Annotated in this window: 45 protein-coding genes, 1 tRNA gene and 1 pseudogene (1 of these 47 running past the window's edge); 18 read left to right on the top strand and 29 right to left on the bottom strand. The window is 61.4% G+C overall.

Annotation, left to right across the window (positions count from 1 at the left end; translation table 11 throughout):
* The 3 genes in view from xseA to CVS30_RS15270 are tightly spaced (at most 27 nt apart) and all read left to right on the top strand, a layout consistent with a single transcriptional unit that may run on beyond the window.
* Positions 1–1,217: the 3' portion of an exodeoxyribonuclease VII large subunit gene (xseA, locus tag CVS30_RS15280; RefSeq protein ID WP_110486433.1), read on the top strand. It extends 19 nt beyond the left edge of the window; the window shows 1,217 of its 1,236 coding nt (coding positions 20–1,236); its start codon lies beyond the left edge, outside the window; it ends in the stop codon at positions 1,215–1,217.
* A gap of 27 nt (positions 1,218–1,244) precedes the next feature.
* The gene (locus CVS30_RS15275; protein WP_110486418.1) at positions 1,245–1,490 is read left to right on the top strand and encodes an exodeoxyribonuclease VII small subunit; all 246 of its coding nucleotides are present in this window, start codon (positions 1,245–1,247) and stop codon (positions 1,488–1,490) included.
* 8 nt (positions 1,491–1,498) lie between these two features.
* Positions 1,499–2,359 carry a CE1 family esterase gene (locus CVS30_RS15270; RefSeq protein ID WP_110486417.1) on the top strand — a complete coding sequence of 287 codons (861 nt, stop codon included), beginning with the start codon at positions 1,499–1,501 and terminating at the stop codon, positions 2,357–2,359.
* On the opposite strand, the gene CVS30_RS15265 is transcribed toward CVS30_RS15270, so the two are convergent.
* From CVS30_RS15265 to CVS30_RS15250, 4 genes are all read right to left on the bottom strand, one after another.
* Positions 2,356–3,216, bottom strand: coding sequence for a polyphosphate kinase 2 family protein (locus tag CVS30_RS15265; RefSeq protein ID WP_110486416.1), 861 nt, complete (start codon positions 3,214–3,216; stop codon positions 2,356–2,358). The two genes, CVS30_RS15270 and CVS30_RS15265, sit on opposite strands and share 4 nt — an antisense overlap.
* A 15-nt stretch (positions 3,217–3,231) precedes the next feature.
* Entirely contained in the window at positions 3,232–4,449 is a 1,218-nt protein-coding gene (locus CVS30_RS15260) for a pyridoxal phosphate-dependent aminotransferase (protein ID WP_110486415.1), read from the bottom strand.
* 67 nt (positions 4,450–4,516) lie between these two features.
* On the bottom strand, positions 4,517–5,515 hold the full coding sequence (locus tag CVS30_RS15255) for a glycine betaine ABC transporter substrate-binding protein (protein ID WP_181419823.1): 999 nt from the start codon (positions 5,513–5,515) through the stop codon (positions 4,517–4,519).
* Between the two features lie 31 nt (positions 5,516–5,546).
* Entirely contained in the window at positions 5,547–7,373 is a 1,827-nt protein-coding gene (locus CVS30_RS15250) for a glycoside hydrolase family 35 protein (protein ID WP_245934634.1), read from the bottom strand.
* A gap of 184 nt (positions 7,374–7,557) precedes the next feature.
* Here CVS30_RS15250 and CVS30_RS15245 point away from each other — a divergent pair, with 184 nt between their 5' ends.
* Positions 7,558–8,574 (top strand): LacI family DNA-binding transcriptional regulator, encoded by a 1,017-nt coding sequence (locus CVS30_RS15245; protein WP_220033933.1) that lies wholly within the window; start codon positions 7,558–7,560, stop codon positions 8,572–8,574.
* Positions 8,575–8,587: 13 nt separating this feature from the next.
* On the opposite strand, the gene CVS30_RS15240 is transcribed toward CVS30_RS15245, so the two are convergent.
* Positions 8,588–9,514, bottom strand: coding sequence for an N-acetylglucosamine kinase (locus tag CVS30_RS15240; protein ID WP_281268086.1), 927 nt, complete (start codon positions 9,512–9,514; stop codon positions 8,588–8,590).
* A 17-nt stretch (positions 9,515–9,531) separates the two neighbouring features.
* Between CVS30_RS15240 and CVS30_RS15235 the strand changes: the two genes are divergently transcribed.
* From CVS30_RS15235 to corA, 3 genes are all read left to right on the top strand, one after another.
* Positions 9,532–10,560 (top strand): nitronate monooxygenase, encoded by a 1,029-nt coding sequence (locus tag CVS30_RS15235; RefSeq protein ID WP_110486411.1) that lies wholly within the window; start codon positions 9,532–9,534, stop codon positions 10,558–10,560.
* Positions 10,561–10,666: 106 nt separating this feature from the next.
* The gene (locus CVS30_RS15230) at positions 10,667–11,182 is read left to right on the top strand and encodes an Lrp/AsnC family transcriptional regulator (RefSeq protein WP_110486410.1); all 516 of its coding nucleotides are present in this window, start codon (positions 10,667–10,669) and stop codon (positions 11,180–11,182) included.
* A 32-nt stretch (positions 11,183–11,214) separates the two neighbouring features.
* Positions 11,215–12,210, top strand: coding sequence for a magnesium/cobalt transporter CorA (corA, locus tag CVS30_RS15225; RefSeq protein ID WP_110486409.1), 996 nt, complete (start codon positions 11,215–11,217; stop codon positions 12,208–12,210).
* A 28-nt stretch (positions 12,211–12,238) separates the two neighbouring features.
* Here corA and CVS30_RS15220 read toward each other — a convergent pair whose 3' ends face one another.
* Positions 12,239–13,540, bottom strand: coding sequence for an ATP-binding protein (locus tag CVS30_RS15220; RefSeq protein WP_110486408.1), 1,302 nt, complete (start codon positions 13,538–13,540; stop codon positions 12,239–12,241).
* Between the two features lie 198 nt (positions 13,541–13,738).
* Between CVS30_RS15220 and CVS30_RS15215 the strand changes: the two genes are divergently transcribed.
* Together CVS30_RS15215 and CVS30_RS15210 are read left to right on the top strand one after the other, a co-directional pair.
* Entirely contained in the window at positions 13,739–14,371 is a 633-nt protein-coding gene (locus CVS30_RS15215; protein WP_110486407.1) for a malonic semialdehyde reductase, read from the top strand.
* A 326-nt stretch (positions 14,372–14,697) separates the two neighbouring features.
* Positions 14,698–18,006 (top strand): family 20 glycosylhydrolase, encoded by a 3,309-nt coding sequence (locus CVS30_RS15210; protein WP_110486406.1) that lies wholly within the window; start codon positions 14,698–14,700, stop codon positions 18,004–18,006.
* Positions 18,007–18,096: 90 nt separating this feature from the next.
* Here the strand turns inward: CVS30_RS15210 and CVS30_RS15205 are convergent, their stop codons facing one another.
* Positions 18,097–19,974, bottom strand: a complete 1,878-nt coding sequence (locus CVS30_RS15205) for a lipase family protein (protein ID WP_110486405.1) — start codon at positions 19,972–19,974, stop codon at positions 18,097–18,099.
* A gap of 73 nt (positions 19,975–20,047) precedes the next feature.
* On the opposite strand from CVS30_RS15205, the gene CVS30_RS15200 reads away from it, so the two are divergent.
* From CVS30_RS15200 to CVS30_RS15190, 3 genes are read left to right on the top strand one after another with little or no spacing between them, the layout of a single operon-like run.
* Positions 20,048–21,043 (top strand): malate dehydrogenase, encoded by a 996-nt coding sequence (locus tag CVS30_RS15200; RefSeq protein ID WP_110486404.1) that lies wholly within the window; start codon positions 20,048–20,050, stop codon positions 21,041–21,043.
* Between the two features lie 17 nt (positions 21,044–21,060).
* The gene (locus tag CVS30_RS15195; protein ID WP_110486403.1) at positions 21,061–21,813 is read left to right on the top strand and encodes a LamB/YcsF family protein; all 753 of its coding nucleotides are present in this window, start codon (positions 21,061–21,063) and stop codon (positions 21,811–21,813) included.
* A gap of 9 nt (positions 21,814–21,822) precedes the next feature.
* Positions 21,823–23,391 carry a 5-oxoprolinase subunit B/C family protein gene (locus tag CVS30_RS15190; RefSeq protein WP_110486402.1) on the top strand — a complete coding sequence of 523 codons (1,569 nt, stop codon included), beginning with the start codon at positions 21,823–21,825 and terminating at the stop codon, positions 23,389–23,391.
* Here CVS30_RS15190 and CVS30_RS15185 read toward each other — a convergent pair.
* The 3 genes from CVS30_RS15185 to CVS30_RS15175 are packed head-to-tail and all read right to left on the bottom strand — an operon-like array spanning position 23,388 to position 24,588.
* Positions 23,388–23,606: a hypothetical protein gene (locus CVS30_RS15185; RefSeq protein ID WP_181419822.1), complete on the bottom strand. Its 219-nt coding sequence runs from the start codon at positions 23,604–23,606 to the stop codon at positions 23,388–23,390. The two genes, CVS30_RS15190 and CVS30_RS15185, sit on opposite strands and share 4 nt — an antisense overlap.
* Before the next feature lie 18 nt (positions 23,607–23,624).
* Entirely contained in the window at positions 23,625–24,329 is a 705-nt protein-coding gene (locus CVS30_RS15180; protein WP_181419821.1) for an NUDIX hydrolase, read from the bottom strand.
* Positions 24,313–24,588, bottom strand: coding sequence for a DivIVA domain-containing protein (locus CVS30_RS15175; RefSeq protein ID WP_110486400.1), 276 nt, complete (start codon positions 24,586–24,588; stop codon positions 24,313–24,315). The genes CVS30_RS15180 and CVS30_RS15175 overlap by 17 nt, the downstream gene beginning before the upstream one ends.
* A 398-nt stretch (positions 24,589–24,986) precedes the next feature.
* Here CVS30_RS15175 and CVS30_RS15170 point away from each other — a divergent pair, with 398 nt between their 5' ends.
* Positions 24,987–27,302, top strand: coding sequence for a helix-turn-helix transcriptional regulator (locus CVS30_RS15170; protein WP_110486399.1), 2,316 nt, complete (start codon positions 24,987–24,989; stop codon positions 27,300–27,302).
* Here the strand turns inward: CVS30_RS15170 and CVS30_RS15165 are convergent.
* Positions 27,299–29,239 carry a penicillin-binding transpeptidase domain-containing protein gene (locus CVS30_RS15165; RefSeq protein WP_110486398.1) on the bottom strand — a complete coding sequence of 647 codons (1,941 nt, stop codon included), beginning with the start codon at positions 29,237–29,239 and terminating at the stop codon, positions 27,299–27,301. The two genes, CVS30_RS15170 and CVS30_RS15165, sit on opposite strands and share 4 nt — an antisense overlap.
* A 47-nt stretch (positions 29,240–29,286) precedes the next feature.
* Positions 29,287–29,769: a MarR family winged helix-turn-helix transcriptional regulator gene (locus CVS30_RS15160; RefSeq protein WP_110486397.1), complete on the bottom strand. Its 483-nt coding sequence runs from the start codon at positions 29,767–29,769 to the stop codon at positions 29,287–29,289.
* 91 nt (positions 29,770–29,860) lie between these two features.
* On the opposite strand from CVS30_RS15160, the gene CVS30_RS15155 reads away from it, so the two are divergent.
* A complete protein-coding gene (locus CVS30_RS15155) occupies positions 29,861–32,041 on the top strand; it encodes an MMPL family transporter (protein WP_110486396.1) in 2,181 nt (726 codons plus the stop codon).
* A 63-nt stretch (positions 32,042–32,104) separates the two neighbouring features.
* On the opposite strand, the gene CVS30_RS15150 is transcribed toward CVS30_RS15155, so the two are convergent.
* The 7 genes from CVS30_RS15150 to CVS30_RS15120 all read right to left on the bottom strand — a co-directional run bounded on the left by CVS30_RS15150 (position 32,105) and on the right by CVS30_RS15120 (position 42,445).
* Positions 32,105–34,228 (bottom strand): HNH endonuclease signature motif containing protein, encoded by a 2,124-nt coding sequence (locus tag CVS30_RS15150; RefSeq protein WP_110486395.1) that lies wholly within the window; start codon positions 34,226–34,228, stop codon positions 32,105–32,107.
* 361 nt (positions 34,229–34,589) lie between these two features.
* Entirely contained in the window at positions 34,590–36,176 is a 1,587-nt protein-coding gene (locus tag CVS30_RS15145; RefSeq protein ID WP_110486394.1) for an ABC-F family ATP-binding cassette domain-containing protein, read from the bottom strand.
* 107 nt (positions 36,177–36,283) lie between these two features.
* On the bottom strand, positions 36,284–37,078 hold the full coding sequence (locus CVS30_RS15140) for an SDR family oxidoreductase (RefSeq protein WP_110486393.1): 795 nt from the start codon (positions 37,076–37,078) through the stop codon (positions 36,284–36,286).
* A gap of 34 nt (positions 37,079–37,112) precedes the next feature.
* Entirely contained in the window at positions 37,113–38,633 is a 1,521-nt protein-coding gene (gene araA, locus CVS30_RS15135; RefSeq protein WP_110486392.1) for an L-arabinose isomerase, read from the bottom strand.
* Positions 38,634–38,668: 35 nt separating this feature from the next.
* On the bottom strand, positions 38,669–39,358 hold the full coding sequence (locus tag CVS30_RS15130; RefSeq protein WP_110486391.1) for an L-ribulose-5-phosphate 4-epimerase: 690 nt from the start codon (positions 39,356–39,358) through the stop codon (positions 38,669–38,671).
* Positions 39,355–41,043: a ribulokinase gene (araB, locus tag CVS30_RS15125; RefSeq protein ID WP_370801116.1), complete on the bottom strand. Its 1,689-nt coding sequence runs from the start codon at positions 41,041–41,043 to the stop codon at positions 39,355–39,357. Before araB ends, CVS30_RS15130 begins: the two co-directional genes overlap by 4 nt.
* A 364-nt stretch (positions 41,044–41,407) precedes the next feature.
* Positions 41,408–42,445, bottom strand: a complete 1,038-nt coding sequence (locus tag CVS30_RS15120; protein WP_110486430.1) for a LacI family DNA-binding transcriptional regulator — start codon at positions 42,443–42,445, stop codon at positions 41,408–41,410.
* Between the two features lie 26 nt (positions 42,446–42,471).
* Here CVS30_RS15120 and CVS30_RS15115 point away from each other — a divergent pair, with 26 nt between their 5' ends.
* Complete coding sequence (locus CVS30_RS15115) at positions 42,472–43,416, top strand: aldose-1-epimerase (RefSeq protein ID WP_110486389.1); 945 nt, start codon at positions 42,472–42,474, stop codon at positions 43,414–43,416.
* A gap of 414 nt (positions 43,417–43,830) precedes the next feature.
* On the opposite strand, the gene CVS30_RS15110 is transcribed toward CVS30_RS15115, so the two are convergent.
* The 6 genes from CVS30_RS15110 to CVS30_RS15085 form a co-directional block, all read right to left on the bottom strand.
* On the bottom strand, positions 43,831–44,085 hold the full coding sequence (locus CVS30_RS15110; RefSeq protein WP_110486388.1) for an HPr family phosphocarrier protein: 255 nt from the start codon (positions 44,083–44,085) through the stop codon (positions 43,831–43,833).
* A 27-nt stretch (positions 44,086–44,112) separates the two neighbouring features.
* Positions 44,113–45,786 (bottom strand): phosphoenolpyruvate--protein phosphotransferase, encoded by a 1,674-nt coding sequence (gene ptsP, locus CVS30_RS15105; RefSeq protein WP_110486387.1) that lies wholly within the window; start codon positions 45,784–45,786, stop codon positions 44,113–44,115.
* A gap of 8 nt (positions 45,787–45,794) precedes the next feature.
* Positions 45,795–46,664: a PRD domain-containing protein gene (locus CVS30_RS15100; protein WP_110486386.1), complete on the bottom strand. Its 870-nt coding sequence runs from the start codon at positions 46,662–46,664 to the stop codon at positions 45,795–45,797.
* Between the two features lie 57 nt (positions 46,665–46,721).
* Positions 46,722–47,186 (bottom strand): PTS sugar transporter subunit IIA, encoded by a 465-nt coding sequence (locus tag CVS30_RS15095; protein WP_220033932.1) that lies wholly within the window; start codon positions 47,184–47,186, stop codon positions 46,722–46,724.
* A gap of 48 nt (positions 47,187–47,234) precedes the next feature.
* Positions 47,235–48,782 (bottom strand): PTS transporter subunit EIIC, encoded by a 1,548-nt coding sequence (locus tag CVS30_RS15090; protein ID WP_110486384.1) that lies wholly within the window; start codon positions 48,780–48,782, stop codon positions 47,235–47,237.
* A gap of 325 nt (positions 48,783–49,107) precedes the next feature.
* Complete coding sequence (locus tag CVS30_RS15085; RefSeq protein WP_110486383.1) at positions 49,108–50,151, bottom strand: LacI family DNA-binding transcriptional regulator; 1,044 nt, start codon at positions 50,149–50,151, stop codon at positions 49,108–49,110.
* 139 nt (positions 50,152–50,290) lie between these two features.
* Here CVS30_RS15085 and CVS30_RS15080 point away from each other — a divergent pair, with 139 nt between their 5' ends.
* The 3 genes from CVS30_RS15080 to CVS30_RS15070 all read left to right on the top strand — a co-directional run bounded on the left by CVS30_RS15080 (position 50,291) and on the right by CVS30_RS15070 (position 54,898).
* Positions 50,291–52,198, top strand: coding sequence for a glycoside hydrolase family 127 protein (locus CVS30_RS15080; RefSeq protein ID WP_110486382.1), 1,908 nt, complete (start codon positions 50,291–50,293; stop codon positions 52,196–52,198).
* A 109-nt stretch (positions 52,199–52,307) separates the two neighbouring features.
* Positions 52,308–53,348: an NAD(P)-dependent alcohol dehydrogenase gene (locus tag CVS30_RS15075; RefSeq protein ID WP_110486381.1), complete on the top strand. Its 1,041-nt coding sequence runs from the start codon at positions 52,308–52,310 to the stop codon at positions 53,346–53,348.
* Positions 53,349–53,476: 128 nt separating this feature from the next.
* The gene (locus tag CVS30_RS15070; protein WP_245934633.1) at positions 53,477–54,898 is read left to right on the top strand and encodes an FAD-dependent monooxygenase; all 1,422 of its coding nucleotides are present in this window, start codon (positions 53,477–53,479) and stop codon (positions 54,896–54,898) included.
* On the opposite strand, the gene CVS30_RS15065 is transcribed toward CVS30_RS15070, so the two are convergent.
* The 4 genes and pseudogenes from CVS30_RS15065 to CVS30_RS15050 all read right to left on the bottom strand — a co-directional run.
* Positions 54,860–56,572, bottom strand: coding sequence for an ABC1 kinase family protein (locus tag CVS30_RS15065; protein ID WP_110486379.1), 1,713 nt, complete (start codon positions 56,570–56,572; stop codon positions 54,860–54,862). The genes CVS30_RS15070 and CVS30_RS15065 overlap by 39 nt on opposite strands.
* Before the next feature lie 5 nt (positions 56,573–56,577).
* A complete protein-coding gene (locus tag CVS30_RS15060) occupies positions 56,578–57,120 on the bottom strand; it encodes a PadR family transcriptional regulator (RefSeq protein ID WP_110486429.1) in 543 nt (180 codons plus the stop codon).
* 165 nt (positions 57,121–57,285) lie between these two features.
* Positions 57,286–57,358, bottom strand: a tRNA-Ala gene (locus tag CVS30_RS15055).
* Between the two features lie 122 nt (positions 57,359–57,480).
* Positions 57,481–57,671 (bottom strand): annotated as a pseudogene (locus tag CVS30_RS15050) (dihydrodipicolinate synthase family protein); the annotation flags it as partial.

The following is a 57,671-nucleotide window of genomic DNA, read 5'->3' as shown; positions in this document are numbered from 1 at the left end:
AGAAGGTCCTTGCGGCAACAGCGGCCGAAACCACGCCGGAAAACCCCTGGCCGCTGCAACTGCTGAGCCAAAAACTCAAGTCTCACATTGAAAAAGCCCCGCCTGCCTGGGTTGAGGCGCAGGTGATCGAGCTCAATAAGCGCGCCAATGTCAGTTACTTAACGCTGCGCGATATTGATGCCGAGGTCTCCCTCAGTGTCACGGTCTGGGGTTCGGTCCTGGGCCGGCTGGAGGCGCCCCTGGAACGTGGTTCTCGCGTGGTGGCCCAATTGAAGCCGGATTTTTGGCTCAAGACCGGCCGGCTGTCCATGCAGGGGCAAGACATTCGCCCCGTTGGTTTGGGCGATTTGCTCGCCCGGATTGAGCAATTGCGTCAGGCTCTGGCCGCCGAGGGGCTCTTTGATCCTCGGCGCAAGAAGCCGCTCCCGCTCCTGCCACACCGGATCGGGCTCATCACGGGCCGGAATTCGGACGCCATGAAGGACGTGATCCGCAATGCCTCCCTGCGCTGGCCCGCCGTGGAATTTGAGGTTAGAGAAGTTCCCGTTCAGGGCGTCAACGCCGTCTCGGCCGTGATCGCAGCCCTCGCCGAGCTTGACGCCGACCCAGCCGTCGACGTCATAGTCATCGCCCGAGGTGGCGGTTCCCTCGAGGACCTCTTGCCGTTTAGCCACGAGACACTCGTGCGTGCCGTCTCCGCCGCCCACACCCCCGTCGTTAGCGCCATCGGGCATGAGGCCGACCGGCCCTTGTTGGATGAGGTGGCCGATCTCCGCGCCTCCACCCCCACCGACGCCGCCAAGCGCATCGTGCCGGACGTCAGCGACGAACTCCGCCGCATCAATCAGGCCCGTACGCAGCTCAATCGCCGGATCGAGGGACTGTTGGAGCGCGAGAGCGAGCGGCTGGCCTATCTGCGAACCCGGCCCGTGCTGGCCAACCCGATGGTCATGATCACCAGCAAGTACGACGACGTCACCTCCTTCCGCTCTCGTGCCCTCACTGCGGTGCGCGGCCAGGTCAGCCGGCATCACGATCAGCTGGCCCATCTGCGCGCGCAGGTCCGGGCCCTGTCACCACAAAAGACCCTCGACCGCGGCTACGCCGTGGTTCAGCTAGAGGACCGGACGATTGTCCGCTCGCCAGCGCAGCTCTCCCCCGGGACGAGCCTGAAGATCCGTGTGGCCGGTGGCGATTTCACCGCCACGAGCAACTAACATTTACCCCTACCCAAAGGAACCCCGATGAGCACCACAGCCCCGAACCCCGCCACAGCAGATATCGCCGCACTAAGTTACGAACAGGCCCGCGAACAGCTCATGAATGTGGTCAACCAGCTCGAAACCGGAAGCGCCAGCCTCGAGGACTCCCTTGCGTTGTGGGAACGCGGCGAGGCTCTTGCGAAACGCTGCGATGAATGGCTCGAAGGAGCCAAGGCCCGCCTCGAAGCAGCCCGCGCCACCGGTAACCAGAGCAACCCGGAAGCCTGACAACTCCGATGCGTCACACCGTTCTTCCGGGCGTGCTCAGCCGTACGGAAGGGGTGCTGGTCTCCGGGCGAGAACGCACCTTCCTGCTCGTCATGGCGGAAGAGCAGTCCCCCATCACCGCCATCGTGGTGGTTTTGCACGGCTCTAGCCAAACGGCGAAGGCCGTGCGGGCCTTCAGCGGGAACAGCTTTGACCATCTGGCCGCCGCTGGAAATGTCGCTGTGGTGTATCCGGATGGCCTGAAGAAACGGTGGAATCACAACGACGCGGTCCGCAACGCCAGCGACGACATCGCCTTCATGGCAGCCTTGGCCGACCAGCTCCATGCGCAGTATGGCCCGGTTCCACTGGTCATGGCCGGTTTTTCCAATGGCGGGCAATTCCTCATCCGGCTCGTGCATGAAATGCCCGGCAAGTTCCATGGCGTGGCTATCATTGGTGCCACGCTCCCTTGGGCTGGCAACGCTGCCTTCATCGACAACTACGAACCCCTGCCCCTTCTTCTGGTCCATGGCACGCATGATCTCGTGGTGCCCTATCGGGGAGAAGGCTGGTTCCGCAGTCTCTTGGGCCGCAGAAGAGGCCCCTCAGCCCTCGAAACAGCCCAGTACTTCGCCACCCGCAACGGCATCACCACGGAGCCTAGCTCGACGGTCCTGCCACATCGAAAGGAAAGCGGGCGCACCTCCGTGACGTTGCGCCTCTTCCACCACGACGGAGTGCCAGAGGTCCGGTTCTACACCGTGGCCGGCGGCGGTCATGTGGTACCGAACCGTCACCGCAAAGCCATCATCTTTGCCGGACGCACAACGCAGGACATCAGCGTTGCCGATGCCCTGCGTGATTTCTTCCCTGTGCTGGGATCTTAAAGCACTGCGTCCTTGAGTCGGGCGCGCTCCTGATTCAGGTCAAAGTGACCCGCGGGCCACTGCAATGTGAGGCTCTCGAGGGTATGAATCAGGATTTCCTGCACGGCCGCCCGGGCATACCATTTCTTGTCCGCCGGAACCACGTACCACGGCGCCTTCTCGGTGCTCGTCTTCTCAAAGACGCGCTGATAAGCGTCCATGTACTGGGGCCAGAACTTTCGCTCATCCAGGTCTGTGGGGCTGTACTTCCAATACTTCGTGGGGTCGTGCAGGCGCGCGGTCAGGCGCTCCAGCTGCTCGGCCGGGCTGATGTTGAGCATGACCTTCACGACGGCGGTTCCCGCATCCGCCAGCTCGGCCTCAAAGGCGTTGATGGCGGCGTAACGGCGTTCCAGTTCCGCCTCGTCGGCCCAGCCGTGCACGCGGTGAATCAACACATCCTCGTAGTGCGAACGGTCAAATACGCCGAACATGCCCGGTCCCGGCGCGCCGGGGCGCACCCGCCACAGGAAATCGTGGGCTTTTTCCTCATCCGTGGGTGCCTTGAACGTTGTGAGCTTCACGCCCTGTGGGTCAACGGATCCCACGACATGCCCCACGATCCCGCCCTTGCCGGCCGTGTCCATGGCCTGCAGGATCAACAACACCGATTTGCTCCCGCCAAAGCGGCTCTCCGCGAAGAGCTGCTCCTGAAGTTGCGATAAAACCGGAGCCCGGGCAGCCAAGGTTGTGGCGCCGTCGAGCTTCTTGCCGGAAAAGCCTGGAGCCACATCAGTGGGCTGCTCCGCGAGGGAAAATCCTGGGCCAACCCGCAAAAGCTCGGCGGGGTGCTGCGTGAAACCGTTGGGTTGTGGCATGGGTGGAACCTTTCCTTAGGGTTTGTAGGTGCTCAGGAACTCCGCAATACGCCCGACGGCTTCCTCAAGGTCCAGAAGATTAGGCAAGGTGACGAGTCGGAAGTGATCGGGTTTGATCCAGTTGAACGCTGTTCCGTGTGAGATCAGGATCTTTTGCTGTTCCAAGAGATCCAGCGCGAATTTCTCGTCGCTCTTGATGGGGTACATCTCCGGATCCAGCTTCGGGAACAGGTACAGCGCACCCTTGGCCTGGTTGACGCTCACGCCCGGAATCTCGTTGAGCATGCGGTAGGCCAGATCGCGCTGATCGCGCAGACGCCCCCCGGGAAGGATGAGATCGTTGATGCTCTGGTGCCCGCCCAAGGCGGTCTGGATGGCGTGCTGTCCGGGAGCGTTGGCACACAGGCGCATGCTGGCCAGCAGGTTGATACCTTCGAGGTAATCCGCAGCGGCAGCCTTCGGGCCGGAGATCGCCAGCCAGCCGGAACGGTATCCACAGATCCGGTAGGCCTTGGACAGGCCGCTGAAGGTCATGCACAAAACATCGTCGCCCGTGATGCTGGCCGTGTTGATGTGAACGGCATCGTCGTAGAGGATCTTTTCGTAGATCTCATCCGAGAACACCACGAGGCCGTGCTTCCTAGCCAGATCAACCATGCCCTGAAGAATGTGGGCGGGGTAGACGGCACCCGTGGGATTATTGGGATTGATGATGACGATGCCCTTGGTTTTGGGCGTGATCTTGGCTTCCAGATCTTCTAGATCCGGCCACCATTCATTGTCTTCATCGCAGATGTAGTGCACGGGGCGCCCGCCGGCCAGGCTCACCGAGGCGGTCCACAGCGGGTAGTCGGGCGTGGGGATCAAGACCTCGTCGCCGTTGTTGAGCAGTGCCATGAGGGAGAGCGTGATGAGCTCGCTGACGCCATTGCCCAGGTAGACATCGTCAACGTGAATGTTGTGAATGCCGCGTGTTTGGTAGTACTGCACCACGGCGGTACGGGCCGAGAAGATACCGCGGGAATCGGTGTATCCCTGGGCGTGGGGCAGGTGGCGGATCATGTCCACCAAAATCGCGTCCGGGGCTTCAAAGCCAAACGGCGCGGGATTGCCGATGTTTAGCTTCAGGATGCGATGACCTTCGGATTCCATCTGCTGCGCCCTTTGCAGCAGCGGACCGCGAATGTCATAGAGGACGTTATGGAGCTTGGTGGACTGGGTAAATTCTGCCATTTACCCAATATGGCACACGGTGAGCCGCCTTGGTGTACCGAACGGGGCAAATGACTCAGGCCAATGGCTAAGAACTGGCCTTGACTAAGCCTTTTTGCGTCAGCCACGCCAGCGCGGCCTCGTTCATGGTGGCGTAATGACCATCCTGTGCCAGCCGCGCAAGATTGCTCAGCTCCTCATCCGTCAACGCCGCACTGACCTTGTTGATGACCTCTTGCAGAGCCGCCGTGACCTTCTGTGTCGCAACAAGCGGCACGATGTTCTGGTTCGGGAACAATTCCTTGGGATCACTGAGCACCACGAGGGAGTTATCGGCGATGGCGGGTGAGGACGCATGGATCTCGGCCAATTGCACCTCGTCACGGATCAAGGCCCACAGGATACTCTCGTCGCCGTAGTCCAGGGTGGGCTTGAGCGATTCATACTTTTTGGGAATGCAGTTGTAGTCGCTGCCCAGTCCTGCAAGCCCGTGCGCCGCGGTCTTGAAACCGGCGGAACCGCCCATGGCCAGCTGGTCGCAGATCTTGCCCACATCGCTGAGGCTCTTGAGCTGGTACTTCTGGGCCGTCACGGCCGTGACAACGATGCTGCCTTGTTCCTCGGCTTTGAGCGGATCCAAAAGCGTCAGCGTCGTGGGCAGGGCAGAGCGCAAAGCGTCGAGGACTTCATCAGGCGTTTCGGTTGTTCCCCTGGCGGTATCGGAGGCTTCAAGCAAGGCCACGCGTGAGTACACGGGGACAATATCCACGCTGCCTTGTTCCATGGTCGAGAACAAGGTTCCCGGTACGGCTGGTGCCGGGACGACCGAGGCCTCTACCCCGGCGGCGGTGAGCGAGGCCGCATAAACCTGGGCCAGCAAGTCACCCGCGGAGGGGTCGACGCCGTCGGGCATCTGCGGGGTGCCAACCTTGAGCACCGTCACCCCGGGCGCCTGCGACGCGCTGGGAATACTCACGATCGGCTCCGGAGTGCAGGCGGTGGCGGTGCCCAGGAGCAGCACCGCCACTGTCAACGCGGCCACGGCCTTGCTATGCCCATTTTTCCGGTGCATGAAGCTGCGACTCACTGTGGCCTCTCTGGAGAAAACGATGGTGGGTTTATCCCAAATCCTCCACATACGTTACCCCGACGGCGCCCAGCTCGGCTTCCGTGCGGAGTTCCAACGCCGTTGCTCCGTGTTCGAATTCCAGCACCGTGATGGTGTTGCGCCCGGTCGTGAGCAGCGGCTGGGGCACGTAGAGCGTGAGCTGCGGGCCAATCTCCCAGTATCGGCCGAGGAGGAATCCGTTGATCCAGATCAGCCCCTTGCCAAATCCGGGAAGCGCCACATAGCTATCGGCGCTCTCGTCCACGGTCAGCTCGCCGTGGAAGAAACCGGCCCCGAGATCTGTGACTGCTGCGGTCCCGCGCTGGAGGAGCTCCTCGAGCGGCTGTTCCAGATCAATGGCTCGCTGTTCCCAGTGGAAGACATATCGCTGGTTGATCAGGACGCCGTCGAGGATGCCCTTGCCCTGGCCAAAGAGTGGACCGTAGTTAATGCGACCCTGGTTTTCCACCAAGATCTCCAGCTGTGCCGGAACACCCGAGCCGTTGACCTTGAGCCCGTCGGCGCCCGTCGCGTCGTTGAGGATGCCGGCAAAGACATTGTCGACCCAGATATAGGCCCGGTCATGCAAGCCACGAATCTTGATGGTCCCTTCCCCTTGCGGGAGGACTGCCTTGGCGCTGTAGTGCACCAGGCCTCGATCCAGTCCAAGCTGCTCAAAGGAGAGCGGCTTGACGCTGGCGACGGGCTCGGCTGCGCGGACAAAGTCCAGCAGCGGCGTTCCGGCAGTCAGGGGAACCGTGGTGGCGGGAAGCACGGGTGCCGGGCGCAGCAAGGCGTCGGGCACCTCCGTGAGTTCGCGTCCCTCGGCCGCGAAGAAGGCCTCGCGCATGGCAAAGAACTTCTCGGTCAGGCGGCCGTCTTCGGCGATCGGCGCATCGGAGTCGTAGCTCGTGACGGTGGGTTGGATGACGCCGTCATGATTGGCACCGGCGCTCAGGCCAAAGTTGGTACCTCCATGAGCCATGTACAGGCAGATGGAGCCGTCCACATCGAGCACGTTCTTTGCTTCCGCGGCGGCTTCCAGTGCCGGGCGCGTGTGGTGGTCCTCGCCCCAGTGATCAAACCAGCCGTTCCAAAATTCCACGGTGAAGAAGGGCTCGCCAGGTCGGCGACGCTCCCAAATCTCGTCAGCTTCCTTGCCGCGGGAACCCAATGTTGCCGTTGCCCAGGTATCTGGCAGGGAGCCGCCGTCGAGGAAATAGTCTGTTCCGCCGTCGGCCGTAAAGAGCATTTCACTCATCCCACCGTCCCGCAAGGCCTGGCGATTCCAGCGCAGATACGCCTGATCGTCGCCGTAGCTCCCGTATTCATTCTCAATCTGGAGGGCCACGACCGGGCCGCCGTGGCAGGCCTGAAGCGGCTCGATGACGGGCAGCAGCTGCTCAAACCAGGCACCGACGGCAGCCGTAAAGAGTGGATCGGAGGAGCGCAGCACCATCTCGGGGTTGGAAATGGCCCACGAGGGGAACCCTCCGTTGTCCCACTCGGCGCAAATGTAGGGGCCGGGACGGACGATGACGTCAAGACCGGCATCGCCAGCGAGCGTGATGAAGCGGGCCAGATCGCGCCAACCGCTGAAATCCGGGGCCATGTCCTTGTAAGGCTGGTGGAAATTCCAGGCCACATAGGTGTCGAGCGTGTTGACTCCCAGAGCGACGAGCCGATCAATGCGGTCCTGCCACTGATCCGGATGAACCCGGAAATAGTGCACCGCGCCGGCAATGATGCGGTGCGGCTCGCCGTTCTTAAACAACTGACGGTCGGCATAGCTCAGCGTGGGGACAGCTGCACCATGAAGGGCTGCGGAAGTAGACACCGGTTCTCCTGGGACTGACGAAATGATCAATGGGACATTCTGTTATCGATAACAATGTTACGCGGCATCTCGTGGACTGCACCACGCGAGCCTGCCTAGTCATGAAAATTCACGGTATGTTACAAATAAACATTCTTAGAACTACCTCGACATGATCGTTCCGTCGGCAAAGGAAAACAATACTGTGCAGCCATTCACCCGTGGTCCGTCCATGCGAGATGTCGCGACCGCGGCAGGAGTCTCCGCGCAGACCATCTCCCGCGTTCTGAACGATCACCCCAATGTGCAAGAAAGCACGCGCCGCCGCGTGTTGGCCGTGGTTGAGGAGCTGGGCTACCGCCGGAACAACACGGCCCGCGCCCTTGTCACGGGCCGCTCTAAAACTATTGGTGTTCTGACCCTTGCCACCAATAACTTCTCGAAATCAGCGCTTACGCTCGGCGTGGAACTTGGCGCACGCGAGGCTGGCTACACCGTCAACGCCGTGACCTCCGATCTCAGTGTGCAGGGGCTGACCTCTGCCGTCGGCCGTCTGGTGCTGCAGGGTGTCGACGGGATTGTTATTGCCGCGCCGCTTCAGGGTGCTGCCGATCAGGTTTCCAAGCTGACCCAACGCATCCCCATCATCAACACCGATGGTTCCACCAGTTTGGGCGAACGCGTGGTGGGTGTGGATCAAGATATTGCCGCAGTTCTGGCCACACAGCACCTCTTGGATCTGGGGCACCAGACGGTCTGGCATGTGGCTGGCCCCCAAGAATGGTCCGATGCCTTGGCCCGGCGCAATAGCTGGCACCGAACCTTGCACGATGCCGGACGTGAGGCGCCGCCCGAGCTGGAGGGCGATTGGAGCCCGGAGTCTGGCTACCGTAACGGCCTGATCTTGGGCCGCAAGCCAGAGGTGACGGCCATTTTTGTGGCCAGCGATGAGATGGCATTCGGGGTGCTCCGGGCGCTGACCGAGCTTGGCCGGCGGGTCCCGGAAGATGTCTCCGTGGTGGGCATCGATGACATCGATCTCGCGGCCTACTCCAACCCGCCACTGACCACCGTGCGACAGTCCTTTGAGGACACCGGCCGGCGCGCGGTGGCGAGCATCGTGGCTCAGATTGCCAACCCGGCACTCGTGAGTACCCCCGATTTGGTGGCGCCGACCTTAATTGTCCGCGGCAGTACGGCTCCCCCGCCCGCCGCGGACTAACAGCCGATCGCGGTTAGGCCGTGGCGGCGGCCTGTGCCTGCGCCACCAGCAATGGGATGCCAAAGATGGGGTCCTGCGCCAAGATGTGCACATCGCTAATGCCGCGCTGGGCCAGTTGGGCGCTAAAGGCTTCCTGTAGCGCAGGGACGTTGCTGCCGATGCCGCTGCCCAAGACAATCGGGCCCGCGATGTTCAGCTGACCGGCGACCTTGGCGGCCATCCCGGCCAGGTCTTCGGCGGCCTGGTCGACCAGGGCCAAGGCCTGCTCGTGCCCCTTTGCTGCCGCGGCAAAGATGACCGGTGAGGCGGCCGCCCAGTACCGGCGCGTGGTGCCCTGGTGGAAGTGCGCGATAAGCTCACCGGGCGCCTTGAGTCCGCAGTAGTTCAGTAACTCCGTGGTGAGGTCATCGGCAGGCTGCCCGGCATCCATGCGTCGCAGGCTGTGCCGCACCGCCTCACGAGCCAGCCAGTAACCGCTGCCCTCGTCACCGAGCAGGTAACCCCAGCCCCCGGCCCGGGCAGACTCCCCTGCTGCATTGGTCCCCCAGGCGGCGGATCCGGTTCCGGCAATCACGGCCACACCCTCGGTGGCCCCGGCGGCCGCGAGTAGCAGGCGGGTATCGTGCACCACGGTGATCGTGGCGTCAGGGACAAAAGGTGCGATCAAGACACTCAAGGCGGCGGCGTCGTCGTCCGTATCGATGCCACCGGCACCGACAAAAACCACCGTGGACCCGGTGGCCTCCAGTAGGCCAAAGAGTTCGGCCATATTTTCCTCGGCGGTTTCCTGGCTGACGTTCTGCACATTGGTGCTGCCAACGCTGACATCGGAGGTCAGCATGCCGTCGCTCCACACGATGCCACGCGTCTTGGAGCCGCCAATATCTAACCCGACAAAGCGCGCCGGGTACGTAGCTGAGTTCAAAGTGTTAGTGTCCACCAAACTAGACTAATGCCATGTTCGTCACACCCTTGATCGCCGCACCCATGGCCGGTGGAACCACGACGCCGGAACTCGCCTTAGCCGCCCACGGAGCCGGAGCATTTGCCTTCGCCGCAGGCGGTTACAAGACAGCGGAGCAGCTTGCCACTCACTTAGCGCCCCTTCGCGCAGCCGGGCACGACTTCGGCGTGAACTTATTTGTACCGCGCGCCGAGCCGCTCTCCGCTACGGCATCCGCAGCGCTGGCAATGTACCGCTCGGAGTTGCGCGCCACGGCCGAGCGTTACGGTGCCGACGTTCCCGAGCTGCTTCTGACGGAGGACGATCCGCGGGTGCAGGACTCCTGGGAGGAGAAGCTTGAGTTGCTGCTCGCCGATCCGGTCCCCCTTGTCAGTTTTACCTTTGGGCTGGCTCCGGCACCGCTTGTCACGAAACTACACAAAGCCGGTAGCCAGGTAGTGGCCTCCGTGACGAGCGTGGCCGAGGCGCTCGCCGCTGTCGAAACTGGCGTTGACGCGTTGATGGTCCAACATGCCAACGCCGGCGGGCACACGGCGGCCTTCCTCCCAGCACCGGCCCAGCCGCCGGCGAGCCTGTCCGAGCTCATCCTGGCCGTCCGATCGGCCGTGAACCTCCCCCTGATCGGCGCCGGCGGCATTGCCAGCTCCGCGGACCTCAAGGCCGTGCTCGCGGCAGGGGCCGTGGCCGGCGCCATCGGCACGGCGTTGATCCGCACGGATGAAAGTGGCGCACGCCCGGTCCATAAGGATGCGCTGGGCGATCCGAGCTATACCCAAACGGCCATGACTCGAGCCTTTACCGGTAAAGCCGCCCGAGCCCTCGTGAATGATTTTGTGCGGGAACATTCAGCCACGGCGCCACGGGCCTACCCAGAGGTGCATTTCTTGACAGTACCCCTCCGCGCCGCCGCAGCAACGGCCCACGATCCGCGCGCGTTGAATCTGTGGGCCGGTTCGGGATGGCGTCAGGCTCGCGAGGGTTCCGCCTCCCACGTGATCGTGGACTTCCTCAAGGGACTGTAACCCGACTGCTGTTAGTCCAATATTCGGTAATTTGCTAGTATGGCGAACTATCGACTGCCCCATCCGGCGGTGGTGGACCACGTCATCATGAATCTTGGAGGATCCCATGGCATCAGCGACGAAGAACGTTCGACGAGAGCAACCCCAGGGCCACCCTTCCTTCGAACCCCTCGACGCCGTCGACCGACAGATCATCGACACCCTGGTCGCGGACGCACGCATCACCAACCGGGACCTGGCAGACGCAGTGGGGATCGCGCCGTCGACCGCTCTCATGCGCACACGGGCTCTCATGGAGCGTGGCGCGATCGAGGGTTTCGAGGCGAAACTGAACCTCTCCTCAATTGGCCGATCTGTCCAGGCGCTCATTGCCGTGCGATTGCGCGCGCATAACCGCGATGAAATTGACACCTTCACGGCGCGGGTTCCGCTGCTGCCCGAGGTCCTTTCCACTTTCCACACCTCCGGTTCCGTGGACTACCTGCTGCACATTGCCGTCCGCGACACCGATGCCCTGCGCGACTGGGTTTTGGATAACCTCACGACCGATCCCGTGGTTGGTCATACGGAAACCACCCTCGTGTTTAAGCACATCCCCGGACACACCGGACCGCTGGACTAAGCTTCCACACCTGACTCGTCCATAATGAGCAGGTGACCATCATCGATAACGCCGTGTACGTGAACGGCTCACGCTTTGCCAATCCCCATAGCCTCGAGCAAACCTATGAGGTCATGGATTCCTGTGGCGGCATGGCATGGATTGGCATGTTCCGTCCCGATGCCGCCGAGATGAAGTCTCTCGCCGCCGAGTTTTCCCTCCATGAGCTCGCGGTCGAAGACACGATCATGGCTCACCAGCGCCCCAAGCTGGAGAGGTACGACGACGTCCTCTTCACGGTACTGCGGCCCGCCAGATACATCGACAAGGATGAAACGGTGGAGTTTGGCGAGCTGCATATTTTTACCGGCAAGGACTTTGTCGTCACGATTCGCCACGCCGAGACTCCCGGGTTAGCCTCCACGCGCACCAGGCTCGAGGCGGACCCGAGGCTGCTCGCCATGGGCCCCGAGGCCGTGTTGTACGCGATCATGGACCAGGTGGTCGATGACTACCAGCCAGTGGTCAACGGTTTGGAAAATGACATCGATGAGATCGAGGACCAGCTCTTCGCCGGTGACCCCACCGTCTCGCGCCGCATCTACCAACTTTCACGCGAGGTCATTCAGTTCCAGCGCGCCATCCACCCTCTGCGCGAGATGCTGGAACGGCTCAAGTCAGGCTTCGTGAAATACCACGTCGACGTTGAGCTGCAGCGGTATCTGCGCGATGTGGAGGACCATGTGGAATCCGTCACGGCCCGGGCGGACTCCTTCCGGCAGCTGTTACAAAATGCGTTGACGGTGGACGGAACATTAACGACCAACCGGCAAAATGAGGCCAGCGCTGCGGAAAACCAGCAGATGAAAAAGATCTCTTCCTGGGCTGCCATCTTGTTCGCGCCGTCCTTCGTAGGATCCATTTACGGCATGAACTTCGATCACATGCCCGAATTACACTGGGCCTTTGGCTATCCCTTCGCCCTGGCTCTCATGTTCTCCGTTGGGCTGGCCATGTACCTCATCTTCAAGAAGAAGACCTGGCTGTAATCCCCTGTTTTAATCCCCGGCGGGAGGCTTAGGTTCGTGCCAGCGCCGCAATGTCCTCCAAGAAGTCCGCAGCCACGGCGTCGCTCACGGTCGCCTTGGTCTCGGCAATGGTCTCTAAGTAGTCTGCCGTCACGGGGCCGCGCGGGACTGCCGGGGCACCACTTGCGGGGGCAACGTCGTCGAACAGGGCCTTTTCCAGGGCCCGCTGCGAGGCGCTGCGGGCAGCGAACTCAATGTCTGCGGGCGAGAATCCGCCACTTGCCGCAACGAGCGTCACAACATCGATCTGCTCGAGCACCTGGGCAGGAATGAAGCGGTTCCACATAGCAGAGCGTGCCTGCTCGTCGGGCAGCCCAATCGGGATGACGTAATCGAAGCGGCCATGGCGCAGGAAGGCCGAGTCCAGCGATCGGATGAAGTTGGTGGCGCACACGAGCAAGCGGCCGGGCTGATCGCGGAATGCCGGGATGATCTTCAGCAGCTCGTTGGTGACACCTTGCATAGGCGAGGGCGGCTCCCCCGAACGCTGCGAGGCAATCTCCTCCACCTCGTCGATGAAGACCACGGCATGTTCAAGCTCGGCAATCTCCAAGAAGGTCTGCCGCAGGGCACCGGCGAGGCCGCCCGGCTCCCCCGCGAGCCTCGAGGGGAAGACCTCGACAAACGGCCATTCGAGGCGTGAGGCGATGGCCTTGGCAAAAGTTGTTTTCCCTGTTCCGGGAGGACCAAAAAGCACGACGGCGCGGGGCGGCACAACACCGAATTCTTCCGCGAGTTCAGACTCGGCCAGGGGCATGACCAGCCTTCGCTCCAGGAGTTCCTTTTCGGCACTCATCCCGGCGACGCGGTCCCACAGGTCACGTGGCAGGATGCGCCCGCCGAGGTCCTCCAGTGCCCCGAGTTCGGCTCGTTGTACGGGGATATGCCGTTCAAAGTAGCGCAGGTTTTTCTTGATCACGAAGCCCCTGTTGGTGAAGGCTTCCACACGGGTTTCTGTTTCCGGCATGAGTGCCGAGAGCTTGTTCAGCCCGTGAGCTGCCATGCGGTTCTCAACGGCTGAGAGCAAGAGTGTGCCGATGCCGCGTCCACGGAACGCTGGCAGGGTTGCGAGGAAAACGATCCAGCCTTGGTCGTGAGCCGCCCGGCCCACTGCCGCACCAACAATTTGTTCGCCCTGCACGGCCACCACAGCGTGGTCCTTCTCGCAGGAGGCGAGGACCTCGGAAAGGTCATAGACGGGCTCGACGTCGTTCTCCCGTAGCGACTGCCACAGAGATAGAATCCCTTCAACGTCCTGCGAATGAAAATCGCGAATGGTCCATGCCGTCATATCCCTACCGCTCCTTTGCGTTAGCCCGTGACGCCATCCTGACACAGTGCACCATCGGCGGGGAACAATTACGTCCACGACTTAACCCTTGCGGGCGGCGGAAAATGTGTCGCAGCTCATGCCGAAACCGGAAACAACCACGGCCTCCGGGACGCTGAGGATTGATGAGAACCTTCTTTAGCTAGAGAAAGCCGGACCATGAGCATTGCCGTTGCCACCGAAATCGATTTAAACTCCCAGCTCGTCCTCGACAACGAGGCCGTCTCGACCTTGTTCCTGGACGCCCGCACAGCCAATAGCTGGTCCGATGAGGAGATCTCCGATGAGACGCTCCAGGCCATCTACGAGCTGACAAAGATGGGCCCCACGGCCTTCAACAGCCAGCCCCTGCGCCTCACCTGGCTTCGCTCGGCCGAGTCTCGCGAGCGTTTGGTCCCGCATCTGATGGACGGCAACAAGGAGAAGACCCGCACCGCACCGATGGTAGCCATCTTGAGCTTCACCAACGAATGGCATTCCCTCATGCCCACGACGGCTCCGCATATGGCAGGTTCCTTGATGGAGATGTTTGAGGGCGACCTTGCTGGCCGCAATGCCATGGGTTCCAACAATGCGCACCTACAGGCCGGTTACTTCATCATGGCAGCCCGCGCCGCTGGCCTCACGGTGGGCCCCATGACCGGCATCAACCCGGCCGGCATCGATGCTGAATTCAATGCCGATTCCTCACACTCGGTCATCATGGTGGTCAACCTCGGCAAGCCCGGCGTTCCCAGCGACCGCGACCGCCTGCACCGCCTGGACTTCGACCTGGCCACCGTAACGTTGTAAATCTGTTCCACAGTTTTTCAGTCCGCCGGTTCTGCCTGCGGCCTGCTTTTCCCCCAAGCGCGCTGTCCTCGTTTTCCACGAAGGGCAGCGCGCTTTTGCGCGCCCATTCCATAAGCGGCACCGCTGGGCGCCAAGCGCCGCTGTCAGCGCCTGACACTTTTTCATGATCCCGACGTGCTCCACCGATCCGAGGGTGCTGCCGCTTTCACGTCGCGTCGCAGCGCTACGAGTCGTTCTGGCGGTTAATAGCCTTCCCAAAGGGTTGTGATATGGATAACATGAGCACCGTGTGACCCAGATCCCTCATTTCGAAAAAGGATGAACATATGCATTCCTTGTTGAAGAAGGCCTTAGCGATGGCGGTGGTGGCGCCGGCCATGCTGCTGACGATGGCGGCACCGCCCTCGGTGGCCGCCCCCGGTGATCCTGTTGCCGGCAATGTTGCCGCAAGGAACGTTGCCCTAGCCTCGGCCGGCGCAACCGTCACCTCCTCCGGCGACGAGACGCCCGGACGCAACGGCACAGCCTTGGCGAACGACGGCGATCCCGCCACACGTTGGTCCTCCAACACGGCAAACAACGCCCAGATTACCCTCAAGCTCGCGACCCCCACGGTCATTGACCATGTCACTATCAAGTGGGAAACAGCCTGTGCTGCGAAATACAAACTTCAGGTCTCCACCGACGGCATCACCTTTGTGGACGCCACGGACGTCATCTCCCCCATGTGCGCCGCCGACGACACCCAGAAGCTCTACGCCGCATTGGCATCCACGCCGTACCAATACGTTCGCATGCAGGGCATTGACCGCACCCCAATCGGTGGCATCAAGTACGGTATGTCCATGTGGGAATTTGAGGTCTGGGACGGACCGGAAGCCGCTGCACCCGTACCTGCCGAAGGCGTGAACTTGATTCCGCTTCCGGTCAATCTGGCTACGCCCGACAAGGCGCCCTTCACGCTGGGTGCCGGCTCGCGAATCGTGGCCAATAACCCTGAGACTAAGAAAACCGCTGACTACCTGGCCGCTATTTTCCGCACCTCCACCGGGCTGGCACTGCCCGTGGTGACAGGCACCTCAGGCGACGCGGACGACGTCGTTCTTCTCCAGACCCCGGGTGAGATCCCCAACCTCGGTGCCCAGCTTCAATCCGAGGCTTACACGCTTACGGTGGGTGCCGACACGGGCGTGAAGGTCACCTCGCCCACGAGCGATGGCGTCTTCAATGGCATCCAGACGCTGCGCCAGCTCTTCCCCGCCTTCATTGAATCCAAGCAAAAGGTCATCGCGGACTGGAGTGCACCCGCCGTCGAAATTTCCGACGCACCGCGCTTCGACAAACGCGGCATGATGCTTGACGTGGCACGCGATTTCAAGCGCCCCGATGAAGTCAAGAACATCATAGACTCCCTGGCTGCCTACAAGATTTCCACGCTGCACATGCATCTGGCCGACGATCAAGGATGGCGCATCCAGATCACCAACGACGGCCGGAAGTCGGGCGACACGATCGACTACGACCAGCTGACCGGCATCTCAGGCAAGACGGCAGTGACCAAGAACCTCAGTTACCAGGACGAACTCGGGCACACCGGTTTCTACACGCAGAAGGAATACAAGGACATCGTGGCCTATGCGGCCTCGCGCCACATTGAGATCATTCCGGAAATCGATGTTCCCGGCCACACCTCCGCCATTCTGCACGCGATCCCGGAGTTGAACACCGCCGGAGCTAAGCCGGGCATCGACGAGTGGGGCGTTGTCCCCGCCGACGGCACCGGGAATGTTGGCGGCTCCACCCTTGACGTTGCCTCACCCATCACCTGGACCTTCTTGGAGCATGTGTTTGGCCAGATCGCAGGCATGACCACCAGCGACTACGTCCACATCGGCGGGGACGAGTCCCACGTGACCGGCCACGACAACTACGTCGAGTTCGTTACCAAGACCGTGCAGATTATTCACGGCCTGGGCAAGAAGCCGATCGGCTGGAATGAGTCCGCCATTGGCGGGCTCACAGCAGGAGACGGCATCCAATACTGGACCGGCGGCACAGCCGATACCCTCAACGCCATCAAGAACAAGGGCGCCAAGCTCATGGTCTCCAACGGCTCCACGTCCTACATTGACATGAAGTACAACGCCAAGACGCCCATCGGCCTGACCTGGGCTGGCACCGGAGACTTCCCGAAGTACTACGACTGGGATCCGGCCGGAACCGTCAAGGATGCCGGGGCGAAACTGCCCGACTCGGCACTGCTCGGTGTGGAAGCGGCCCAGTGGTCCGAGACCATCCGCGGCGGCAATCAAGCCGAGTTCATGGCGTTCCCACGTGTCGTCTCCTTTGCCGAAATTGGTTGGACCCCGCAGGCGCAGCGAAACGTGAACGATTTCAAGGTGCGGATGGCCTCCATGGGTCAGCGCATGCTTGCGACCGGCACTAATTTCTATGACGGCAACCAGGCCAAATGGCGCTCCTCCATGGCCGGACTGCCCGTGGCTGTTGCCCCGGGCAAGACACTGACCCTCAACGTTGGCCAGCTGGCGGCACCTGGCACGAAGGCCTCGGCAGACGGCTCAAGCATTGCTGTTGACACGGTTGATGATGCTGATGGCGTGAGCGCCTCCAGCATTCTTGGCAGCCTTGGTGTGAGCGTTGACTGGGGCGACGGCACCGCCGCCACCCCGGCGACGATCGTTGCACTCAAGGCCCGTCATTCACTTGCCGCCGGAAGCCTGTACCAACTGCAGGGCACGCATTCCTACGCCACCGAGGGAACTTACACGGGAACGCTCACGGCCAGCAACGGGGCGACGGCGAGCTTCACCGTGGCTATCGCCGCAGGCACGGCCGACCCTGCCGCGCCAGCCGTTTGGGACTCCTCCCAAACTCCACTTCTGGCCGTCACAAATGCCACCACCAAGGCCGGTTACCGCGCCAAAACGACGCTCAGCGGCTTCGAACCCGGAAAGCATGTTGTGCTGACCCTTGGCGGTAACCGCGTCGGATCTGTTCTCCCGGATGCCGAAGGTCAGCTCACCTTCCAGATGCCGGTGTACCCCGCCACGTATAGCGGAAAGTTCGAGGTCCTAGCCACCCAGATCTCCTCGACCGGAACACGCACTGCCAAGGACAGCCTGAAGGTCAAATCAAAGCTGATTCCGCTGGAGAACAAGATCCTCCAGAGCGAGCTGAGCATTGAATCCGTCACCTCGGAGGAGCTCACGGGTGAATCCGCGCCGAGCGGTCCGGCTACGGCATTGCTGGACGGCAAGATTGACAGTTACTGGCACACCCAGTGGCAGGGCAGCACCACACCGTTCCCGCACAGTGTGGTCATCGACCTGGGCAAGAGCTACGCCGTCACCGGCTTTGAATACACTCAACGCCAGTCCAACTCCAATGGCAAGATCAAGGACTTCGAGCTCTATGTCTCCGACAGCCCCACCGAGTTTGGCGCCAAGGTTGCCTCCGGAACGTTCCTTGATGTGAGCCGTTCACAGATCACGGCCGTTTCCGGCGGGAAAGTTGGCCGTTACCTCAAGCTCACGGCATTGAACTCGATCGCTGGCAACGCGTTTGCCGGCGGCGCCGAGGTCAACATCGGAGGAGAGGCTCCCGGCGTCCGCTGATCCCGGAACTGAACCCACAACTGATGCTACAGCGGGGCCTACCAATGACATTGGTAGGCCCCGCTTGTGTTTGGGGCGAGCCTGGCCGATCTAGGGCAGATCCGTGCAATTGCTGGTGGCGGGCTTACCCTCGATGCGGTCTTGGGTCCAGGCCAGCAGATCGGCAATCAAGGGCGAATCAGGGGACACAACTCCCATGTGGTCCTTGCCCTCATACTTCTTGTATTCAAGTTCCTGCCCGGCCTTGCACCGTGCGGCAACGTAGGCGTCCTGCACGGCAGGAGTCACCAGCGGATCCGCCGCACCCTGAGCAATGAATAACGGTGCCGAGATAGGCAACACCGGCGTGTTCTCGCGCAGCCGATCGCCCATGGCTCCCGTGGTGGGATCCTTGCTGAAAATCGTCCGGTCTTTATCGATCGCGAGGGCATTGACAGCTGACACCAAGACCCCGGGCTCCGACAGGCAACGTGTGGACATTTCACGCACAAACGTTCTGGCCACGGGCGTGATGTACTCGTTGAAGGAAACGTCGGGATAGTTGTCGGCATAGGCAGCAGCCACATAGGAGGCAAACACGCTTCCAATGGAGACTGTATGCAGGTTCGCCAACAGTCCAATGGCGTCACTGGCCGGTGCCATGGCTGACACACCGCTGATTTTCACATCCGGCGCGTAACTTGCAGCCAATCCACCGGTCCACAGTGCTGCCTGTCCTCCTTGCGAATGGCCCCACACGACGGTTTCTTCAGCCATGGTCAGCTCGTCCTGCTCGGTGTCCAGCGCCTTCGCCGCCCGCACCGAATCCAGTACTGACCGGGCCTCGCCTTGACCGATCAAATACGGCTGCGGCCCCTTGGTCCCCAGACCTGCATAGTCGGTCGCGACTAGCACCCACCCGTTCTCGACAATATGGTCAAGTGCCGGCAGCGCACCCGCGTCGAAGGATTCCGGTAGGTTCGACGGCGCACACGGCTCGGAGTAACCTGTGGTGCCGTGGGCCCAGGTGATGACGGGTCTCGGCTCGCTGGCGGGTTTCAGTGAGGTAAGTACGACGGCGCTTGCCACGGCCGGCGTGGAATCGTCCCCGGTGGTGGTGTACAGAATCCGCCACGCCTTGGCGTTCTCCGGGACACCCGTGGTGAAGGGTTCGCTCCTGAGCAACTGCCCGGGCTCATCGGGAACCGTGGCCGGCGCAGCATAAAACGCGTCCACACTGGGGGCACCACTACGCAGCTGCGCGCCAAGACCGGCGACGGCGACAGCGAGGACCAACGACAACACGGCACCGATGACCCGCATCCAACGCCGGAAGTGCTTGGGCCGGGTCGTCGATGCAGCGGAAGCCGTTCCCACAGCGGAAGTGGCAGCCGTGCGCCGTCGTGCTCGCGAGAGCGTGATAGCTTCGGCCAAGGCATTCCACACGCGGCCTAGGCCAAAGAGCAGGGTTCGGGCACCAAAGAGGATGGCCACCAGCAGCAGCGTCACGTCCGGCCAGGCCAGCGCCACCACACCAAAGATCAGGTCTGCGAGCGCAAGGATGATCGCCGAGACACGTTCATCGGCCGGGCGGACCTTGCCGCGAATGGCCCCCATCGCCCGGATCACGCCGGAGACTATCAGTGAGGCGGCGATGAACACGGGCAGCACCGCCATGGCGCCACCGGCCCAGACCAGAACCACGAGTCCGGCGGCAACCCAGCCCCAGCCGAGTACCATGCGGATGCCCCCGGAACCGGATTTTTCGTTCTCGATCAGATCGGAGATCCCGGAGATGATGAAGCTGGCGCCGGCGTAAAGCGTCAAGGCCCCCAAAGAAGAAAGCGGTTTGGTGACTAGGGTCAATCCCAGCCAGATGCAGAGGCCACCCACGAGGAGTGCAACCCACCATGGCGACTTGGCCAGTATTCCGGGGACAGCACGGGCACGAGCAGCCCATGTACGTTTCGTTTGCTGACCCTGCGACATCCAGTCCCCTTTGGTTGTTACTGCGCTCCCGGCAGCCTGCCATCAACTCTACCTGCGGGACTAGACTGGCTGCATGAACGCACATGCTCCAGCCCCCGTCACCGTCACGGTCACCGGGGCCGCAGGCCAAATTGGTTACGCGCTGCTGTTCCGGATTGCCTCTGGTGCCATGCTGGGCCCTGACGTCCCGGTCAAGCTGAACCTCCTTGAGGTCCCGCAGGCGGCCAAGGCGGCAGAGGGCACGGTTCTGGAACTGATGGACTGCGCGTTCCCGCTGGTCGCGGGCCTTGAGGTCTTTGACGATCCCACCAAGGCGTTCGACGGCGCCAACATCGCACTGCTCGTCGGCGCCCGTCCGCGCGGCCCAGGCATGGAACGGGCCGATCTCCTCAGCGCCAACGGTGGCATCTTCTCTGTGCAGGGCAGGGCCTTGAATGAAGGGGCAGCCAGCGATGTGAAGGTTGCTGTCGTCGGCAACCCAGCCAACACCAACGCGTTAATTGCGGCCTCCCACGCGCGTGACATCCCTGCGCAACGTTTTACCGCCATGACCCGGCTGGACCACGACAGGGCCGTGGCACAATTGGCGGCCAAGACCGGCGCTCCCGTGAGTAGCATCAGCAAGCTTGCCATCTGGGGTAACCACTCTGCTTCCCAGTACCCGGACATCACGCACGCAACTGTTGGCGGCACCCCGGCAACATCGTTGGTGGAACAGTCCTGGATTAGCGAAGAGTTCATTCCGCGTGTGGCCCAGCGCGGAGCCGAGATCATCGCCGTGCGCGGCGGCTCCTCGGCAGCGTCGGCCGCCAATGCCGCCGTCGAACATATGAGGCTGTGGGTGCAAGGCACTCCGGCCGGAGACTGGACCAGCATGGCCGTCCCCTCCGATGGTTCCTATGGCGTGCAGGAAGGTTTAGTCAGCTCCTTCCCCGTCACCACCAGCGGCGGCGACTACGCCATCGTGCCGGGCCTGAACATCAGCGACTTCTCCCGAACCAGGATCGATGCCTCCGTGGCGGAACTGCTTTCGGAACGCGACGCCGTCACGGAATTGGGCCTGCTCTGACACGCTCACACGCTCCCTTGCACATAGACCTCAATGCCGACGTCGGCGAATCGTTGGGGCAGTGGACGCTCGGCGACGATGCGGCCATCATGGACCAGGTTTCCAGCGCCAGCATCGCCTGCGGCTTCCACGCGGGCGATCCCAGCACCATGCGTCAAAGTTGCGCCACCGCGGCGGCCAAGGGCGTGAGTATCGGTGCCCACCCCAGCTACCGGGATCTGACCGGATTTGGCCGTCGTTTCATGGACATCGCCTCTAGCGAGCTCAGCGATGAATTGATCTACCAGATCGGCGCGCTGCAGGCCATCGCCCGGGCAGAGGGAACCACCGTGAACTATGTCAAGCCCCATGGCGCCCTGTACAACGCGATCGTCCACCACACGGCACAGGCCGAGGCTGTCGTGGCCGCCCTGAGCGTCGTCGAACTCCCGCTACTGGTGGCGCCAAACTCGGAGGTCCAGCGGCTGGCGCTCGCCGCCGGGCTCACCGTGGTGACCGAGGCTTTCGCCGACCGCGCCTATAACCCGGACGGCACGCTGGTGGCCCGCACCCAGCCCGGCGCGGTCCTGCACAGCCTTGAAGCGGTGGTGGCCCAGAGCCTGGACATCGCTTTGCACCAAGAAGTCACGGCCATCGATGGCAGCCGCATTGGCGTGGAGGTGCAAAGCCTATGCCTGCACGGCGACACCCCGGGCGCCGTGGCCATGGCCGCTGCCGTGCGCACTGCCTTGCACGACTCCGGCGTCACGATCACCAGCTTCGTTCCGTAGCGCCACCCTATGAAGCAGCTACACATTCTTCCCGCGGGTGAGCTGGCGATCCTCATCGAGCTCGATTCGCTGGCCCACGTCATGGGAGCGCAGGTCCTACTGCGCCAGCGTGCGCTGCCCGGCGTCATCGAGATTATTGCGGCAGCCAAGACGGTGTTTGTTCAATGCGACTCCCCTAGCGCCCTGCGACACGTCATGGAGTTCCTGGACACCGCAACTGTGGAGGACCGACTCCCTCCCAGCGGAACCATCCACCGAATCAAGACAAGGTACGACGGCGCCGACCTCACCGACGCTGCCCGACTCACGGGGCTCAGCGTCGAAGCCCTTGTTGCCTGGCACAGCGGACAGCGGTGGGCGGCGGCCTTTGGCGGCTTCGCCCCCGGCTTCATGTACCTGGCACCTGCGGATCACCGGATCATGATGCCGCGCCGGGACACCCCGCGTACCGTGGTACCCGCAGGATCTGTGGCCGTGGGTGGAGAATTCTCTGCCGTGTATCCTGGCCCCACACCCGGTGGCTGGCAGTTGCTGGGCCGCTGCGCCGACACCATCTGGAATATTCGGCGCGATCCGGCCGCCCTGATTCAGCCTGGCGATGGCGTGGAGTTCGTGCCCGTACGCGAGCTCATCGAGGTGACCAGGCCCAAGGCCCTTGCCGCGAGCGCACCCAGCGACACCCGAATCGGCACCCCCACCGGATTCACGGTCCTGGCACCCGGAGTTCACACCACGGTGCAAGATCTAGGGCGACCCGGCTTTGCCCACCTCGGCGTACCGTCGTCGGGAGCCCTCGACCGTGCCGCACTGCGCCGGGCCAACAGCCTCGTTGGCAACGACAGCCATGCCGCGGCTCTCGAAATCGTCCTCTCAGGTCTGCGACTGAAGGCGAGCGGGAGCCACGTCATGGCGGTGGCGGGCACGTCCCCAGAACTACGCATCAGCGGCCTCGACGGAATCGAACGTGTGGTTCCGGGCAATGCGCCCTTCCTCCTGCACGACGGCGAGATTCTCACCATCTGCGCAGGCGCCCACGGCTTCCGCAGCTACCTCGCCGTACGGGGCAACATCGAGGTGCCCGCCGTTTTAGGCAGCCGCGCCACGGATGTGCTCTCCGCCTTGGGGCAGCCGCCCCTTACCGCAGGTGCGTTCCTGCCCGTGGCACGACGCCACGATGGCGTGGTCGGGACGGCAGAAATCGCTGCCCCACCGACAGCCGAGGTGAGCGAACTCCACTATCGTCTTGGGCCCCGGGACAACTGGTTCACGCCGCAATCGCTGGCCGCGTTCGAAGCCCAGACATGGGACATTGGCCCGCAGTCGAACAGGATTGGGCTCCGACTGACCGGCACTCCCCTGAGCCGGACCCCGGAGGCTGAGGGCGCCGAGCTCCCCAGCGAGGGTCTGGCTCACGGCTCACTTCAGGTGCCGCCGTCTGGCCTTCCCGTGCTCTTTCTGGCCGACCATCCCGTCACGGGCGGCTACCCCGTCCTCGGCGTGGTGCACGGATCCGATCTGGATAAGGCCGCGCAGCTGGCCCCGGGCGCCCGCGTGCGATTCCGCAGAACCGAAGCCTAGTCCTTCCGGCCGCGCACGAACCACGCGATGGGGCCCGCAAAGTTAATGAACGACGCCGCCACCCACCCCCGCTTGCTGCCATTGACTTGCGCTGGGGTTCTGTGGGAGATGTCGCGCAGGGCCGCCACTTGCAGCAGGATCTGCCCGCATCCGGCCACAATCAGGACGGTGCGACTCACCGTGCTCAACTCGCTCCACTTTTTCCTTGCTGCCATGATGCTTCCTTCCAATGATTAGCCAGACCTGCGTTCAAAGATCCAGGGCAGACTCGCCGTGGTCAATCGATGGCGGGCGCCAGGTGCACTCACCGTCTCGGAAATGTTCTGCCGCGGATACGCTGCATCGCCGAGCCACATGAGCCCGTCGGGCGGCAACAGCTGGGTGTTGTAGACAGGAGCGGGGTTGGATCTCGCGTCCGCGAGCGCATCCGCCACCGTGAATTTTCCCGCGAGATCGTGGAGCGTGACCCATGTGGGCGGGACGAGCGTCAGTTTCCCCTGCGCGTGCCGTTCGAGCGCATCAACCGGAGATAGCCACGCATAGTTGCTGTGCTCCTCGGGGCTCAACGTCACAGAGCCGGTGACAGCTCGCGCCAGCATGAACCAGGTCCGGAAACGGCGTGGGAGCTGTTGCATCGGCGTCCACTGCGAAAGCCAGACCATCTCATCGCCGTCCAGTCGCTGTCCCGTTTCCTCCGCAACTTCCCGCAGGCCCGCACGCTGAGCCGCCGAGAAGTCGTCGACACTACGGCCGTTCCCCTCTCGACGATCCGCGGCGTCCACCTTGCCACCCGGGAAAACCCAGGCGCCGCCGAAGGCCCGACTGTTCTGTGGCCGCTCCAGCAGGAGGGTCTCCAGGCCAGACTGACCATCACGGACTAGCACCACGGTGCAGGCGTCCTCCAAGGAAGCCAGGGGCGCGCTAGGGTTCGGGGTCATTTTCAAAGGAAGACAGTGCCACCATGGCTTGATCGAGAAAATTATCCACCTGCTCCTCATCGTAGCCAGCACGGAACTTCGTCAAAGAGAAACGAGCCGCCTCGATTTCCTCTGCGGTCAGCACCCCCGCCTGACCAGATTCCCAGGCGGCGAGAGAGCGTCGAATCTTATCGAGGAAACTATCCACCTCCGGCATTGAGTACCCTTCACGGAATTTCGTCGTGGAAAATGAAACGTTGGCAATCTCAGAGCTTTTCACGGTGATTCCTTACCCTCAGGCGGAGCGTCGCTGATCCGCATTTATGGCTTGTCGACCACCCTAATCCCGAAATTCAAAAATGTCCCTCTCCGAAGCCCGCGAGTAAATCGCTCGAGCCTGCTGGTTTAGACTAAAAGTTGAGTTAAAAGAGTGTGCGGCGTACTCCACGTCGTTTCGCGGGCTTGGGGGAAATATTGGCTCATAGAGATCAGAACACATCGTTGGGATGCAGCCTGCGTTCACGACTTTTTTCCTGCCTAGATTCAACCGCTCCCAATATCACCGTCATCGCCGCCCCTACGGGGTTCGGTAAGACCACTTTGTTGCGCAGCTGGGCTGCGCAACGTTCCCCCGATTCCCCTCTTATCTGGGTCAGCATCACTGAAACACCACAATCTGTGCGCGCCTTGTGGGAACTGATCTTTTCCGCCGAGCATGGCTCGGAAGAATTCCTCGATACCCCCGGCGCCACCATTGTCATTGACAGTTACGAAAACCTTGGCGATATGGGCCCGGCCGTCGACGACAGCATCCTTAGCAGTGCGGCAAGGCACCCCCACAGCAAGTTCATCCTTTCGGGCCGCAGCACCTCCTCCCTCGCGGACCCGCGCCATCAAATGCGTGGGACGCTGCAGCTGATTGGTCCAAGCGAACTAGCGCTCACCCACGATGAGGTGCACAGGCTCGTCGCTGAGGAACTGCCGGAGGCTCCTACCGCGGTCGCCAGCAGTATCTACCGCGACACCTCAGGACTTCCCCTGTCCGTCGCTGCCATGATCATGGCTTTGTCGTCGCTCAACCGGATTCCGAGCGATCATGGTGTGGAATGGCGCACATTAGTTTCCTCCGAGCTAAGCGCTGAATTCTCCGATCCGGCCCTGCTGCGATTTCTTCAAGTCACCTCGACGGCACCGTACTTCGATACGACGCTGGCTCAGAAACTTTCCAAATTTCACGACGTCAGCGACTTTATCTCTGAACTCGAACATTTGGGCTTCGGCTCATGGAATCCGCATGTTCACACCCGCCCCGTGTTCCAGTATGTGGAATCGCTTCGGCTCATGTTTGCCGCCGAGTTCAAGTCCGCCCACCCCAAGCAATTTCTACGGGCCAACTCGGTGACCGCGAAGTGGTTTCGGGCCAATTCAGATTATGAACAGGCCCTGACTTTTGCCGTGCGGGCCAAGAATTACGAATTGGCGGCTCAAGCCACCACGGCTTTATTTCTGACGAGCCCGGAAAGCTATATGAGCGATCTGTTGGTTCACCAGCTTCGCGCGGTTCCGCTCAAGGCGCTGAAAAGCTATCCTATTTTGGCGTTTTCCTTGGGGCTGGCCTATTCCAATAACCCCTTGATGGCTGAATCGGCCACACGGTTATTAGAGGCTGCCGCCGATTCTTTTCTCAAGCCCCGGCTCGATGAAAGCCTCAGCAATAAGTTCGTCGTTAACACCATGCGCGCCGTCGCCTTACGGCAAGTTGGCCGTTACTCCGATTCTGCGGAGATGGCTCTCACAGCGCTCTCAACCTTGGACATCATGGCCCCTGAGGCGCGCGACGAACTCCATGAGTATCTGGTCCTGGCACTTCGCCATGTGAGCTACTGCCTCTTTCAAGGCGGCAAGCTAGAAGAAGCCGTCCCCGTCATCAACGCAGCGGTTGCCCACGCCACGTCGCAGCCGGCACTGAACTACACCTTGTCCTTCGCCGCCGGTATCCATGCGTTCATGGGAGCCACGGCTTCGGCCCAGCAGGCCATCGAGATGAGCGATCCGCTCGGGTGGCCGCGGAAGCACGATGAATCGTATCTCAACGTTCTCGGTGTGGCGGGCAGGGCGATGCTCCTAATCGATCGCTGCGACTACGAGGCGGCGGAACTGCTTTTGGCCCGGTCCGAACATTTTTGTTCCGGCACAGAGTTCTGGCCCTTCAGCACAACAGCCATGATGCATACCCGGCTTGCCCTAGGTCATGGCCTACGCGAGGCGCAGCGCGTCGCGGACCTGCTCTCACCCCTGGGCAGGAGCCTGGGCGCCCAGAACGCTGGGATCGGTGACAATCTTGGTACCGCAGCCATGCACAATATGCTCTCGATCTTGTGGCTGTCAGCCGGTCAGCCGGCGCGGGCCGCCACGGCCCTGTCCGGTTACGCGCCGGGACATCATCAGGTGGCCCCAGCGCGAATGCTGCTTCTCCTGCTAACAGGCAAGGCGACCGAGGCCGCGATTGAATACTCGGCAGCTGTCATGGCTCCGGGGAGTAACCCGCGTACGCGGGCCGCACTGCACTTGTTGGGCGCCGTCGCTTCGCTCCATCTGGGAAGTGAGGCAAATGCCCTCAAGCTCCTGCGGAAAGCCACGATTGTCTACCAGGCCACCGGGATCCGGGCTCACATTTTGTTTCTGCCGCAGGAAGACCGCGCAGTCTTGCTGCGGCTGGCTGAGTCTTCCGGCGATAAGGACATCGTAGACATGTTTGCCCTTGAGTTCCCAGCTCCGCTGCAGCACCTGCAGCTGCCGCCAGCGCTCTCGCCTCGTGAAAAGGTGGTCCTGCAGCAGTTGGTGCAGCACCGCTCCGTTGACGATATTTCCGGTGCGCTCTTCGTCTCCAGTAACACTGTCAAGTCACAGCTGCGCAGCATCTACCGGAAACTTCAAGTCAGCTCCCGCGACGATGCCATCGCCAAGGCGTTGGAAATGGATCTGCTGAACTAGCCGGCTGCGGCCGCCAGGATGGTTTTTGCCAAGGGTCCGCCCGTGATGGCACCCAAGTCACCGTCTTCGACAAATACCGCCACGGCAATATCGCCCTGTGCCGCAATGACCCAGGAGTGTGTGCGGGGCGGCGTGTCGGAGCCGTACTCGGCGGTCCCGGTCTTGCCGATAGCCGGTGCCCCGGGCAGATCGGCCAGATTGTTCAAATAGCCATCCGTCACCACGGCGCGCATGAGGGTGCGCAGCCCCTCTGCTTCTTTCTGGGTCAGAGCCGCACCAGCGGCGGCTTCAACATTGCCATCGCGCCCCTCGACCAAGACCGGGACCACAGCCGAGCCCTTGACCACAGCGGACATCAACGTGGTCATGGCGAGCGGCGAGACGAGAATCTTGCCCTGTCCGATCATGGACGCGGCATGCTCGGTGCCGGCCGAATCGCGCGGCACCACGCCCGTAAACGCTTCGAGCCCCAGATCGTTGCTCATGCCAATACCCAAGGCGCCTGCCGCATCAGCCAGTTGCTCTTGGGCCAACTTTTCAAATTGGCTCACAAACGCCGTATTGCAGGAATGTGCGACGGCGGTCGTCAGGGGTACCTCGCCCGTCGCCTCAGCCGCGTAGCCGGGTGCATTGAGGAATTTCTTCCCGTCCGCGGTGTACTCGGCGGAGCAATTCACCGTGGATTCCGGGGTCATACCAAGCCGAAACAAGCCCAACGATGTGGCAATCTTAAAGGTTGATCCCGGCGCGTATTGCCCCAGGAACGCGGTGTTGTAGCCGTTGCTGTCCGGGCCGTTAGCGGAGGCTAGGATGGCTCCGCTGGACGGGCGCATCACGACGATCGAACTGGGTGTCTTCACACTGGCTAGAGCCTCCTCGGCCGCGTTTTGCAGGCGAGGTACGAGGGTGGTTTTAACGTCCTGACCGTTCACTGGCGTTGCTTGGAACAGGACCTTGGAAGCCGCCGGGACAGCGGTTGGCGAGGTCCCGGCGTCGTTCGTGGGAGAGGCGGTACTGCTGGAATTCTCTGGCGATTTGACGGCGAGAACCGTCACGCCGGGCGTTCCCGCAAGCTGGGAGTCCAAACTCGCCTGCAGACCGCCTGAGCCCACGATCTGCCCGGCAACGACCTTGCCCTCAGACTTTTCAATGTCCTCCGCCGTTGCCTCATGAACCGTGCCCAGGATGGCGGAGGCAAAAATGCGGGTGGGCGCCAACGGCAGGGTCCCCTCGGTCGACAGAACGCCCTCAATCGACTTGAGTTTCATCTGGTCAAGGCCCTGGAAGGCTTCCTCGCGCAAAGTGATGGCGTCAACGAAGGCCACCGGCCCGTAGGCCTCGGCCTTGGCTTGGTAGGCCGCGACGTCAATGTCCAGCAAGCTCGCCAGCGCCTCGGCGGAGCTCTTCACTGCGTCGGGGGTCAGCCCCTCTTTGTTGATGCCGACGGTTCGCACGGGACGATCCTTCACGATCGCCTCACCGTCGGCGGAGAGGATACTGGCTCGTTGGCCGTACAGTGTCGAGATGTCCAGGCGGTCACCGGCAGCCAGCTTGGGCTCGACCATTTCCGGGGACCACGTGATGGTCCAGGAATTGCCATTGCGTTTCATATCGGCGCCCGTGGCATAGCTCCACGGCTTGTCAACGTGAGGAAGCTGCCATGAGTAGTTCAGGGATACCCTCGCGGTTTCCCCTGACACTTCCACACCGCTGACAGTCACGGCCGGCCAGACCGGATCGATGCCTGCGGACAGTTCTGTCAGTTCCTTTTGCACCTCATCGCTGGGTGCGTCGAAGCTCAGTCCTCCTACCGTGTGCGCAGACAACGCCTTGGCCAGCGCGTCAGCGGTTGATTGTCCGTCATCGGGCGCGGAGCAGGCCGCTCCTCCGAGGACGAGAGTTACGGCAAGCAATAGGACTGTGACGCGGCGAATCATGGGCTCCCTGACGTTGGTATGTGACCCAGCCTACCCACTGCCGCGCTTTAATCGTCGAGGGTCGAGTCCGAGACAGCCGTCAGGTTGTTCTTGGCTTCGGCGGTAGCCAGAGTCATCTCACGCAGGAATCGCTCCACGAGGGCCAGCTCCTCTGGAGAATAATTCTCCAGAGCGTGGCCGAGGTGTTCGGACAAGGGGCCAAAAAGCTGCCGGCCAACAACGCGGGCGCTGTCGGTCATGGCAAGTTCCACCTGGCGCCGATCGCTCGTGCCGCGTTTTCGAGTTACGTGACCGGACTTTTCCAGCCTGTCGACGAGTGCGGTAACTGCCGGTGAACTTAAATTCAGTGCATGCCCCAAGACTCCTGGAGTCGATCCAGATGGGCCGCTGCCAACGAGGAACCCTAGGGCATTCAGGTGAGTGCGGTGCAGGCCATGCACAGCTGCGGCTCGATCAACATAGCGGTCAGACTCTAGGACAAACTCTCGCATGGCAGTCAAGAGCATGAGCTGACTTTGGTAAGACATCATGCCTTCAATTATCGCGCCATTTCTGCTCCATCACGATTGACGACAATCCAACCGTTTTATTTATCTCCATCATAGAAGTATTATTTTGAGCATGACACTAACTGAATGGTCACCTAAACGCTGGATCCGAGTTGCACTCCCGGCAGTCTTGATCGTCGTGTGGCTCATTGCGGCCGGTCTCGGCGGTCCGACTTTTGGCAAAATATCCGAAGTTTCCACCAATGATCAGGCCAGCTTCCTGCCAGCCAGCGCGGAATCAACTCTCGCTCGCGAATGGCAGCTGAAATTCGTCGATAGCAACGTGATTCCCGCAGTGGTCCTGCTCACCAGCGATGAACCTCTGACACGGGAACAACTTGGCGACATCGCCGGACTCTCGAAGGACCTAGGCGCCGTTGCCGGTGTGCAGAAGCCAGAAGCGCCGGCCACAACGACTATTGCCGGACCGATCCCCTCCGAGGATGGCAAGGCTGTGGAGTTCCTTGTCCCGATCTCCGACACGGGCGAAATTAAAACCGTGGTGCAGGAGCTCCGTGACACCCTGCAGGCTAACGCCCCTGACGCGTTAAATGTCTATGTCACAGGACCGGCCGGGCTCACCGCCGATCTAGTCAACGCCTTTGGCGGGATCGACGGGGTACTGCTGCTCGTGGCACTCTTGGCGGTCTTTGTTATTTTGCTGGTGGTTTATCGCTCAGTGGTGCTGCCCCTACTGGTTCTTTTCACCTCTGTATTCGCGCTCTGCGCCTCCATTCTTGTCATTTACTACATGGCCAGCTGGGATTGGATCAAGCTCAGCGGCCAAAGCCAGGGCATCCTATCCATTTTGGTTATTGGCGCTGCGACCGACTATTCATTGCTCTTTGTCGCCCGATTCCGAGAGGCGCTGACGCAGACGACCTCACGTTGGAGCGCCATCCGAGAGGCATACCGTGGCGCATGGGAGCCCATCGTCGCCTCGGGATCCACCGTTATTTTGGCCATGTTGTGCCTGCTCTTCTCAGATCTAAACTCCAACCGGAGCCTCGGGCCGATCGCCGCCATTGGCATCCTCTTCTCACTCTTGGCAGCTCTCACCTGCCTGCCGGCCCTACTGGTCGCCTTCGGCCGTGGATCATTCTGGCCATTTATGCCCAAGGTCGCCACCGAGAAGCGGCACTCAAGCAAAACTCTGGCCAGTGAATCTGCCAACGCTAGTGACGACGTCGAACGCGGTCTGGCAGGAATCAAGGGCCTCTGGCGACGCATCGGACTACTCATTTCCCGTAAGCCGCGCATGGCCTGGGTGGTTACTCTGGTGCTGCTGCTGGTTGCCAGCTCCGGAATCGTCCAGTTGCAGGCCAATGGGGTGTCCCAAACAGAGGTCATCCTCGGGCAAAGCAATGCTGTTGACGGCCAGCGAGCCTTGGCCGAGCATTTCGACGGCGGAAGCGGCAGCCCTGTTCTCATCATCGCCGAGCAAGGACTCAAGGATCAGGTGTTGGCAGCCGCCGAGGGCACCGAAGGTATTACCGAGGCCAGTGTTTACACCGGCAGTGGTCGTCCCGATGCGGCGGCCGAAGCTGTGGTCAAGGATGGTCGAATTCTGATCAACGCCACCTTGAAAGATCAGGCCGATTCGGCAGAGGCTGAACAGGTCGTGGTGAATCTTCGCGAGGAACTTCCGAAGGTTGATCCAACGGTGCTTGTGGGTGGAGTGTCTGCCATTGCCCTCGACACTAATGTCACGGCCCAGCACGATTTGTTCAAGATTGTGCCGTTGGTACTGCTGGTGATCTTCATTGTTTTGATCGTGCTCCTGCGATCGATCATTGCTCCCTTGCTGCTGATTGGCACCGTGGTGCTGTCATACATCGCCACCATGGGTGTCTCTGCGCTCGTGTTCAACCACGTGTTTGGATTCCCCGGAGCCGATGCCACTGTCCCACTCTTTGGCTTCGTCTTCTTGGTAGCACTGGGCGTTGATTACAACATCTTCCTAATGACCCGCGTTCGTGAGGAATCGCTGCGCATGGGCACCCACGCTGGCGTACTGCGCGGTTTGGGTAAGACCGGTGGCGTCATCACCTCTGCCGGGGTGGTGTTGGCTGCCACCTTCGCAGCCCTGGGCATCATTCCCCTCCTGTTCCTGGCCCAGCTGGCGTTCATCGTGGCCTTCGGTGTGCTGCTTGATACCGTCATTGTCCGGACGCTCCTGGTACCTGCCCTGAGTTACGACCTTGGCGACCGCGTATGGTGGCCGGCAAAGGCCAGCAAGTTCGGAAAGAAGTAAGGCCCAATGCTGCGTGCCAGCCTCCACCTGAGATCAGGCAGAGGCTGGCACGAGGAGTGAAGCTCAATTGTCAGTGCCGGGGTTTCCGGGGTTCTCTGGTTCTCTGGGCTCGTCCGGTGGTTTTGGTGTGAGGCTTTTGATGATGCGTTTCTTGAGCCATGTCGGGTACATGGTTCGTTGTGGTTCTTCGTATTGTGGTGGTTCATAGGCCCCGGTGGGCGTGATCCAGCCGACGCGTCCGTCGGGAAGTGGTTGAGGTGTCCAGCCACGAAGCCTGATCCCTTGGCGATGTGGTTCTTTGTACCGCCGATAGTTGCCGTGCCGGTCTTTGTCATCCTTGAAGTGCTTCATAGCGTGATGGCGACGGCAAGCCGGCCGCAGGTTTCCGGCCGTGGACTTCCCTCCCTTTTCGAAGGGGTGCAGGTGATCAAATTCTGTGTCCATCACCGGATTCATGCAATTCGGGAAATAACAACTCTCCGCCAGCGCCCGCAACATCTCTTTCTCCACGTTCCGTAACGTGTACCTTTCCGGATTCAACGGCAACACCTCCCCCGAGACCGGATCCGTCAATACCCGCAAGAACGTAGACGACCCGGCCAGAAGCTTCCGCGCAATATCCTCCGGCACGGGGCCGCCATCAACACCCACCAACTCGGCCGGTTCATCAGTGATATCCAGCAATCCTAGGAAGGGAACCTTCAACAAAATCGTGGCTTCCGGTAACGGCGGGCCCTGAATAATCCGGCCCTGAGCCAACTGCTCCAGCTGCTCGAGATACTCCCGAGCAGCATCCTCCACGATCCCATCAACCATGCCATCGACAAACCCTGAACCATCACCCATCACCACCCCCGCAATCGGCTCACCATCAGTGTCACGACAAGCTCCGGTGTCCTTGTTGGTGCTGGTGTTGCTCAGGATTGCTCCTGATAGCGGGACATCCACCGTTGGCGTCTGGGCTCCGTGTCGCGGATCTTCCCTCTGGTTTCCATTGTTTTCCGGGATCTTGTGAGCCCAAGATGGTTCTTCATCGATCAGGGTCACACCCCGATCGGACCCGGTACCAAACACAGGAGTGGGCCCGAACGAGACGCCTTCCGAGAAGAAAGCACCACCGTTCCTTGTCCCGCTGGCATCCCCGCCATTGCTGCCGCTATTACGAGCGCTCCCGACACTGCTAGCGGTAGGGCCTGGCTGGCTGGTGCTTTGAAAACTCACCGGCCCTGAGAACGTGGTGGTGGGTAGTTCTTGACCTAGGAGTTGGACCGCTGCGATATCCACCCGAAGTTGCGTCAGGGTGCGGTACTCCCGGCAATCCTCAGTGCCCCCGGCATGGTCATTAGCTTCTTGCTGCTGGCGGGCGTCTTCTTTCACAGCCCGCGCGATCCGAGTGCACCTGGTCATGATCGCGTTAGCGGTCACCGTGGGAAGGTAGAAGGTCATCCACGACATATTGTCTTTCCCGGGCTCACTGACCATCTTCCGCGCAGCAAAAGCCTGCTTCGTCCGGGTCACGATCGTTCCCGGGAACATTGACTCCCTAGCCCGCCGAGCTTTCGACGCGAAACACCCCGCCGTGGTCCCCACCGCTAACAGCAAAAGTTTCGCCTCAAACACGGCAACATCAGTATCAGTGGTGTCAGGGTTCTCCCGGAGAGTGCCGATTTCATCGACCACGGTACAAGCATGGCGCCAGGACAACTCCCCCGCACCCAGCGCCGCCATCGTGTCCGGGAAATGTTCACGCAAATCCATGCTGTGATACACCAACGATGACGCCGTGACCTCGGGAATCCGCAACACCAACGCCATATTCGACACCGCACTTGACTGCGCGACACCATTTTGCCACTGATCCAGCTCACCAGCCTCGGCCTCTACCCGGGCCGCACCCATGACCCGATCAAGGATCCCTGCCTTACACGCAGCCAGTGCATCCTCCAACACCTTCACCGCACCCAACGCCAGGATCCCGGCGTCATACACACCCTGAGCAACAGAGCGCCGAGTCAAAGGTTCAGGAACCGGCACCGGGAAAGGACACCGGGCAGGCAGACCCGCCAACGCTCGCGTGTCAGAGGTAAAGGGTTCAATAGAAGGAAGAGTAATCGCAGCAAGAACCGCAGCCACATCCTGTGCGACTGCGCCACCCCGGTCCCCGGGGACCTGCTCCCGATTACTCATACAACAAGTTTAAAACAACTGTTATCAAATGGCAATAGATTCGGGAATAAATATTCTAATCCATTCCTCCACACCCCTGCCCAGAACCCCACACCACCACAACCGCACCACCCACGAAGGTGAGCCTAGAGATTAACGCACGAACCGCCGTCGTTCATCAAAAGATGGACAACAGCGGAACGTGAGAAAACTGAGACGGGAACCTAGGATTTATTCGGTTGCCCAGTGGATAGGGTCGCGCCGTCAGCCAAAACGCGAGATGTCGGCTCACCCTATTGGGGGTCATTTATTCCACGGCGACGGAGTGCTTCCAGTGCTACCAAATACTCACGAATGAGCTGATGAGCGGCCGCGCCGTGGACTATCCGCCGGTGACGGCTACAAATCCCGGCTTGTCGGCGTTGAAGACCAGCTTCCGGTTGGCGATCTTGTCGGTGAAGAAGCGATCGTGACTCACGACCAAGACGGCGCCCGGGAAGTGCAGCAAGGCGCGCTCCATGACCTGGGTGCTGGACATATCGAGGTGGTTGGTAGGCTCATCGAGGACCAAGACAGAGGCGCCCGAGAGCAGGCACTGGGCCATGGCAACGCGGGCGCGCTGACCACCGGAAAGGTTGCCGATGCGCTGCTTCAAATCGGCCTCGGAGAACTGGAACATGGCCAGGAATCGGTTGACCGACTTCTTCGTAGCCGTCAGGGCGAGGCTGTCGGGCATAGCGTTGACGGCATGGGTCACGGTGTCATCGGGGTCCAGTTCGTCAAGAATCTGGTTGTAGGAGATGAGCCCGCCACCCTTGGACCAGGTGACGTAACCGGAATCGGCAGGCTCTTCGCCGGTGAGGGCGCGCAGCAGTGTCGACTTGCCGGAACCGTTGGAACCCAGCACCACGATGCGGTTGCCGCGACGAATCTCAAAACTCAGATCACCGAACAGCGTGCGATCCCCATAGGACTTGGTCAGCGACTCCACCCGGCACAGGACGTCTTTGACGTGCAAGCCGCCGTAAATCTCGGTGATGATCTTGTCCACGGGCCGCGGCGCGCGGGACTTTTTGATCTTTGACAGCTTCGAATCGAGCCCCTTCGATGCAGCCTTGGCAGCCTCGCGACGGTCCGAAATGCCCTCTGCTTCAAAGGCAAGCAGCTCGGACTCGTGCATGAATTGGCTTTCGAGCGTCTTGAGGCGGAACTGCTTGGCCACGACATACTCGGCAAAATTGCCCGGGTATTCGTGCAGGTGGAAATTTTCCAGCTCGATGATGCGAGTGACCACGGCATCCAGGAACTTGCGGTCGTGCGAGACGATAATCGCCGCGCCCTTGAAGTTCTTGAACCAGCCTTCGAGCCATTCCACACCTGCCACGTCAAGGTAGTTGGTGGGCTCATCCAGCAGCAACACATCGGGTGCCTCGAGCAAGATCTTGGCCAGCGCGGCACGGTTACGCCAACCGCCGGAGAGATCGTCGATGGGGCAGCTGCGGTGCGCCTCGTTGAAGCCAAGCGTCGTCAGCACCTTGTCGATCGAGCGTTGGTAGTCCCAGCCATCGAGCCGGTCCATGTCCGCGAACAGCTCCGACTGGCGGTGGATGAGGCGGTCCATGTCGACCACTCCCGGATCCGCGCCAAGTTCGGCGTCGATCTGGGCCAGCTCGGCTTCGATCTCCAAGACATGCGAGAAGACTTCCTCGAGCACTTCGAGGATGCTTTGCGCGCCGTTGAGCTCCGAGAACTGGGAGAAGTACCCAATCTTGGTGCCCAGCTCCACGGCGACAGTTCCGGAATCCGGCTCCACCTGATCCATGACGAGCTTGAGCAGCGTGGACTTTCCCGAGCCATTGCGCCCGATCATGCCCACCCGGTCGCCCGCATCCAGTTTGAAGAACGCCTCCCGGAGCACCTGCACCTTGTCGAAGCGCACGGAAACGTCATTGAGGCGGATCAAGCTCATGGGGTGTGGTCCTTTTTCTGGCGGGGCGGGGGCAGGGAAAACACCCGTGCCAAGTTTACCGGCAGGCGAAGTACGACGGCGGCACTCGCCTTGCGCTGTCGGCTCGGCTATCGGCGGGCCTTGGCTACCGTCCGTGAAAAGGACCAATGCAGAACCGGCTCGGCCAGTCCACCCGGTAACAACAGTATCCGTGTGGCCGCATCAGCGGTGATGTTGCGGCTGTTGCGTTGGATCCCGCGCGCCAGGCACGCCGCGACTTGCTGCGCTGGCCTGGCCTTCACCGCGCCGGAAATAGCCACGGTTTCCGGCGGTTTGCGCAGATTCTCGGCGGCAAAGCCTGGCGTCTGAGTATCCGGCGGATACAGCACGGAGACCCGGACTCCGGCAGCTTCCACCTCATAGCGCAGGGCGTCGGCAAACCCTCGGATGGCATACTTCGTGGCCCCATACCCGGTGTAACCAGGCACCCCGATGACACCGGCTGTTGAGCTCACCAAGACGATATGTCCGCGGCCTCGCGCGACCATCCCGGGCAAAACATGTTGGACGGCGGCCACGGCCCCGCCAACATTGAGCCGCCACTGTTCCTGAAACTCCTGTGCCGGGACGTCTAAGAAACGTCCCGGCAAGGTAGCTCCGGCACAGCACAGCAGGATGTCGCAGGGGCCGGATTCGGCCGTCAATGCAGCCAAGGCCGCGTTCAGCGACTCCGAATCCGTCACGTCGGCGGCCCGCCACAGCACGCCGGGTCCAACGGCGGCCGCAGCCTGGGTGAGCCCCTCAAGATGGCGAGCAATTAGCGAGACTCGAGCTCCGGCGTCGTGGGCTTCTTTGGCAAAAGCAGCACCAATCCCCTGCGAACCACCTGTGATGATCACATGCGCACCCTGCAGCGTTGTCATGGACCGAGTATAGGTGCGCGGCGCCGTGACAGGCTTAGAAGCCCTGGGCGAGGCGGTAGTATGCCTGGTTCCAACGGATCTCGCGCACAAAGCCACGCTGGGTGGTGTCCTCGTCGATGACCAGGAGTTCGGCCTCGAAGATGTCGGCGAAGTCCTGGAACGCTTCGATACCCACGGCCGTGCTCATGACGGTGTGGTGGGCCGCGCCGGCCTCGAGCCACGCAGCGGCCGAGGTGGCGAAGTCCGGCAGTGGCTTCCACACGGCGCGGGCCACGGGAAGGTTCGGCAGCGGCTCATCCAGCGGAACCACCTCGACCTTGTTGGCGGTCAGGCGGAAACGCTCGCGCATATCCGAAAGCGCCACGACGACGCCAGCGCCGGGATCGGCGTCGAACACGAGACGCACGGGATCCTCGCGGCCACCAATGCCCAGGGGATGTACCTCGAGCGAAGGCTTGGCGGTGGTCAGCGACGGGCACACCTCGAGCATGTGCGCGCCGAGGATCTTTTCCTGGCCGGGAACCAGGTGGTAGGTGTAGTCCTCCATGAGCGAGGCGCCGCCAGGCAGTCCCTCGCCCATGACCTTGGCGGCGCGGATGAGGATAGCGGTCTTCCAGTCACCCTCGGCACCGAAGCCGTAGCCATCAGCCATGAGTCGTTGCACGGCCAAGCCGGGGAGCTGGCGCAGGCCGCCGAGGTCCTCGAAGTTGGTCGTGAACGCGCCAAAGTCGCCAGCTTCCAGGAAACTGCGCAGGCCCAGCTCGATCTTGGCTCCGTACCGCAGAGAGTCGTGGCGTGCGGCACCGGGAAGGAGCTCGGGAGCCACATTGTAAAGACGCAGGTACTCGGCAATCAGCACATCAACATCGGCCTCGGAAGCCGCATCGACAGCCTCGGCCAGTTCATTGACCGACCAGCTGTTCACCGAGACGCCAAAACGAATCTCGGCCTCGGTCTTATCACCTTCGGTCACGGCGACGTTGCGCATATTGTCGCCAAAGCGGGCAACCTTCAAGGTGCGAATCTGCGCCACGGCCGATGCCGCACGCGTCCAGGTACCGATCTTTTCCCGGACCAGCGGGTTGGACACATGGCCCACGACCGTCTTGCGGCTGATGCCCATGCGCGATTGCATGTAGCCAAATTCGCGGTCGCCGTGTGCTGCCTGGTTGAGGTTCATGAAATCAAAGTCGATCTCGGCCCACGGCAGGGCGACGTTGGCCTGGGTGTGCAGGTGCAGGAGCGGTTTGTTCAGCTCTGACAGTCCGCGAATCCACATTTTGGCCGGTGAGAAGGTGTGCATCCAAGCGATGAGGCCAATGACCTTGTTGTCCGCGTTCGCGTCCAAGGCAGCACGGCGGATGGACTCGGAATCCTTCAGCACGTCCTTGAAGACCACGCGGACGGGAATCTCTGTCGATTCCTGCAAGGTCTTGGCGACCTCGGCCGACTGTTCGGCCACCTGACGGAGCGTTTCCTCGCCATAGAGGTTCTGGCTTCCCGTCAGAAACCAAACTTCGTATTCGGACAATGAGTTATTCAACTGCGAAGACATGTTCATTCCTTCGAAACAAGAGATGTGGTTAGGGGTTACTGTCCGTAGACGTTTTGGTAGCGGTCATGCAGGCTGTCAATGTGCGCGCTATCAATCGGGATCATGGAGCCCAGCTCGCGGGACAGGTGCACGGTGCGGGCAACTTCCTCGCACAGCACGGCCGCCTTGACCGCGGACTTGGCGCTGCCGCCGATCGTGAATGGGCCGTGATTTTGCATCAGCACGGCCGGTGAGCGGGAGCCCGACAGCGTCTCCACGATGCCTCGGCCAATGGAGTCGTCACCGATCAAGGCGAAGGGTCCCACCGGAATTTCACCACCGAATTCGTCGCCCATCATGGTCAGGACGCACGGGATAGCTTCGCCCCGCACCGCCCAGGCCGTGGCGTAGCTCGAGTGGGTATGAACCACTCCGCCCACCTCGGGCATGTGCCGGTAGACGTAGGCATGTGCGGCGGTGTCGGACGACGGCGACAGTTCAGGATTGCCCCATCCTCCATCCACAGGGGTTCCGTACAGGTCCGTGACGACCATGTTTTCCGGCGTCAGGGCGTCGTAGTCAATGCCCGAGGGCTTGATGATCATCAGATCCGCACCCGGCACGCGGGCCGAGACATTGCCCGCCGTCCAGACGACGAGTTCGTAGCGGACGAGCTCGGCATGGAGCGCGCACACTTCTTCACGCAAGGTTGCGATCGCGGTCATTACTTCAGCGGTGTAGCTCATGCGTTGACCTCCGTCTTGAGTGAGGCTGTGGCCTGTGCCTCACGGGCGATGGCCTTGAGCCGGTGCATGACCTCGTTGGCGCCACGTCCAAAGTAGTCGTGCAGCAGGCTGTACTCGGCGAAGAGTGCGTTGTAGGCCTTCACGTTCTCCTCGATCGGCACCACAACGGCCTTGTTCACGCTCCCCATGGCCTCGGATGCGGCCATGATGTCAGGGTAAAGTCCAGCCGCGACAGCCGCATGGATGGCCGATCCGAGCGCCGGCCCTTGCGTGGATCCGATGGTGGAGAGCGGCAGATTCAAGACATCCGCATAGATCTGCATGAGCAGCTGATTCTTCATGAGACCGCCAGCGACGATGAATTCCGTGACAGGGACACCTGCGGTGTTGAAGGTCTCGACGATGACGCGGGCGCCAAAGGCGGTGGCTTCCAGTAAGGCGCGGTAGCCATCCTCGGGCCGCGTGGCTAGGGTCTGACCAACAACGACGCCGGACAGCTCATGATCGACGAGGACCGAACGGTTTCCGCTGTGCCAATCCAAGGCGATGAGGCCGTGCTCGCCGATGTTTTGCGTCTCGGCGAGGGAGGTGAGGTATTCGTGAATTCCCAGCCCTTGCTTTGCTGCCTGCTCGTGGTAACTGGCCGGAACGGAGTTCTTGATGAACCATCCAAAGATGTCTCCAACACCGCTCTGGCCAGCTTCGTAGCCGTACAGCCCGGGGATGATGCCACCGTCAACAACGCCACACATACCCGGAACCTCGCGCAATTCTGCTGAGCTCATGACATGGCATGTTGAGGTGCCCATGATGGCCACCATCTGTCCGGGATGCACGGCCTTAGCGGCCGGCGCCGTGACGTGAGCGTCAACATTTCCGACGGCGACCGGGATGCCCTGGGGCAGGCCCGTCCACTCGGCAGCTTCAGCGCTCAGGTGCCCGGCAACATCTCCCAAGGCACCGATGGGGTGGTCCAACTTATCAACGACAAAGCGTCCAAAGGCCGGGTTGAGTGCTTCCAAGAATTCCACCGAGGGGTAGCTGCCATCTTGGAGGATTCCCTTGTATCCTGCGGTGCAGGCGTTGCGCACGTAGCTGCCGGTCAGCTGCCAGACGATCCAGTCGGCTGCTTCAACCCAGTGATCCATGGCCGCGTAAACCTCGGGGGCTTCCTCGAGGAGCTGCAGGCCCTTGGCGAATTCCCATTCCGAGGAGATCAGCCCACCGTAACGCGGCAACCAGCTTTCCTTGCGGGCCTTGGCCAAATCGTTAATGCGCTCCGCCTGCGGCTGTGCCGCGTGATGGCGCCACAGCTTGACGAACGCGTGCGGCTCCTGGGTCCACTGCGGAAGTTCGCACAGCGGTGTGCCGTCGTGAGTTGTCGGCACCATGGTGCAGGCCGTGAAGTCGGTGGCGATGGCCTTGACATCGACCGGATCAATGCCGGCCTGAGCGATAGCTGCCGGAACTGCCTGCTTGAGCACCTGCCGGTAATCCTCCGGAATCTGCAACGCCCATTCCGGGGGAAGCCTGTCCGAGGAGCCGGGAAGTGAGCGCTCAACCACGGCATGTGGATATTCAACGACGGCCGATGCCAGCTCCGCGCCATCGCTGACCCGTACCACCACCGCCCGTCCGGACAGCGTTCCGTAATCAACTCCGATTACGTAAGAATCCTGCGACACCATGCGTTCCTCTCAGCCAAGGCAACCGGAACACCGTCGTTGGCATCCCGGAAGAAAACTAGTTGTGAACGCTAACAATACCTAATTGCGACCGTGAGTCAAGAGAAGGAAGTTCCGAGGATAGGCGAAGTTGCGGCCATAAGATCCCCAGTTTTCCCTACAATTCAGGAGAAATTAGCGAAACACCGGGGGCTTCTCCGCGCCCAGAGTGATCGCCGGACGTCGCAGTCGCGGGAAAAATTTCGTGACGCAGCTCTCAGAGTGCAAATATTACGGCCCCGATTTTGATTCCCAATCTGTGAGCGCTAACAATGTCATGACTATCTATCCACTGCCATGAATCTGAGGTTCGGTGCTGCTTGAGCTAACTACGCGTCAGCGCGGCCGGACGAGGTCCGGTACTCCCGCGCACCATCAGGTGCGGCTGAATCCGAACGGAGAACAAGGGATCGTTTCCCGCAATGCCATCCAGCAACATGCCAACGCAGCGGCGCCCCAGTTCGGCAAAGTCCTGCCGAATCGTGGTCAAGGGCGGGAAGTAAAATCCAGATTCCGGGCTGTCATCAAATCCCACGATGGACAGATCGCGCGGCAGGGTCAGCTTGCGTTCGTAGGCTGCGCGCATGACGCCAAGGGACATCTGGTCGTTGGCGACAAATACGGCCGTGCATTCCCCCGCGTCGATGAGCGCCTTCCCGGCTTCGTAGCCAGATGCGGCGCTCCAGTCTCCGATCAACAAGGTTCCCGGTTCCAGGCCTTCGCTGGCCAGGGCGGCTTCCCAACCACGGCGGCGAGCCTGAGCGTCGAGCCAACCGGTCGGACCCATGATGTGGGCGATCTTGCGGTGTCCCTGATCGATCAAATGCTTCGTGGCCAGCCAGCCACCGCGCTGCTGATCAACCCCAACGTTCTGCACACCCGCGGCACCAATATCGCCGATAGCCACCATGGGAACGCCCGGGGTCAGCCGCTCGATGATGCGCACGATCGACTCCTGCGGGGCGATGACCACGAGCCCGTCGACCTGATGCGACAGATGGTTTTCAACCGTGTCAATAAGGGTCTTTTCGCTGTCATTTGGCAGTCGCACCGTGTTGACGCCGTAGCCGGAGGCATATGCGGCTTCCTGGATGCCCAACAAGATTCGGGCCGGACCAAAGTGCTCCGTATTGTGCGCCACGACGCCCAGGGTTTCCGAGCGGCGCGTGACCAACTGGCGTGCCGCCGTGTTCCGCCGATATCCCAACTCGGCAATGGCAGCCTCCACCACAGTGCGCGTTTTGGCGCTTACATTGGGATGGTTGTTGATTACCCGTGAGACAGTCTGATGCGAAACGCCTGCCTTGGCAGCCACGTCCGCCATGACGGGCGGGTGTCCATTTGCCGACGTATTTTCAGTCATAAACACATTCTCGCAGAGGAGAACGCATGCTCAGCAATTCCACCCGCCCTATTTCGGGAACGCAAACAGTTCTACGTTCCGGCGAGTATCAGGCCGTGATTGCCTCCGTGGGCGCCTCGCTGCGCTCCCTGACCTTTGCCGGTCGCAACCTGGTGGTCCCCTTCGAGGCGGATGAGATTCGTCCGGGATACCGCGGTTCGAATCTGGCACCTTGGCCTAATCGGATTGCCGACGGCGCCTACACCTTTGGCGGTCAGCTCCATCAGGTACCTGTCAATGAGATTGACAGGTTGACGGCACTGCACGGGCTGGTCATCTGGAATGAGTGGGAGCTACTGGAGCAAACACCGCAAAGCGCTTCGTTTGGCGCGGTCATCGAGCCCCAGGAGGGGTATCCGCACCGCTTGGCCATCGACGCTGCTTACACGCTCAGCGAGCAGGGACTCACGTGGCGAATCTCGGCCGCAAACATCAGTGACGGAACAGCGGCAGCCCCGTACGGCGTCGGGCCTCATCCGTATCTGGTGGCGGGCAACGGAACAGTTGACGGCTGGACCCTGGAACTTCCGGCGGCCCAAATCCTCAGTGTGACACCGGATCGACTGCTGCCCACCACTCTTGATGGGGTTGCGACGTTACGGGAGGGCTACTTCGATTTCCGAGAGGCTCGGGAACTCGGCAGCACCGAGATTGACCATGCCTACACGGGTCTGCAGGCCACCAGGAACGACGACGTCGAGGTCCGGGTCCTCTCCCCCGAGGGCACGGGCGTACTGATGCGCTGGCATGGAGCTGTCCTGCCGTGGGTGCAGATTCACACGGCCGATCGCCCGGAACCCACGCTCAATCGCATTGGCTTGGCTGTTGAACCCATGAGCTGCCCGCCGGACGCCTTCAACTCCGGCACGGATCTCATCAGCCTCGCTCCGGGTGAGCGCCACGACGCCGAATGGCTCATCGCAGCCCTCTAATCAGGTGCGCCAATCGCTGCGGCGGTGTGCGTGCTGTCTTTCGTGTGCCCGGCGTCATGAGCGGGCAAGTAGGCGCCTCTCCGTCCGTTTTGGCGAGGGTGGCGAGGGTGGCGAGGGTATCGAAGTGGGCGGGCTGCATCAGGTGCATTGTCGGCATCGAAATTGTCTGACTCCACGGTCAGTTGTCAGATAATGCCCGAAAAATGAATCTAAAGGGCGTTATATGGCGGGTCAACGGAGGAGAGCGGAAGGTGAGGGGCGCGCCGTCGTACTGTGGCGGGACAACCGCACACGTTGGGCTAGCCGCGGGGAAGACTCCCCATTCTGGTGAGTTCTCCAGGAGACGAAACACAATGGCACCCCATCGGATGATGGGGTGCCATTGAGTTGACCACTAAGGAGGCTAGCTCAGGGCTAGGCGTCCAGGTCGCGGGCAATGAGCCCGGCGATCTCAGCCACGGCGTCGGCGTTCTCGGATTCCACGGTAACGCTGGCACCACAATCGGCGCCGAGCGTCATGATCATCAGGGACGAGGTGGCGTCGACCTCTTCGCCGTCGAGAATCAGCAGAATCTCTTCCTCATAGGCACCGGCGGCCTGGGCGATCATGGCAGCGGGGCGGGCGTGCAGGCCGACGGACGATCCAACAACAACGGTTTGCTTAGTCAATGTATGTACTCCTTGAAAGTAAAGAAATTAGGACAGTAGTTCGTGGGCCGTGGACCGGGCCTCACGGGCGGTGGTGCAGCGCAGAACGGCGGCAGCGGCGTGCTGACACTGCTCAAGCGATACGGATCCGAGTTGCAGTCCGACGGCGGCCAAAGCGTTGGGTGCCATCGACAGGCTGGTGAGGCCCAGACCAATCAAGACGCAGGCCAGGAAGGGGTCTGCCGCGGCCTCGCCACACACGCCCACGGGCTTCTGGCTGCTCACGCCGGCACTCGCCGCGGAACGGATCAGGTGCAAAACGGCTGGCTGCCAGGGATCCGTCAAGGCCGCGAGCGAGGGAGCCATGCGGTCCGCCGCCATGGCATATTGCGTCAGGTCGTTGGTGCCGATGGACATGAAGTCCACCTCGGCCAGGAACGCCTCCGCCAGCAAGGCAACCGAGGGCACCTCCACCATGATGCCGGGCGAAAGCGCCCGGGCCCGGCACGCCGCGGCGAAGTCGCGCGCCTCATCAATCGTGGCCACCATGGGCGCCATGACCTTAGCGTTGCGAACACCCTGCTGCTCGGCGGCGAGGGCAATCGCGTCGAGCTGGCGCTCCAGCAGTCCGGGATCGCCCTGGCCCAAGCGGATGCCACGGACACCCAGTGCCGGGTTTTCCTCATCGGGATGCAGAACAAACGGAACCGGTTTGTCCGAGCCCGCGTCGAGCGTGCGGAACACGACCTTCTGGCCCGGGAACGCTGCCAGAACCTCGCCATAGATCGCGGCCTGCTCGTCCACCGACGGCTCGGTTTGCGCGGAGAGGAAGCACAGTTCCGTGCGGAAGAGTCCCACGCCCTGAGCAGGGAATCCGGCGGCGGTGCGTGCCCCGGCCCCGTCTTGAACGTTCGCGAGAAGTTCGACGGCGACACCATCGTGGGTGCGACCCGGCCCGGTCCACGCCTGCACGGCGAGGCGACGAGCAGCGTCGGCCACGACTCGCGCCTCGGCATCCACAGGATCGCTGCCGAGCGTCAGGGTGCCGACGCCTCCGTCGAGAAGGAGGTGATCGCCGTCGTGAATGTCAGTGATCTTGGCGGCGGCAACGATGCAGGGGATGCCCAACTGGCGGGCAATGATCGCCGTGTGACTCGTGGGGCCACCTAGCCTGGTGGCGATTCCCAGAATCAGGGAGGGGTCCAGCGTGGCGGTGTCGGCTGGCGCAAGATCGTCGGCCAACAAGATGATGGGCGTTTCCGGCGTGGGCACACCGGGTTCCGGCAGTCCCAGCAGCTCGGAGATGACGCGATTGCGGATGTCCCCGAGATCGGTGACACGCTCGGCCATCAAGCCGCCGAGCTTTTCAAATTTCTCGATGAACTGGGCAATCGCGGCAACCGTGGCCGATTCCGCGCTGGAACCAGCCGCGATGAGCTTGCCGACGACGCGTTGCAAGCCGCGGTCCGAGGCCAGCGCAGCGGTGGCCTCGAGGACCTCGGCGGCAGCGCCGGAAGCATTCGCGGCGCGGGCACTGAGCCGTTCGGAAACAAGGGTCACGGCAGCCTTCCAGCGGGCGACCTCAAGTTCCCGTTCGGGCTCGGCAATGTGTGCTTCGCAGCTTTGCGGCACAACGGGAGCTGGCTTGACCCACAGTGCGGGGGCATAGCCAAGCCCTGCCACAACACCGGTTCCGGTGATGGCATTAGCGGTGTCAATCATTTCAAATCCTAAGTATTGAGCATTTCAACATAGAGCCGGCTGGTGTGCAGCGCAAGGTAGGAAACCTCGTCATCTCCGAGTTCCCTGCGCAGGGCCGTCCCGATAAGTTTGGCGACTTCCAGCGCCGCATCCGCGGCCTCTGGATAGGCTTGCCGCACCGATGAGAGGACATCGACGCGGATAACAGAAGAACTCGTGGCCTCTACCGATCGGGCAAAGAGATAGCGCAGGTGAGTCACAAAACGAGCAGCGCTCAAGGCGTTCTCGTCAATACTCTTGCCCCACCGCACCGACAGCAAGGAGAAGACCCTGGAAATCGTTTCGGTCATGGAGACGGTCTTGGAGAAATCGGCCTTGGACCATTGCTGGTTCACGAAGTGCAGCGCAAAGGCTACCCATTCCTCTTCCTGCAGCTGCACGCCCAGGTGTTCCTGAATGAGCGCGACGACGCGCCGCCCCAGGTTCCCTTCGGCCGGGTATAACTGGGCGACTTCCCACCGGAGCGGGAAGTCGACCTTGATGCCGTCACGGGCTCTCTGCACAGCAAATCCCAGATGGTCCAGAATCGGGACTAGGAGCGATTGCCGCGGCTCTAACCGCAACTCCTGCTGAGCCAGCGCCGTAATCTCCTGCGCTAGTTCAATTTGTTCCAAGGGGGCATCACTGAGCACACCAGCGACGTGGCTGGCGGCGTAGCTGCCGTCAGGGACGAATCGCTGATCGGCCGAGTCAAGGTCAATGGGCGCCCCGGGCTTGCGCCCGAACCCAATGCCCTTGCCAACAAGCACCGTCTCGCTGCCGTCGTTCAGCTCGGCAAGGAGCACGTTGTTGTTGTACACCCTTTTGATGGTTGCAGAAGTTCCGTGTGTCAGGACCATGAGAATGCGATCCTAGCAGTGACTAAGGCGCAGGAAGCGCCCGTGACGGGCACCATGTTATTTCTTCCGAACGGTGATGACAGGCGTTCCGGCGGCGGCCGCGACATTGCTCTCGGCAATGCTGAAGTCCTTGCCATTGGTCAGCAGGACCGGTGTCACCATGGAGGGCACCAGAGGTGTCATGGCGGCCAGGTCGCAGCTGATGACGAGTTCGCCCTGCTTGACCATCTCGCCCTTGGCGCGGTGAGCTGTGAAGCCCTCGCCCTTGAGCTTGACCGTGTCCATGCCGATGTGGACCAGGATTTCCGCGCCGGCATCTGTCCGCACGGCGAAGGCGTGCAGCGTCTTGGCCAGCAGGATCAGCTCGCCATCAACCGGGCTGACAAAGTTTCCCTCGGTAGGTTCGACGGCGAATCCCTCACCAACAGCCCCACTGGCAAAGACCGGGTCCGGCACATCAGCCAGGGCCATGACGGTTCCCGCGGCAGGGGCAAAGATCTGATCGCCTTTTTTCTTGAACATTTTCAACATCGTGATGTCTCCTCGTGTGTTTAAGTGGTTGGCGCGAGATTAGTCGTCAATGCCAAGACTTTCATTAATGGCGCTTTTGTAAAGCACTGCCTTGCCACCAAAGACGGCCTGAACGCCGCCGCTGACCTCGAAAACGCCTGCGGCGCCAAGCTGGCGAAGCCTGTCCTTGTCGACCTGGGCCGGATCCTTGACGGAAACGCGCAGGCGCGTGATGCAGGCATCCACCTCTTCGAGGTTCTCAGCCCCACCCAAAGCGGCCAGAACCTGAGCGGCCTCGCGCTGAATAGGCGTGCCCTCTTCGGCGCCGCCAACCAGGGCCGGAACCTTCTCGGCGTCGCCCGCGGAAGCGGCATCGTCGTCGTTCCCCAGAGTATCTTCCAGGTGTCCGGGTGTGCCGAACTTGAACTTCTTGATGAGGAACTTGAACGTGAAGTAGTACAGGAAGAACCAGACAACGCCGACGGGGATCACAAGAAGCCAGTTGGTGCGCTCGTTGCCCTGGAAGACACCGAAGAGCAGGAAGTCGATCAGGCCACCGGAGAAGGTGTTACCGATGCTGATGTTGAGCAGGTCAGCAATGAGGAAGGACAGGCCGTCGAACACTGCGTGGATGACGTAGAGGATCGGAGCCACGAAGAGGAACATGAACTCGATGGGCTCGGTGATGCCGGTGACGAAGGAGGTCAGCGCAACGGAGGCGAACAGACCCGTGTACTTGGCGCGGCGACCCTTGGGGATCACGTGCCACATGGCAAGGCAGGCGCCCGGGAGGCCGAACATCATGGTGTCGAAGCGACCGGCGAAGAAGCGCGTGCCCTCCGTGAACAAGCCAACGTGGTTGGGGTCGGCCAGCTGGGCGAAGAAGATCTTCTGCGCACCGATGACCTGGACACCGTTGACCATCTCGGTGCCACCCAACGGGGTGTACCAGAACATGGGGTAGATCATGTGATGCAGGCCAGCCGCACCGCTCAGGCGCAGCAGCGATCCGTAGAGGAAGGTACCGAAGGCGCCCATGCTAGCGATACCCGTTCCGGCGTCGACCAAGGCGTTCTGAACCGGAGGCCAGACAACGAAGAAGACCGCACCGACAATGATCGCGGCGAAGGCCGTGACGATCGGGACAAAGCGGGAGCCTCCGAAGAAGCCGAGGATGGCCGGCAGCTGAATGTTGTAGAAGCGGTTATGCAGCATGACGGCCACACCACCCACAACGAGGGCACCAACAACACCGGTGTCAATGGCTGCAGCGTCGGGGGTGAAGATGTTCAGGAGCGCATCGATGCTGGCCTTCATGACCAGGTAGCCAACAACACCGGCGAGGGCGGCAGTTCCCTTGTCGCGCTTAGCTAGGCCAATACACAGGCCGATGGCGAGCAGGATCGCAAGGTTGTCGAAAACGGTTGCGCCGGCGGCCGACATGACACCGAAGATGCCCTGCAGGACATGGTTGTCCAGGATCGGATATGCGGCAACCGTGGTGGGGTTGGAGAGTGCTCCACCAATACCAAGCAGCAGACCTGCTGCAGGAAGAATGGCGACCGGCAGCATGAAAGCCTTACCGATCTTAGAAAGCTGTTTAAACACGTAAATTCCCTACGTTCACGGCCTGACGACGTCGTCAGGCCAAAATCCTAGGCCGTGGGAATCCGATACCACTGTGGAAACATGCGTCATGGGGCTGCGTCATTGGCAGTCCGCGCGCGATGTGCTGTCAGGGGAAGGACTCTTAGGCGAAGATGGACGGAAAGCCCCACAGAAAAGATCTGCGAGGCCGGGCGTCTCAGGTTCTTGCCGAAAGTTACAATCCCGATGACAGCTAACACAAAGTGGTAGCGAGATAAGAATACACATGTGATCGGCATCAAAGCCAAACGAGGGTCAAAATACGCAGCGGATCCACTTTCTCTTGCTACCCTCGCGCGGTGGAATCCCTGGCCAGGAGTCGGGTTGAGATGCTGTGAATGCCCGGCTCGGCCGTGCCCTCGATCGCGGCAAAGAGCAGTTGGGCGGCCTTGCGCCCAACAAGTTCTAGGTTCATGTCAATTGTGGACAGGGGTGGGCGGGCTTGCGTGGCCAGCAGCTCCCAATTGTCATGCCCCATGACGGCAACCTCGTCCGGGACTGTGCGCCCGGATTCGCGCAAGGCATCCAAGACCCCCCGAGCGATCTGGTCGCTGCCGCAGATGACTGCATCAATATCTGGGCATTTATCGATCAGGGCACGCACCGAGCTCCGGCCCCACGATTCGGTCCACGCCCCATACATGACCTCATCGCCCATGAGTGGTAAACCGAACTGGTGCAGCGCCTGAACCGCTCCTTCGGCGCGGTCGCGTGCGGCCAGAAATTCCTTGTCTCCTGCGATGTAGGCAATCCGGCTTCGCCCACTACGCACCATATGCTCAACCGCTTGGCGTCCAGCACCGACGTTGTCGCTAACCACCGACATATCCCGTTCATCCAACGAGGGCGCATAGGCATACACCACGGGAACAGGAAGATGCTGACCAAGAGATTCCCGGGGATTGGTTGTGTCGCCAACGATGATGAGTCCGTCCACCCGTCGACTCAGGAGCGCGTGGAGGTGGTGCTGTTCCCGAATTCCATCGCCGCGGGCATCACACAGAAATACCGAGGTGCTGCCGGCCCCAAAGGCATCTTCGGCTCCCATCATGACCGGGAGGGAAAAGCGTCCCACCAAGTCACTTGTCAACAGGCCAACGGTACCGGTGCGCCCTGATAACAGCCCCTGGGCCAATACATTGGGAAGAAAATTAAGCTTTTCGGCCGCCTGCTGAACTTTCACCCGTGTTTCCGCCCGGACATGCTCGCGCCCGTTGAGCGCTTTGGAAACCGTGGCCACAGAAACACCGGCAAGGGCGGCGACATCGCGCAGGGTTGCCGGCTTAGCGCTAAAGCCGCCGGACACTACGCCATTTGCTGTCTCTGCCATGCAGTACTCCTGAGAATCATGAAGGTAACGTGAGCGTCACTCTTGACTCCAAGTTTAGCGTCAACCTAGTCTAGGAAAAGCTTTTCGGAACGTTTCGGTTTATGAAAGATTCTCCCCTTCTCAATTCTTGGAGTCCGCATTGAATCAGACCAGCACAACCCGCAATGACTCACGCCCTGTCAGCCCTTCGGCAACTCAGCTGGTCCCTTTGAGCCTGTCGCAGGCACGGCTCGGCAGCTCTGGATTTTGGGGCACCCGCTCCCGGATCAATGCGGAAAACACATTGGAGCATTGCTTACGGTGGCAAGAACGTGCCGGCTGGCTGCCCAATTTTGATTTGGCAGCCTCCGGGAAACTTCCAGCAGGCCGGCAGGGGCGTGAGTTCTCCGATTCTGAGATCTATAAGCTTCTCGAGGGCTACTGCTGGGAGAGTGAAACCCACCCCAGCGATGACATCGAGGCCATCATCGCCTCCATCACGGCCAGGCTTGTGGCGGCTCAAGAATCCGACGGCTATCTCAACACAAAATTTGGTCGCCCGGAACAGGGCGCGCGGTACTCGAATCTTGAATGGGGTCATGAGCTCTATAACTACGGTCATCTGTTGCAGGCCGCTGTGGCCCGTCTCCGCACCCACGGAGAAGATGCCCTCGTGGCGCTGGCTCGTCGCGTGGCCGACCATATCTGTGAGACCTTTGGCCCGGACGGCATCCAGTCGGTCTGCGGTCATGCCGAGATCGAATTGGGACTCATGGAATTCGCCCGGGCCACAGGCGAGGGGCGGTATTTAGAGCAGGCAAGACTCTTCATTGAGCGCCGAGGACACCACAGCCTGGCCGACATTGAGCTGGGCAGGGACTACTTCCAGGATGATTTGCCGGTGCGTGAGCGCACCGTTCTCGCCGGCCACGCCGTACGCGCCTTGTATTTTGCCGCCGCTGTGGTGGACCTCGCAGTGGAGACGGGCGACGAAAAGCTGCTGGCCGCCGTCGAACATCAGTGGGAAAACACCGTGGCCACCCGCACCTACATCACAGGAGGGATGGGATCGCATCACACGGGCGAGGCCTTTGGCGAAGATTTTGTGCTGCCCAGTGATAGGGCGTACTGCGAAAGTTGCGCCGGCGTCGCCTCGGTCATGTTGAGCTGGCGGTTGCTGCTGGCCACCGGCAAGGCCCGTTATGCGGACTTGATAGAGCGGACGTTGTTTAACATCGTGGCGACGGCATCCTCGGATGATGGGAGGTCGTTCTTCTACGCCAATACCCTGCATCGGCGCAATCCCGGCGTGGCCAGCGATCCCAACGAGCAAAGCAAGCGGGCCGATTCGAGCCAGCGCGCCGCCTGGTTTGATGTGGCGTGCTGCCCCACCAATATTGCTCGCACGCTCTCCTCACTGGGCGCCTACTTGGCGACGGTCGACGACAACGGCATCCAGGTGCACCAATTTGCCGATGCGGATGTGTGCGCTGAAGTACCTGGTGGGACCGCGGCCATCAATATTCAGAGCCGATACCCGGACAGCGGAACCATCACGGTCACAGTGATGGACTCCCCTGCCACGCCATGGACACTCTCCCTCCGCATCCCCGAGTGGGCAGAAGGTGCGAGCCTGCGGGTGGACGGCGAGGTCCACGAGGTAGCCCCGGGCTACGCCACCTTGACGCGTGTTTTTACACCGGGAACCGTGGTGGTCCTGGACCTGCCCATGATCCCGCGAGTACTCGCGGCCGATTCACGTATCGATGCCATCCGCGGATCCGTCGTGGTGCAGTGGGGACCCCGGATCTACTGCCTGGAATCGGCCGATCTGCCGGAGGGTGCTCATGTGGACGATTTCGTGGTGGATCCGGCGATTGCCCCGGTACCCGACGGCGATCGGCTCCTTATGCAGGGATGGCTCAGCAATCCCGAGCGTCAGCCATGGCCGTTTGGTTTACCGTCGCCGGCTGCACCAGGGACGCCCCTGGCGGTGGCGCTCACGCCCTATCACCGATGGGGCAATCAAGGCCCCGTCACCATGCGCGTCTGGTTGCGCAGCAGTTGAATTCTTGTGAATAAGGTTCCTATATGCAGGACACGAACGGGTCCTACCCTGTAGCGTCGAGAACGGACCGCGCCATCGAGCGCGACTAGATACAACGCTTGGAGATTTTATGACTACCGCACGCGCTTACGCCGCAACCTCACCCACCGAGCCGCTCGTTGCCACAACCATTGAGCGCCGCGAGGTCGGGCCGCACGATGTCTTGATCGACATCGCCTTTGCTGGCGTCTGCCACTCCGATATCCATACCGTCAGGGGCGAATGGGGACCCATCGCCTACCCGCAGGTTGTGGGGCACGAAATTGTTGGTGTTGTCTCCGCAGTGGGTAGCGAGGTCAGCCGCCACGCGCTAGGCGATCGTGTTGGCGTTGGCTGCATGGTCAACTCCTGCCGCGAGTGCGTCAATTGCAAGGCCGGCATGGAAAACTACTGCATCAACGGGAACACAGGAACCTACGCCTCGTCCGATCTGGACGGCACAATCACCCAGGGTGGCTACGCCACGAACATCGTGGTCAACGAGGACTTTGTCCTTCGCGTCCCCGAAAGCATCCCGTACGAATCAGCTGCGCCATTGCTCTGCGCCGGAATCACCACCTACTCCCCCTTGGCCCATTGGAAGGCCGGCCCCGGCACGAAAGTCGCCGTCGTTGGCATGGGCGGCCTTGGCCATATGGCCGTCAAGATCGCACACGCCATGGGCGCCGAGGTCACGGTGCTTTCACAGACGCTGAGCAAGCAGGAAGACGGACTGCGTTTCGGCGCAGAGCACTACTATGCCACGAAGGACGCCAGCACCTTCGAGCTTCTCAAGAACAGCTTTGACCTGATCATCAACACGGTCAGCGCGCCGGTCAACCTCGATGCTTATGTATCCCTCCTGCGTCTGAACGGCACCATGGTCAACGTCGGCGCCCCGCCCGAGGCCCTGCCGATCTCTGTCTTTGCCCTCATGGGAAACCGCCGCTCCTTTGCCGCCTCGGGCATCGGTAGCATTGCAGAAACCCAGGAGATGCTGGACTTCTGCGCCGAGCACAACATTGCCCCCGAGACTGAATTGATCGAGGCCGCCCAGATCAACGAGGCCTACGAACGGGTTCTCGCTTCGGATGTCCGCTACCGCTTCGTCATCGATACGGCAACGATCTAAGTTTTAGTGCGGTGAGGGGCGTTCTACCCATGGGTGGGACGCCCCTTTGCGGCTTTAGCTACGGGTAATTTCAGGAAGCGGGTTGTCACTTGTTCGACGTAATTATTAGCGGGGGCGGGCCAACCGGGATGATGCTCGCCAGCGAGCTTCGCCTGCACAACGTAGACGTCCTGGTTCTGGAGAAGGATGCTGAGCCAAGTCCGGCTGTCCGCTCGCTGGGCCTGCACCCGCGCAGCATCGAGATCATGGATCAACGCGGCCTACTGGAGCGATTCCTCGAACAAGGGCAACAGTATCCCGGCGCTGCGGGCCGGTTCGCGGGAATCGAACCACCCCGGCCCATAGCGTTGGACTCCGCCCACGACTACCTCTTGGGGATCCCCCAACCCTTGACCGACCGGCTGCTTGCCGAACGCGCCGAAGAACTCGGTGCCCAGATCCGTCGTGGCACAGAAGTTGCAGCTTTACACCAGGATGAGTACGGCGTCAGCGTCCACCTCGCAGACGGCGAGCTTTTGCGCTCACGCTGGCTCGTGGCCTGCGATGGCGGACGAAGCCTGGTGCGCCGGCTCCTGAAGATTGGCTTCCCCGGGGAGGCCGCCAAGACCGAGTGGTTACTGGGTGAAGTTGAGGTCACCACACCCGCGGAGGAATTGACCGCCGTAGCGGAAGAGGTTCGCAAGACCCACAAGGGCTTTGGCATTGGTCCGGCCGGAGATGGACTGTTCCGAGCCGTTGTTCCTGCTGTCGCGGTCACCGAGGATCGCACGGTTTCGCCCACATTGGAAGAGTTTAGGACACAGTTGCGGGCCTACGCGGGGACAGATTTCGGTGTTCATTCACCGCGCTCATTGACGCGTTTCAGCGACGCCACTCGCCTCGCCGAGCGCTACCGGGTGGATCGTGTTTTTCTCGCCGGCGATGCCGCGCACGTCCATCCACCGCTGGGTGGCCAGGGATTGAACCTAGGTATCCAGGATGCCTTCAATCTCGGTTGGAAGCTCGCGGCCGAGATCAAGGGATGGGCCCCGAAGGGGCTCTTGGAGAGCTATTTCATGGAGCGCCATCCCGTCGCCGAAAGCGTGCTGACCCTAACCCGTGCCCAATCGGAATTGATTTCCTCGGAGCCCGGCCCACAGGCTGTGCGACAGCTCCTGACTGACCTCATGGCCGTCGAAGGTGTCAGCCGGTTCCTGGCGGAGAAGATCACCGGGATCGGGATTCGCTACGACTTCGGTGAGGGCCCCGAGCTGCTTGGCATGCGGCACAGCGACATCAGCCTGAGCCAGGGCCGACTATACGAACTCGGCCGCGATGGAAGGGGGCTCCTCTTGGACACCACGGGGGAACTGTCTGTGACGGGCTGGACGGATCGAATCCACCACATCCGGCTCGCCAGGGGGGAACTGGAGGTTCCTGCGATCCTGCTTCGCCCCGATGGCCACGTGGCGTGGATCGGGGAGGACCAAACGGATCTCATCCACCACGTGCCCACGTGGTTCGGGGCCCCATCATCGGCCGCGCCTGCCAGCCCACAAGCCAATCACTAGTGGCACGGCGGAAATTCCCATCAGGACGGTCCCCGCGACTTGGTCATCGGCTCTGAGCACCGCCCCAGATAGCAACAATGCCCCGAAGATCAGCGCACCAATAGCCACGTGCAGCAGTCGGATCAGCCGTAGCGTCTGTCGTTCTAACCTGGGGTTCGTGACCGAGAGCGAACCGTCTTCAACGCTGTCAAGTAGTCCGTCGAGGCGTTGGGGCAGGCGTAAGGTGACGGCAACGGCGTCGAGCATCTGTGTCGCAGCATCCTTGACGATGTTGCCACGTTCCGCGCGCAACAACTGTGCCGCAAAGGGTTCCACCGAGTCCCACAGGTTGAAGCGCGGATCCAGCGAGCTACACACTCCAGAGGTCAACGACATGGCTCGGATGATGAGCAGAAAGTTCTCCGGGAGTTGGATGGGCAAGGACCGCACCACATCACCAAACTCCTCGGCAAAATCTCGGAACTCGCGCGGGTCCACCTCGCGAAGCTCGGCAAAGCCCATCCCTCCAAAGCGGGCGAAGAGCTGCGTCATGGCCCGCTCCAGCTCAGTGGTATTGGCCTGCGGCACCAGCACGCCGATATTGCTGATCGCGGTCACCAAGCCCTTGCCATCCCTAGCCGCTGCGGCAATCAGGAGCTTCCGAAGGCCACTGCGCGTGGTGGGCGGAACCTCCCCCATCATGCCGAAGTCGACGAATGTCAGCTTCCAAGGGTAGTCAGCCGAGGCATCAGCAACGGGGGTGACGAAGATGTTGCCAGGGTGCGGATCCGCATGGAAGAAGCCAAGGGTGAATAGCTGCTCAAACATGATCGACGCGAAAACTGGGGCCACCTGTATCGGATCGATCCCAGCGGAGCGAAGTCCCGCCACATCCGTAATCTTGATGGCCGTGACGTCTTCCAGGGTGAGCACGCGGCGGGTAGTTCTTTCCCATACGACGTCGGGCATCAAGACTCGTGCGTCGTCAGAGAATTCAGTGGCGAATCGTGCCAGATTCTCGGCCTCGTGGAGGTAGTCGATCTCTTGCAGACTGGTGGCCGCAAACTCCTCAACCAAGGCTGGCGCATTAACGCGTTTGGACACTAGGTGGATATGACTCAGCCAGCCGCCTACTTTGCGCAGAGCGGCAAGGTCCGCGTCGACGATCTCAGCAATTCCTGGACGTTGCACCTTCACCACAACATTAATAAGTCCAGTGTCCGTTATATCGTTCGGAAGTAGAAGTGCCCGGTGCACCTGTCCTAGCGAAGCTGCGGCGATAGGCGTCTGATCCACCCACGCGAAGACGCTCTCTAGTGACGCGCCCAGCTCTGCTTCGGCAAGGTTCCGAATCGCAGAAAACGATACAGGAGGAACCTCGTCCTGCAGGCCCTCGAGTTCTTCGGTGATTTCCGGCGGCAGAACATCGAGCCTTGAGGACATGAACTGGCCCACCTTGATCATGAGACCGCCCAGCTCAACGGCAAGCCCATGGAAGCGCTGGGCGAAGCGTCGCATCCTCGTGGGCCTGCTCCGGTTGGCAATCCCGGCCAGGCCTAGACGAGGAAGCACCAACTCGAACCACCAGGTGATCGTCAGATGCCACGCGGCGAAGCGCAGGATACGGCGATAGCGGGCGCGGGTGTCGGGCACGACGTGGACGGTATCTGTCCGATCATCGATGCGGGAGGTCACACCCGTCAGTCCTGAGCGAGGATCGAATACAGTTTCCGCCGTGCGTCGTCGAGCACCGCTGCGGCTTCCTGCACCTGCTTCTTGGTCCCGGTGCGCCCAACCTGGGCCGCAGCCTGAGCCAGCTCCATGCCGGCCTTGGGCAACGCCGAGAAGCCGCCACCTTGCGCGGTATCTGCCGCATCCCAGGGTGCTGGTGAATCCGAAGCGGCAACGGTCTCGCGGCCTGCATCAGTTAGTGAGAAAACCTTACGGCCATTAGATTCCTCCGCGCTGATCAGGCCTTCGTCAGCCAACAGCTGCAGCGTTGGGTAGACGGAGCCGGCACTTGGCTTCCAGCTGCCAGCGCTGCGCTCCTCAATTTCATGGATGATCTGGTAGCCGTGCATGGGCTGCTCTGCCAGCAGTGCCAAGACAGCAGAGCGCACCTCGCCTCGCCCCGCACGGGTACCAGTGGGCTTTTCAAATCGTGAACGCAATTCCTCTACGGCCTGCCACACGCTGTCCATGCTGTTGCCGAAAAACCCACCTGCCGGAAATGAATTGTGCATCATTACCTCCTCAGCGAATCGTGAACGATATACCTAACGATATGCCTGTGCATGGACGGAAACAATGGTCCGCAACGAGGTAATCATTCCTGCGTTGGAGAGTTGTCACTGCGTGATTTTCCACAACGGAGAACGTTGCCCGACGCAAACAAAGACACCTTCGGGTGGAGCTAAGGAGATTCGAACTCCTGACCTCCTCGATGCGAACGAGGCGCGCTACCAACTGCGCCATAGCCCCGAGCAGCCACAGGACCGCTACATTTTTAGGTTAACCCCGTGGCATTATTCGATCCAAGGCGCCACGCCGGGCGCGAAAAAGCCGGGCACGCAGGACCCGGCTTTGACAATTCGTAGCGCTGTTTAGATCAAGCCCGTGCGCTCAAGGATGACCTTGATGGCTGCGGTTTCGTCTTTGTCCAGGGAGAGCATGGGGGCGCTCATGACGTTGGTCTTGATGATGCCCATCAGAACCAGGGCGGTCTTGAACGCGCCCAAGCCGGCTGCGTTACCGGAGAGACGGCCAGCCTTCGGGGTGTAGACGATGTTGAAGA

This window comes from Arthrobacter psychrolactophilus, from assembly GCF_003219795.1.
Taxonomy (GTDB): Bacteria; Actinomycetota; Actinomycetes; order Actinomycetales; family Micrococcaceae; genus Specibacter; species Specibacter psychrolactophilus.
This window is presented reverse-complemented; position numbering and strand designations above follow the sequence as displayed.

Bases quoted from the DNA above. Each gene is read 5' to 3' on its own strand.
- CVS30_RS15145 (WP_110486394.1), bottom strand. From the start codon at position 36,176: ATGAGCTTGATCCGCCTCAATGACGTTTCCGTGCGCTTCGACAAGGTG.
- CVS30_RS15190 (WP_110486402.1), top strand. From the start codon at position 21,823: ATGAAGCAGCTACACATTCTTCCCGCGGGTGAGCTGGCGATCCTCATC.
- CVS30_RS15270 (WP_110486417.1), top strand. From the start codon at position 1,499: ATGCGTCACACCGTTCTTCCGGGCGTGCTCAGCCGTACGGAAGGGGTG.
- CVS30_RS15120 (WP_110486430.1), bottom strand. From the start codon at position 42,445: ATGACTGAAAATACGTCGGCAAATGGACACCCGCCCGTCATGGCGGAC.
- CVS30_RS15060 (WP_110486429.1), bottom strand. From the start codon at position 57,120: ATGCACAATTCATTTCCGGCAGGTGGGTTTTTCGGCAACAGCATGGAC.
- CVS30_RS15130 (WP_110486391.1), bottom strand. From the start codon at position 39,358: ATGAGCTACACCGCTGAAGTAATGACCGCGATCGCAACCTTGCGTGAA.
- CVS30_RS15070 (WP_245934633.1), top strand. From the start codon at position 53,477: ATGATGCTCGCCAGCGAGCTTCGCCTGCACAACGTAGACGTCCTGGTT.
- CVS30_RS15100 (WP_110486386.1), bottom strand. From the start codon at position 46,664: ATGGTCCTGACACACGGAACTTCTGCAACCATCAAAAGGGTGTACAAC.
- CVS30_RS15230 (WP_110486410.1), top strand. From the start codon at position 10,667: ATGGCATCAGCGACGAAGAACGTTCGACGAGAGCAACCCCAGGGCCAC.
- CVS30_RS15205 (WP_110486405.1), bottom strand. From the start codon at position 19,974: ATGTCGCAGGGTCAGCAAACGAAACGTACATGGGCTGCTCGTGCCCGT.
- CVS30_RS15180 (WP_181419821.1), bottom strand. From the start codon at position 24,329: ATGACCCCGAACCCTAGCGCGCCCCTGGCTTCCTTGGAGGACGCCTGC.
- CVS30_RS15160 (WP_110486397.1), bottom strand. From the start codon at position 29,769: ATGATGTCTTACCAAAGTCAGCTCATGCTCTTGACTGCCATGCGAGAG.
- CVS30_RS15185 (WP_181419822.1), bottom strand. From the start codon at position 23,606: ATGGCAGCAAGGAAAAAGTGGAGCGAGTTGAGCACGGTGAGTCGCACC.
- CVS30_RS15220 (WP_110486408.1), bottom strand. From the start codon at position 13,540: ATGACGGCATGGACCATTCGCGATTTTCATTCGCAGGACGTTGAAGGG.
- ptsP (WP_110486387.1), bottom strand. From the start codon at position 45,786: ATGATTGACACCGCTAATGCCATCACCGGAACCGGTGTTGTGGCAGGG.
- araA (WP_110486392.1), bottom strand. From the start codon at position 38,633: ATGTCTTCGCAGTTGAATAACTCATTGTCCGAATACGAAGTTTGGTTT.
- CVS30_RS15275 (WP_110486418.1), top strand. From the start codon at position 1,245: ATGAGCACCACAGCCCCGAACCCCGCCACAGCAGATATCGCCGCACTA.
- CVS30_RS15155 (WP_110486396.1), top strand. From the start codon at position 29,861: ATGACACTAACTGAATGGTCACCTAAACGCTGGATCCGAGTTGCACTC.
- CVS30_RS15075 (WP_110486381.1), top strand. From the start codon at position 52,308: ATGACTACCGCACGCGCTTACGCCGCAACCTCACCCACCGAGCCGCTC.
- CVS30_RS15085 (WP_110486383.1), bottom strand. From the start codon at position 50,151: ATGGCAGAGACAGCAAATGGCGTAGTGTCCGGCGGCTTTAGCGCTAAG.
- CVS30_RS15095 (WP_220033932.1), bottom strand. From the start codon at position 47,186: ATGTTCAAGAAAAAAGGCGATCAGATCTTTGCCCCTGCCGCGGGAACC.
- CVS30_RS15115 (WP_110486389.1), top strand. From the start codon at position 42,472: ATGCTCAGCAATTCCACCCGCCCTATTTCGGGAACGCAAACAGTTCTA.
- CVS30_RS15265 (WP_110486416.1), bottom strand. From the start codon at position 3,216: ATGCCACAACCCAACGGTTTCACGCAGCACCCCGCCGAGCTTTTGCGG.
- CVS30_RS15200 (WP_110486404.1), top strand. From the start codon at position 20,048: ATGAACGCACATGCTCCAGCCCCCGTCACCGTCACGGTCACCGGGGCC.
- CVS30_RS15165 (WP_110486398.1), bottom strand. From the start codon at position 29,239: ATGATTCGCCGCGTCACAGTCCTATTGCTTGCCGTAACTCTCGTCCTC.
- CVS30_RS15260 (WP_110486415.1), bottom strand. From the start codon at position 4,449: ATGGCAGAATTTACCCAGTCCACCAAGCTCCATAACGTCCTCTATGAC.
- CVS30_RS15210 (WP_110486406.1), top strand. From the start codon at position 14,698: ATGCATTCCTTGTTGAAGAAGGCCTTAGCGATGGCGGTGGTGGCGCCG.
- CVS30_RS15150 (WP_110486395.1), bottom strand. From the start codon at position 34,228: ATGAGTAATCGGGAGCAGGTCCCCGGGGACCGGGGTGGCGCAGTCGCA.
- CVS30_RS15235 (WP_110486411.1), top strand. From the start codon at position 9,532: ATGTTCGTCACACCCTTGATCGCCGCACCCATGGCCGGTGGAACCACG.
- CVS30_RS15140 (WP_110486393.1), bottom strand. From the start codon at position 37,078: ATGACAACGCTGCAGGGTGCGCATGTGATCATCACAGGTGGTTCGCAG.
- CVS30_RS15215 (WP_110486407.1), top strand. From the start codon at position 13,739: ATGAGCATTGCCGTTGCCACCGAAATCGATTTAAACTCCCAGCTCGTC.